Below are 56438 nucleotides of genomic sequence, written 5' to 3' on the forward strand. Positions count from 1 at the left end.
GGGCGCCACCGGCCCGATGGCCGGCGGCGCCCCGCCCGTGATGGTGACCGCGTCAGCGGCTGATGACCGGCTCAGCCCCGGTGGCCACCGGGGCCGCCCTGCCGGTCCCGGTCACCGGAGGGGGCGTCGTGGTGGCCGGAGCGGGGCGTGGCGCCGGTGAGGGCGCAGCCCCGGGCGGACAGGTCCAGCTTCGAGCCCTTGGCCACGCAGGCCGCGATCATGTGAACCTGCTGGCCGTAGCCACGGCCCTGTACGGAGGTCACGTCCCCGTCCTGGTCCACCTCGCAGGGGTTGTTGTCGGTGCACTGCTCGCCGGCGTCGTTGTGGGTGTTGTGGATCCCCACGACGGTGGTGCCGTCGGGGGCCAGCAGCGCCGAACCGGAGGTGCCGGGCCAGGGGGCGCAGTCCTCGCCGGTGGCGTAGCGGATCGAGTTGTCCTGCTGGTAGCCGCCCTCCCGGAGGTGCGGGACCACGGCCTCGGCGGCGCAGTTCAGACGGAGACTCGTGTAGGCCATGGCCAGGGAGTCGCCCGCGCGTACGGGGGTGGTGGCGAGCTGGAAGACCTTGGCGCCCTCGGCCTTCAACTGGGCGTAGGTCTTGTCCAGTCGGTAGAGCGCGATGTCCGTGCCGGTCATCGTCGCGTACACCAGCCGGTTCGCGCGGGCGGTGGCCTGGGGATAGCCCTGGCGGTCGGCGATGGGCGCCTCCCGGTCCGCGGGCCGGTCCACCAGCGCGGTTCCCGGCTCGGCCCACTGTCCCTCCACGCAGTGACCGTTGGTCAGCATCAGCGCCGGGTCCTTCGGCCGGGAGGCGGGGGTGCGGACCACCGAGCCCGCACAGCCGTTCAGCTCCACCGCGCCTTCCACGTTCGGGATCTTGTCGTCCGGGGGCACGTCGGTGCCGGAGATGATGCCGTTGATCCAGTCGGCGTGCCGGGTGACATCGGTGTACAGCGTCGGCGCGTTCTCGCCGCCCGGGCCGCTGACCACACCGGCCACCGTCCAGTCGTCGCCTTCACGGACCAGCGCGGGCCCGCCGGAGTCCATGTTGGTCGCGGCGACACTGCCGTCGCGGCTGCCGACGCACAGCTCCCCGGCGGGCTCGGCCGACGGACACGCCGAGAGCGGCTGCACCACGGTGTCGGCCTCCCGCAGCCGTGTGGGGAAGCACTCCGGGTTCTCGCTGTCGTCGCAGGTCATGCCCCATCCGGTGATGCGGGCAGGGGTGTTCTCCGGGGGTGTGGCCGAGGCGATCCGTACGGGCTTGGCCCGGACCGGGGCGCGCAGGTGCAGCAGCGCGAGGTCCTTGCCCCAGAAACCGCCCTCGTCGTGGTTGGTCGCCAGCCGGTAGTAATGGTCGACCTCGGCGACCTCGCCCCCTGACGTGGTGTCGAGCGACCCGACCCGGACCTTCCAGCCGCGCGGGACACCCGCCTTCGCCCCGGTCGGGTTCCGGCCGGCGCAGTGACTGGCGGTCAGCACCCATTGCGGGGCGAGGACCTCCACCCCGCACCCGTGTCCGTCCGGGCGCGGTGGCGCGGGAAAGGACGGCTGGAACGATCCCATGAATGAGTAGGCCCGGGTTGACTCGGTGCCGCCGACGACGGCCTGCGCCGGAGAGGCGGCCATCAGTGGCGCGGTGACCGCGAGCAGGGCACCGAACAGGAGAGAACGACTTCGCATGCCCCGGACCGTAGGCAGCCGATGTGCGCGCCCCAGGATCAGCGTATGACCATTTCGCGACAGCGCTCAGCTCCGGCCACGGGCCTGCTTGAACCTGGCCAGCCCTTCGGACAGTTCCACCAGAGGCTCCGGGTAGTCGGGCTGCCCGCCCTCCGGCGCCCGCCCGCGCGCTTTCCACGGTTCGTGGACGGCGCCGCCGTCGATCCCGCGCAGTTCGGGCACCCAGCGGCGCACGTACGCGCCGTCCGGGTCGTACCGCTTCCCCTGAACCACCGGGTTGAGTACGCGATGGGGCCGGCTGTCCGTGCCGGTGCCCGCCATCCACTGCCAGTTGAGCTGATTGTTCGCGATGTCCCCGTCCACCAGCAGATCCAGGAAGTGCCGGGCCCCGACGCGCCAGTCCACGTACAGCGTCTTGACGAGGAAGCTCGCGGTGAGCAGCCGGCCCCGGTTGTGCATCCACCCCTCGTGGCGCAGTTGCCGCATGGCCGCGTCGACCACCGGATAGCCGGTCCGCCCCGCCTTCCACGCCTCGGTCTCGGCGGTCGCCGTCCTTCCGGTGCGCCAGCGGTCGTGCCGCGTCCGGTAGTCGGTGTGGGCAGCCGACGGGCGGGCCGCCAGGACCTGGTGGTGGAAGTCCCGCCAGCAGAGCTGCCGTACGAAGGCGTCCGCGCCCGGTCCGCCCGCCGACCGGGCCCGGTGGACCAGCTCGGCGGGGGAGAGGGTACCGAAGTGCAGATGCGGCGAGAGACGCGAGGTGGCGTCGCCCGCCAGATCGTCGTGAAGGTCCTCGTACCGGGCGAGCCCCGTACGGTGCCAGGCCGTGAGGCAGCGCCGTGCCGCCCGCTCACCGCCCTCGGCGAGCCCTTCCGAGACACCGGTCATCTCCGCGCGGGACGGCAGCGGGTCCGATCCCACGTCCCGTGGTACGCGTACGGTGCGCGGCGCTGCGAGCGGTTCCCGGATCCGTTCCCGGGACCACCGCCGGAAGTACGGGGTGAAGACCGCGTAGTGATCCCGGTGGGAACCTGCCGGGGTCACCGAGCCCGGCGCCACGGCGGTCACCACGGCGTCGTGGGCGTGCAGCCGGCGCCCGTCGGCCTCCAGGGCCTCGCGCAGCCTCCCCTCGCGAGACACCGCGTACCCGCTCACACCGGCCGTCAGGTACACGTCCCGCGCCCCCGTCCCCGCGGCGACCCGGCAGACCTCCTCGACCGCCTCGCCCGACCTGATCACCAGCCGGCCCCCACGGTCCCGTAGCCCCGCGTCCAGGTCCCGGAGACAGTCGGCGAGGAACGCCCGGCGATTGGGCGCACCGAAGCCCAGCTCCTCGATGCGCCGGTCCCGAACGAAGAGCGGAACCACCTCGTCGGCCGCCGCGAGCGCCGCGCGCAGGGACGGGTTGTCGTGCAGACGCAGATCGGAGGTGAAGAGGACGACGGCGACACTCATGCTGCTCCCATTTCCCTGTTCCAAGGGCCGGACGGACGGTGTTTCCCCCGCCTCACGGCGCCGGTCGGTGCAACGGTCACCGGGACGTGACGGACACGGCCCGGGCGGGTTCCGTCACCTTGTCCGCCGCGCGGGCGATGTTGCGGGCCATCCCGCCGAAGACCACGGCGTGGAAGGGGGAGACACTCCACCAGTACGCGTGCCCCAGCAGCCCGCGCGGATGGAACAGGGCCCGCTGACGGTATCGGGAGCCGCCGCCCTCCCCCTCCACCACGTACATCTCCAGCCACGCCAGACCCGGCAGCCGCATCTCGGCGCGCAGCCTCAGCAGCCGCCCGGGTTCGATCTCCTCGACCCGCCAGAAGTCCAGCGAGTCGCCCACGCGGAGCCGTTCGGCGTCCCGGCGGCCCCGGCGCAGCCCCACCCCGCCGACCAGCCGGTCCAGCCAGCCCCGGACGGCCCAGGCCAGGGGGAACGAGTACCAGCCGTGATCGCCGCCGATGCCCTCGACGACCCGCCACAGGGCCACCGGGGAGGCGTCCACGTCCCGTTCCCGTACGTCGGTGTAGAGGCTGCCACCGGCCCAGTCGGGGTCGGTCGGCAGCGGATCGCTGGGCACACCGGGAACCGACGCCGAGGACCACCGGGTCGTGACCCGCGCCTCGCGTACCCGCTGGAGGGCCAGCGCGAGCGCCCGGTCGAAGGTGAAGGGCCGGCCTGGCAGGTCGGGGACGTAGCGCGTGATGTCGTGCTCCCGGCAGACGACCTCGTAGCGCAGCGACTCCGCGAGAGGACGCGCGATCGACCGCGGGACCGGGGTGACGAGACCGATCCAGTGACTCGACAGCCGGGGCGTCAGCACCGGGACCGGCACGATCAGCCGTTGGGGCAGCCCGGCGGCCCGCGCGTACCGCTGCATCATGTCGCGGTAGGTGAGGATGTCAGGGCCGCCGATGTCGAAGGCGCGGTTCACGTCCTCGGGCATGCGCGCGCTGCCCACCAGGCAGCGCAGCACGTCGCGTACGGCGATCGGCTGGATCCTGGTCGACACCCAGCTCGGGGTCACCATCACCGGAAGGCGCTCGGTGAGGTAACGCAGCATCTCGAAGGAGGCCGAGCCCGAACCGATGATGACCGCGGCGCGCAGCGCGGTCGTCGGCACGCCGGAGTCGAGGAGGATCCGGCCCACCTCCGCGCGGGACCGCAGGTGCGGCGAGAGTTCCTCCACGGGGATGTCGTCGGGCGTCAGACCGCCCAGGTAGACGATGCGCCGTACACCCGCGGCCCGCGCCCGCTCGCCGAAGATCCGCGCCGCCGTCCGGTCCGTCTCCTCGAAGCCCGGCCCGCCGGCCAGCGCGTGGACCAGGTAGTAGGCGACGTCGATCCCCTCCATCGCCGTACCGACCGAGGCCGCGTCGGTGACATCTCCCTTGACGATGTCGACCCGCCCCGCCCACGGATGGTCCCGCAGTTTCTCCGGTGTGCGGGCCAGACAGCGCACCGAGTGACCCGCCTCCAGCAGTTCGGGGACGAGACGGCCGCCGATGTACCCCGTCGCCCCTGTCACCAGGCAGCGCAGCCCGCCCCCGGCCTCGGCCCTGGTCTCCTTGGCTTCCATCACGCCTCCGTATCGGTTCGTACAGGTACTCCCACCGTGTACGCACCCGGCCCATTCCGCTTCCGGACACGCCCAGGGCGGGAGCCGTCCGCGCGTACGTCGCCTTCCCTCCGCTCGGGGCGGCTGGCCGCGGCACTCTTCGGTGCACGGCCGCCCACGGTTCACCTGCCGGACCGGCGTACGTCGATGAACGCGCGTTCAATCCAGATGAACGCGCGTTCATGTCGAGACGGAAGCCTCCCTGGGCCCGGAGCTGAACGTGCGGACGCCACCACGACAAGGGGCCCGCCGTGCTACGCAGACAGGGCCGGAACGGAAGAGAACCGATGCGCAAGACCCTCACGGCCCCGATGGCCGTGCTCGCCACCGCCCTGATCGCCGCGGGATGCTCCTCGCCGATGTCCTCGGCCGGCTCCGGCGGCTCGCGGAGCCTCGTCGTCTACAGCAACTCCCTGTCCGACGGGCGGGGCACCTGGCTCAAGAACGAGGCGAAGAAGGCGGGCTTCGACGTGCAACTCGTCGAGCTGGGCGGCGCCGATGTGCGCAACCGTCTGGTCGCCGAGAAGAACAACCCGGTGGCGGACGTCACCTTCGGCCTCAACAACGTCTACTTCGAGAAGCTGAAGGAGGCGCGGGTCCTCGACACCTACACGCCCTCATGGTCCGGCCAGGTCGACGCCTCGCTGGGAGACGCGACCGGGAAGCAGTTCTGGCCCATCGTGCGCGAGCCGGTCATGCTCGTCTACAACCAGGCCGCCTACCCGGACAAGAGCCAGGCCCCCGCCGACTGGCCGGACCTGTGGACCAAGGAGCGGTTCCGGAAGAAGTACGAGGTCCCCGGCGAACTCGGCGGCGGCACCACCCAGATGGTGCTCGCGGGCATCCTCAGCCGCTACCGCGACGACCAGGGCGACCTCGGGGTCAGCCAGGCCGGCTGGGACGCGGTGAAGGACTACTTCGCAGGCGGTACGCCCGCGACGGCGGGTACCGATCTCTACGCGCGGATGGCCGCAGGCAAGGTCGGGGCGGGCCAGATGTGGCTCTCCGGCAAAGCCACCCGGGAACAGCAGTACAAGATCAGGACCGAGGCCGTGCACCCGCGGAACGGCGTCCCGATGGTCGTCCAGCAGGTCGGCCTCGTGAAGGGGACGAAGAAGGCCGCCGCCGCGAAGAAGTTCATCGACTGGTTCGGCGGCGCCGATGTCCAGGCCGCCTGGTCGCGGAAGTTCTTCACCGCTCCGACCGACAGGGCGGCGCTCGCGAAGGCGAGCCCCGAGGCGGTCGAGGAGACGGACTCGTTCACCGCGCAGGACATCGACTGGTCCTTCGTGGCGCGCAACCTCGACCAGTGGATCGAGAAGATCGAACTCGAATACCTCGCCAAGTGATCCGTGTCCGGCCGTTCCGCACGCCCCACCGCGGCACCCGTACCGCCCGGCCATCCGCACCTCCGCGGCACCCGCACCTCCGCGGCACCCGCACCTCCGCGACACCCGCACCTCCGCGACACCCGTCCCACCGCACCATCCACCCCCGCTCAACCGAGGAACGACATGATCACCTTTGACGGCGTCACGGTGAGGTTCCAGGACTTCGAGGCGCTCCCCTCCTTCTCCCTGCAAGTCGAGGAGGGGGAGTTCTTCACCCTTCTGGGACCCTCCGGCTGCGGGAAGACCACCGCGCTCCGCGCGCTCGCCGGGTTCGTCGACCCCACCGCCGGAGACATCGCCGTGGACGGCCGGAAGGTCACCCATCTCCCCAGCGGCAAGCGCGAGGTGGGCATGGTCTTCCAGAACTACGCCCTCTTTCCCGGCATGAGCGTGCGCGAGAACATCGCCTTCGGCATGCGGGTACGCAAACGTCCCGCCGAGGAGGTGGACCGCCGTGTCGACGAGATCGCGGAGCAGGTCGACCTCTCGCGGGAACAGCTCGCCAAGGGAGTGGCCGAACTCTCCGGCGGCCAGCAGCAGCGTGTAGCCATCGCGCGCGCTCTGGTCATGCGCCCCAAGGTCCTGCTCCTCGACGAGCCGCTGTCGAACCTCGACGCCAAACTGCGCCGGCAACTGCGCGGCCAGCTCAAGGACTTGCAGGCCCAGTTCGGCATCACGACCGTCTACGTCACCCATGACCAGGAGGAAGCCCTGTCGATGAGTGACCGTATCGCGGTGCTCAACCGGGGACGCGTGGAACAGGTGGGAACGCCCGAGGAGATCTACGACCGCTCCGCGAGCGAGTTCGTCTGCACCTTCATCGGCGAGGTGAACAAACTCAGTCCCCAGCTCGTGGGCGCCCTGGCCGCACACGGAGGCCGCGGACTCGACCCGGCCAAGCCCTCCTACGTCCGCATCGAGAAGATCGGCCTCTCTCCGGACGCCGGCCGGCCCGCGCGGGGCCTCCCCGTCCGGGGGACCGTCACCTCGCGCACCTACCACGGACCGCACAGCGTCTACCACCTGCGGACCGAGCACGACACCTTCCGGATCGTGCGGAAGGAGGGCGACGGGCCGGGGCTGCGGACCGGACAGCAGGTCGAGGCCCTCCTCGACCCGGCGTCCGTCCTGCAGTACGCGGGAGCCGCGCGATGAGCGGGTCCGCGCGGGCCATGGCCCGTTCGCCGCTGATCATCGTCGCCGGCGTGGCCCTGCTGTGGTTCGTCACCACCTTCCTGGTCTTCCCGAACGCCGTCACACTGCGCCAGATCTTCTTCCCCGACGGCGCGCCGGGCACCCGCGCCTTCGAGAAGCTCTGGGCCTCACAGCGCGCGCTCGACTCCCTGCGCAACAGCTTCCTGCTGGCCGCCGTCCTGTCGGTCACGGTGAACGTCGTCGGCGTGTTCATCGTGCTCGTCACGCGCTACTTCACCGTCCGCGGCGCGCGCCTCCTCTGGCTCGGGTACGCCACGACACTGGTCTACGGCGGCGTGGTCGCGGTCTCGGGCTACGCGTTCGTGTACGGGGAGAACGGCTTCGTCACCCGGCTGCTGACCTCACTCCTCCCGGGGACCGACCCGGCGTGGTTCTCGGGCATGCTCGCGGTCGTGGTCGTCATGACACTGACCGGTACCGGTCACCATCTGCTCTTCCTCTCCTCCGCCGTTGCCCGGATCGACCAGCAGACCATCGAGGCCGCACGCCAGTTGGGCGCGTCCCCCTGGCGGATCCTGCGGCAGATCGTGCTGCCCGTACTCAGGCCCACGCTGTTCGCCGTCACCATCCTGACCTTCCTCGGCGGGCTCGGAGCCTTCGCGGCGCCGCAGGTCCTCGGCGGAAGGGAGTTCCAGACCATCACCCCCATGATCCTCACCTTCTCGGGGATACCCACCTCCAGGGACCTCGCGGCCACTCTCGCCCTGATCCTCGGAGCGGCCTCCCTGTTGCTGCTCGGACTCCTCAACCGCGCGCAGGCCGGGGGAACATACTTCTCCGTCTCGAAGGTCCCCGCCGTTCTGAGGAAGCAGCGCATCGACCATCGCGGGGCGAACGCCGTCGTCCACGTCCTCGCTTACGCGCTCTTCCTCGTCTATCTGCTCCCGCCGCTGCTCATCGTGGTCTTCTCGTTCACGGACGCGGCGACGATCTCGTCCGGCCGGCTGGGCGCGGGCGGCTTCACCCTCGCCAACTACCAGCGGGTGCTGACGGACGCGACGGCCTCGTGGCCGTTCGTGGTCAGCGTCGGATACGCGGCGGTGACCGCGGCCGTCGTCATCGTCGCGATGCTGTTCGTCGCCCGTATCCTGCACAAGTTCGTCAACCCCGTGACCATCAGCGTCGAGTACCTGCTGCACATCCCGTGGGTCCTGCCCGGCACCCTCATGGCGCTGGGGCTGATCATCACGTACTCCGTACCGCGGGCCCTCACCGGCGGCGCCGTCCTCACCGGTACGGTCGGCCTGCTGGCGATCGCCTACATCACGGCCAAGATCCCGTTCACCCTGCGTCTGCTCAAGGCCGCCTACGCGGGCATCCCCGGCTCGCTCGAAGAAGCGTCGGCGATCCTCGGCGCGAGCACGTTCCACACGTTTCGGCGGGTGCTGCTGCCCCTGGTGCTCCCGGCGGCGGCCGCCGTCACGGCGCTGAACTTCACCAGCCTGCTCGACGAGTACGACACGGCGGTGTTCCTCGCCCATCCGCTGTACCAACCGCTCGGTATCGCGATCCAGAACGCCACCCGGAACCAGGGGAACGGCGACGCCACGGCCCTGACCTTCGTGTACACCGTGCTGCTCATGGTCATCTCCACCCTGGCGATCTGGTTCGTCTACGGCCGCGGTGGCGGGGCCCGCCCGCGCCGTTCCGCGACCGGCGCGGGGCGCCGGTGACGGCCGTCGCGGCGAACCCCCACCACGCATCCACCGGCGACATCCCCCACCTGACGGAAGGAACCCATGTTCGGGCAAGCGCGGTACGAGGACATCAACTCCTTGCTGAACTCCCAGCTCGCGGAGCGCACCCCGCTGATCGCGGTGCACCGCGGAACCGGCCTCGGTGACGTGCCGGAGAACACCGACCGAGCCGTACACGCCGCTCTGCTGCAGGGCGCCGACATGGTCGAGATCGACATCGTCGAGTCGACGGACGGGGACTTCTTCCTCTTCCACGACGGCTGCGAGCGACAGGCGTTCGACCGCGACCTCGACATCCGCGCGATGTCGACCGAGGAGATACGCGCGCTGCGGTACCGGTGGATCGGGCACGACGTCCCCGTGACCGGACTCGACACGGTACTCGAACGCTTCCGCGGCGACACGCTGTTCAACGTGGACCGGTCGTGGTGGTACTGGGACGACCTCCTGCCCTTCCTCGACCGCTACGACATGGCGGGCCAGTTGGTCTTCAAGAGCCCCGTCGAGGAGAGCTGGCTCGGAAAACTGCGCCGGCACCCGGTCAAGTACCCGTTCGTCCCGATGGTCCGTTCCCTCGCCGACATCGACGCCGTACTCGGTGATCCCGGCATCAACCTGGTCGGCGTCGAACTCATCGCCGCGGGGGACGACGACGAACTCGCCGCGCCTGAGGTCGTCGCACGCGTGCACGAGGCCGGGCTGGCCTGTCTGCTCGACGCCATCAACCTCACCAACGGCGTCCCCCTCTTCGCCGGATACGACGACAACACCTCCCTCTTCGGAGACCCGGCCGGCGGATGGGGACGGCTCATCGAACTCGGCGCCGACATCATCCAGACCGACTGGCCGGGACCGCTCGGCCAGTACCGGCAGCAACTCCGCGGCGTCCCTCCCCGGTGCCACCGTCCCGGGTACGAACTGGCCCCCGGCCCGGGGTCGATAGGGTGACCGGGTGCGATCAAACGAAGGCGTCGGCAATCCCCCTGACCCGCCCTCCTCGGCATCACCGCTGAACGTCACGATGGCAGCGGTCGCCACGGCGGCGGGCGTGTCCCGGGCCACCGCGTCACGCGTGTTCTACGGATCGACGCCCGTGTCCCCGAAGACCCGGGACGCGGTCTACGCCGCGGCGGAGCAGCTCGGATACGTGCCGAACGTGATGGCGCGCTCGCTGGCCGCCCGCGGCTCCGACATCCTCGGCCTGCTGCTCCGGGACCCCACCAACCCCGCGTACGGCCTGCTCTTCAGCGAGTTGCAGACCCACATCAGCCAGGCGGGTCTGCAGATGGTGACGGTCGCCCCGTCACGGACCGAGGGGGCCCACTTCGAACGGCAGGCGCTCAACCGGCTCCTCGGGCTGCGGGTCGGCGGGATGTTCGTGGCGACCGGCGTCATCCGCGCCGAAATGCTGGGGCCGTTCCTCGACGTGGTGCCGGTCGTCGTCATCGGACGGCCCGAGACGCACCCGGGGATATGCAGTGTGTCCTACGACGAGGAGAACAACGCGACCCAGCTCGCGGACGCCGTCGCGGCCCACGGACACCGGGCCGTGGCGGTGGTGACCCCCAGCGCCGAGAACTCCGTACCCGAGAACCGGCGTGGTGTCACGATGGCCCGGCGGCTGCGGAGCCACGGCATCCGGGTGCACGAGATCCCCGCCCCCACCTTCGGGCGCAGCGACGAAGGCGTGCGGGAGATCATCGCCTTGCGGCGCTCGGGACGGATCACCGCCGCCATGTTCCCGTCGGACTGGCGGCTGCTCGCCTTCCTGCCCCACGCCCAGGCGGCCGGCGTAAGGGTGCCGGAGGACCTGTCCCTCACCGGGTGCGACGGAATCATGCAGGGCATCGACCTCCTGGGCTTCACCACCCTGCGCATCCCGGTGGAGCGGGCTGCCGGGCGCGCCGTGACGGTCATGAAGTCCATGCTGGACAACCCGGGCGGTACGGAGGTCACACACGAACTGCTCCCCGGCACCCTGGTGCCCGGACGCACCCTGGGACACGTCTCCCCGCGGTGAACCGGGCGGCAACGGCCCCGGAGGTCACGGGAGATGAGCCAGCCCCAGCGCCGTCAGCTGACGGGTCTCCGTCGACTCGATGCGCGCCGCCTGCGGACCGGTGAGGATGTCGCACACCCAGTCCCAGTGCAGCGCCACCAGGTCGCCGGGGGCGAGGCCAGGGAGCAGGGCCCGGCCGCCCGTCGACCAGCGTACGGACTCCTGGCGGGGCGGCCCCGGGGCCAGATGTGTACCCGTCCAGCGCAGCGGGCGGGACTCGACGGTGGCGTTCTCGCCGCTGACGGAGCGGACCACGCCCGTACGGATACGGCACCGGTCGAGGACGGAGAGCGCCGTAGGGGTGGCCGGGGTGCGCAGCAGGCCGGCCCAGGGGTACACGTCGAAGACCTGGAAACTGTGGTGGGCGAGGGCGCGGTCGGACGCGTCGCGCCACGTACCGCCCCGCTGGCCGTCGAAGCGGTCCCGCAGCCGGGCCAGCAGGGCCGCCGGGGTGGTCAGGTCCAGGAGGTCGTTGCCGATCCAGTACGCCTCCACCACCCGCTCGTCGAGAGGGTCGGCGAGGCCGGCCCTCTCGGCGAGCAGTTCGAGGTAGCACCAGGCGCCCTCGAACCGGCGGGCGTGGCGCTCGATGCCCGCCGTCTCCTCAGGACGGAGCAGCGCCCCGGAGTCGGCGGGCCCGCAGTAGCCGAGTTCGTTGGGCGGATAGGCGTACCGCGCGAAGAGGAGCGCGCCACGCTCGCTCATTCAGCAGATCCTCGGCAACTGCTCCCCGACCGGGAGGCCGACCACCCGGGAGCCGCCGAGGCCGGTCCTCGCCACCACCATGCCGGGATGGCCGGGCACACAGGTACCGATCCGGCGGGCCCCGCGGCCCAGCGGGTGCGCGGTCATCGCCGCGAGGACCCGGTCGGCGGCGTCGGCCGGTACGACGGCGACCAGCTTGCCCTCGTTCGCCACCTGGAGCGGGTCGAGCCCCAGCAGGCTGCACGCGTCACGCACCGTCTCCGGTACGGGCAGCTCCCGTTCGACGAGTTCGACCCCGACGCCCGAGGCGGTGGCGATCTCGTTCAGCGAGGCCGCGACCCCACCGCGGGTGGGGTCGCGCAGGACGTGCACATCGGCGCCGGTGGCGGTCATCGCGGCGACCAGCCCGTGCAGGGCCGCCGTGTCGCTCTCCACCGTCGTACCGAACTCCAGCCCTTCCCGGCAGCTCATCACCGCGATGCCGTGCACCCCGATGTCGCCGCTGATCAGCACGGCGTCACCAGGTGCGGCGCGGTGCGGGCCGATGTCGACGCCGTCGGGGATCACACCGATCCCCGAGGTGTTGACGTAGACGCCGTCCCCGCTGCCGCTGTCGACGACCTTGGTGTCGCCGGTGACCAGCCGCACCCCTGCCGCCCGCGCCGCCGCGCCCATGTCCTGAGCGATCCGGCCGAGGTCGGTCAGCGCGGTCCCCTCCTGGAGGATGAACGCGCAGGACAGGAAGAGCGGTACGGCGCCAGACATCGCCAGGTCGTTGACGGTTCCGTTCACCGCGAGGTCACCGATGGACCCGCCGGGGAAGAACATCGGCTTCACCACGAACGAGTCCGTGGAGAAGGCGAGCCGTGTGCCGTCCCCGACGGTGAGCACGGCGGAATCGCCCAGTTCGGACGCCGCGGCGGAGCCGTACGCCGGGAGGAACAGGTGCTCGACCAGTTCGGCCGACATCGCCCCGCCGCCGCCGTGCCCCATCAGGACCGTCGGGGTCTCGCGCAGCGGGACCGGGCAGGCCCAGCCCTCGAAGTCCAGCACCTCCGCAGCGGCGAGCGGGGAATCGGTGGCGGGGGCGGGCACGTGATGCCGTGTCTCAGTCACTTCGCATCGACCAGTTCCAGTCGGCGGTACGTGTAGTACGCGGCGCACGCGCCCTCGGAGGACACCATCGTGGCGCCCAGCGGAACCCTCGGCGTGCACTCCTTGCCGAACGCCGGGCACTCGTGCGGCTTGATCAGCCCTTGGAGCACCTCGCCGGACCGGCACAGCGACGACTCGGCCGTACGGATCGCCGCCACGTCGAACCGCAGCTCGGCGTCGAACTCCCGGTATTTCTCCGCCAGTCGCCAGCCACTGGCGGGGATCGTCCCGATGCCGCGCCAGGTCCGGTCGGTGACCTCGAAGACGTCCCGCAGCATCTCCATGGCGGGCAGGTTCCCCTCGGCGCGTACCGCGCGGGGGTAGGCGTTCTCCACCTCGTGCCGGCCCTCTTCGTACTGGAGGACCGTCCTGCGGACGCCTTCGAGGATGTCCAGCGGCTCGAATCCCGTGATGACGATGGGGACCTGGTACTTCTCCGCCAGCGCCGGGTACTCCGACATACCCATCACACTGCACACATGCCCGGCGGCCAGGAACGCCTGCACCCGGCAGGTGGGGGACTCCATGATGGCGGCGATCGCGGGCGGTACGAGGACGTGCGAGACGAGCAGGGAGAAGTTGCGTACGCCGAGCCGTCGCGCCTGGTGCACCGTCATGGCGTTGGCGGGGGCGGTCGTCTCGAATCCGATGCCGAAGAAGACGACTTCCCGGTCGGGGTTCTCGCGGGCCACTTTCAGCGCGTCGAGCGGCGAGTACACCACTCGTACGTCACCGCCCGCGCTCTTCACGGAGAACAGGTCCTGGCTGCTGCCCGGCACCCGCAGCATGTCGCCGAAGGAGCAGAAGATGACATCGGGGCGCGCGGCGATCGCCAGCGCCCGGTCGATGATCTCCAGCGGGGTGACACAGACCGGACAGCCGGGCCCGTGGATCAACTCAATGTGGTCAGGGAGCAGTTGGTCGATACCGTGCCGGATGATGGAGTGGGTCTGGCCTCCGCAGACCTCCATCATCGCGAGCGGGCGGGTGCTGGCCGCGTGGATCTGCTCCAGCAGCCGTTCGGCCAGTTGGGGGTCGCTGAATTCGTCCAGGTACTTCACCGGTCGGTTCCTTCCACCGTGTCACGCTGTCGGGCGGCCAGTTCGAAGCCGTCACCGAACTCCTCCTCCAGGAGTCCGAGCCTCTCGAAGTTGGCCAAGGTCTCCTGGGCCGACTTCTCGTCGAGTCGCTGAATGGCGAAGCCGACATGGACGACGACGTACTCGCCGACCTCCGCGTCGGGTACGTACTGGAGGCAGACCTCCTTACGCACACCGCCGAAGTCGACCTCCGCCATCAGGGCGTCGTCGACCTCGACGGTGCGCAGGACGCGCCCCGGAACTGCCAGACACATGGTGCCTTCCTCACTCTGCGGATCATCGATGGATTACGGGCGTGGTGTCAGCCGCCGGACGCCGCGACCAGCAGTTGGCCGAAGGCGAGGCCGCCGTCGTTGGGCGGCAGCAGGCGCGGACGCAGAACGGTGAAATCCCCTGCCTCAAGGGCGCGTTGGGTCGTTTCGAGGAGGACGGCGTTCTGGAAGACCCCGCCGCCCAGTGCCACCACCCCGAGCCCGGTCCGCTCGCGGCACCGCTCGGCGAGGTCGGCGGTGAGCCGGGCGACGGCCGTGTGGAAGCGCGCGGCGATCAACTCCGGCGCGACGCCCGTCCGTACGTCGGAGACCACCGCGCGGATCACCGGAGCGGGGTCGGCGAGGACCGGCTCGCCGGGGCCCGGCGCCGGGCGTGTGCCGAAGGCGTAGGCGTTCTCCGCCGGCTCCGTCGGGGCCGCGCGGGCCAGCCCCTCCAGTTCGATCGCCGCCTCCGCCTCGTACGCGACCTCGTGCCGGACCCCGGCCAGCGACGCCACCGCGTCGAAGAGCCGGCCCATGCTCGACGTCGGTACACAGCCGAAGTCCGTCGCGAACTGGTGTGCCAGCAGGCGCCGTTCGACGTCCGGGCAGGCCGCCACCGAAGGCAGCTCCTTGTCCCAGGTGACACCGGCGGCCCGCAGATGCGCGAGCGCCATCCGGTACGGCCGCAGCACACTCGCGTCGCCGCCCGCCAGTGGCACGTACGCGAGGTGCGCGGCCCGCTGGAACGACTTGTAGCCGGCGATCAGCACCTCGCCGCCCCAGACCGCGCCGTCGCCGCCGTGGCCGGTGCCGTCGTAGGCGAACCCGATGACGCTCTCGCCGGGGCCGAGGCCGTGCTCGCCCATCACGGACGCGATGTGCGCGTGGTGGTGCTGTACGGTGCGCACCGCCCGGCCTCTGGCGTGCGTCCGGGCCCAGACACCGGAGCGGTAGCCGGGGTGCCGGTCGGCCACGAGCTGTTCGGGCGCGACCCCGGTCAGCAGCTCCAGGTGGTCGGCCGTACGGGTCAGCGCCTCCACCGTGGAGAGGTCTTCCAGGTCGCCGACGTGCTGACTGACCCAGGCGTAGCCGCCCTCGCCCAGCGCGCAGGTGTTCTTGAGATCGGCGCCCGCCGCGAGCAGCGGCGGGACCTCGAAGGGCAGGGCGAGGGGGAGCGGCGCGTACCCCCGCGACCTGCGCAGGGGCAGTTCGGCGTCGGCGACGAACCGGCTGACCGAGTCGTCGCACGGTACCTGGATCGCCCGGTCGTGCCGTAGCCACGCGTCGACCAGCGGGGCCAGCTCCGTCAGCGCCCGCGCGTCGTCGGTGACGATCCGTTCGCCGGAGCGGTTGCCGGACGTCATCACGAGCGCGTCGGGCCCGGGGGCGTCACCGTCGAGGCCGAGGAGGAGGACGTGCAGGGGGGTGTACGGGAGCATCAGGCCGAGATCCGGGTTGCCGGGCGCCACGGCCTGGGCGATTCCCCGTCCGGGCGCGGGCGTACGGCGGGGGAGCAGCACGATCGGCTTCCTCGCGCCGGTGAGCAGCGCCTTCCCGCCCTCGGCCAGGGTGACCAGCTCCCCGGCGACGCCGAGATCCGCGACCATGACGGCGAACGGCTTGCCTCCCCGGTCCTTGCGGCGCCGCAACCGGGCGACCGCCGCCTCGTCGCGCGCGTCGCACGCCAGGTGGTATCCGCCGAGCCCCTTGACCGCGACGATCCGGCCCTCGGCGAGCAACCGCCGTGCGGCGCGCAGCGCTTCGTCGCCGTGCAGCGGTGTTCCGCCGCCCTGGGTGAGCAGTTCGAGACGCGGGCCGCAGGCGTGACAGGCGATCGGCTGGGCGTGGAAGCGGCGGTCGCGCGGGTCGCCGTACTCCGTACGGCAGTCCGCGCACATCTCGAACGCCGCCATGGTCGTCGCCGCGCGGTCGTAGGGCAGGCCGGTGACGATCGTGAACCGAGGTCCGCAGTGGGTGCATGTGATGAAGGGGTGGCGGTGGCGGCGGTTCTCCGGGTCGCGCAGTTCGCTCAGGCAGTCCTGGCAGGTCGCGATGTCGGGGGAGACCAGGGTGCGGGCCCGGTCGGTCGCGCTGGAGTCCTCGATGGTGAACTCGGCGCCGCCGCACAGCGGCAGGTCCGTCTCCGTCACGGACTCCACGACCGCGAGTGGTGGTGGCCGCTCCCGCAGACACCGGCCGAACTCCGCCACCGCCTCGGGATCCCCCTCCACCTCGGCGAGCACGCCCGCGCCGGTGTTGGACACCGAGCCGATGAGGCTCAGTTCTGCGGCCAGGACATAGACGAAGGGGCGGAAGCCCACCCCCTGGACGACACCGCGCGCCTCGAACCGGCGGCGGACACGGGGCTGTCGGGGCGCCGGATCCTCCTCCGTACGCGCGCCGCTGCCCATCATCTCCAGCCCCGCCAGCGCCGCCGCCGCCTTCGTCTCGTCGATGATCTCCAGAGCGAAGCCCATGTGCAGCAGGACCCAGTCGCCGACGGCCGGGGGCGTGTCGAGCATGCCGACATTCACCCGGCGATGGGCGCCCTCCACATCGACGAGGGCGAGCTGGCCCGCGTATCCCTCGACGGTCTCCACGACTCGCCCGGGAATGCCGAGACACATGATCAGGACCTCCGGGGCCGGTCGGGCGCGGATGTGAGGGCGGGGTCGGGCTCCGACGAAGGCGTGGATCCGGCCAACAGCAGCCGGTGGACCAGCGCCCGCACCGCCACCACCGCCCGGGGGACGGCCGCGGCGACCGCTTCGCCGAGACCGATGCCCTCGTCGACACCGGCGGGCGTGCAGCCCACCAGGTGAGTCAGCGGGAGCGTACCGCCTAGTTGATGCAGATTTGCCAGCACCGCGACCGGATTCATGCCGTGTGCGTCGAATTCACCCGTACCGAGGTCGTCCGGGCCGATCTCCAGCACCGTCAGCTCACCGGGCGGCCCGCCCCCCGGGTACGCGTCCACCAGCACCAGCGCGTCGTACCCGTCGAGCAGGTCGTACGCGAGGTGCATGCCCCGGATGCCGTAGTCGACGATCCGGACCCCGGCGGGCAGCGGCGGCCCGGGGTCGGCGGCGAGCCGCCGCGCGACCTCGGGGCCGAATCCGTCGTCGCCGAGGAAGAGATTGCCGATGCCCGCGACGAGTACGCCTCCGGTCATGCCGGAACCGGCTCCGGGCGCGTGGGTGCTCCCTGCTTCTCCTGCTCCTGCCGGGCGCTCACATGGAGCGCATTCTGAGGTACCTGCGGATGTCGGGGATCGAGCGCACGCCGATGGCGACGGCGACCGCCACCATGGCGGCGGCCACACCCGTGGTGATCAGACCGAGGGATCGCACGATGGGTTCTCCTTCCGGAACTCCGGTGGTTCGGTGTGGTGCTCGCCGGGATCGCCGTCGGGCAGCGGTTCCAGCTCGTCGGGGGCGAAGTAGAAGTAGCGGCCGTACCAGTCGTGCAGGTCGGCCGCCGGGTCGTCGACGAGGACGAGGGCGACGTGCACCCCGCCGTCCACATCCGAGAGCACGGCCGTCACCCGCGCCACCTGGCCGTCGAAGAACAGGTCCTGCGCATCGGCGCGGCGGGCCGGGCGTACCCGTACGAGACTGCCCTGGGCGACCCGGACCCCGTCGATCAGCACACTGTCGGACCCCGGCGACACGGCGGCGTCCGCCGCCGGATCCCACCACGGAGCGCCGCCGGTGTCGAAGGCGGCGGGAGCGGCGTTCCGCGCGTCGCCGGTGGGATCCGCGGGGGCAGGGCCGTGGGGGTCACGGAGCAGGCCGTGCAGCCGCTGGAGGTCGCCGGGGGACATCGCGTCACAGCGGTCGATGATCTCTCGGGCGCGGGGATCGGTGGCGCGGGCCTCCGCCTTCTCCCGGTCCGTCATCGTCATCACCCGGAGCGTCAGGATCTCGTCGATCTCCGTCGAGTCGAACAGGGCGCCCGCGCTCTGCTCGGCGATCTCCGGGTGGTCGTAGAGAATGATCGGCGCGCCCATCACGATGTCCGTGGAGCCCTTCGCCCCGGCCAGGACCGGCCAGCACCGGCGCTGCACGCACCGGGCCGCCGCCCGGGCCGCCGCGTCCGGGGGCTCGCGCAGGGAGACGAAACGGGCGCCCCGGGCCTGGAGGAGCAGGTGGGTGCCGATCAGCGAGACGCGGATCGCGGCGTCCTTGCCGGCGGCGGTCCCGGCGTGCTCGTTCTCCACCGACACCGACAGCCGCAGGAATCCGTCGTCCCAGGCGGTACGGGTACGCACCCGTACCGCCAGGGGCTCGCGGCGCCGTACGAGGGAGCCGACCCTCGTCCCGTGCTCGTCGTCAAGGGGCTCGGTCTCCTCGCCACCGGGGACCGTGTGGAGCTGATCGGTCCCTCCGGTCAACGGGAGTGCCCCCAGGTCGACTTCCAGCTCGACCGCCTCGTCCCAGCTCAGCACCGGTGCACCGGCCACGACGAGTTCACCGACGGGGATCTCGCGGCCGTCCTCGCTCCGCCGCCGCACCTCGCGCACCTGGTGCTGGAGGAAGCGCAGCCGCACCGTCACCTCGGCCGGACCGGACGCCTCGGCCGGGACCGCGAGCAGGCACTGCATCGCCATGCCCGGTTCCTCGGCGAAACTGTCGGGGGTCGCGGAGGGCGGCCCGAGGACCCCGAACTGCCAGCGGGAGCGGTTCTTGTGGGCGCTGGCCCGGTACGGGTACAGCAAGTAGCCCTCGTACAGCACCGCGTCGGCGACCTCACGCACCTGGTCGAGGCCCACCGGAACCGTCCCGGTCACCGGACCACCTCGTCGAGATCACCGGAGGCGACAGCGGCGCACGCCCCGACGCCCCCGTCCGTACCCGCACCGCCCAGCAACGTGCACACCGTCTCGTCCCAACTGATCAGCCCGCGCCGCTCACGGAAGTCCGCGAGACCGGCGAGCACGTCGTGATCCAGCCTGATCCAGCCGGAGTTCGGGAAATGGCACGCGATCAGTCGCCGCCACACGGCGACCGGCAGTTCGTAGCGCGCCTCACGGTCCCAGGGCACCTGCCGCACACCGAGCCCCGAACCGCCCGCGCCGCCCCTGGCGAAGACGGTGCCCGAGAACAGCAGGCTGACCGGCACCGTCCCGTCCTCGCCGAGCGCGTGCAGATAGCGGGAGCCGACGACGTCGAAGTCGTAGGTGCAGGGCAGCGCGAGATCGACCTCGGTGGCGCCGGTGAACCCCTGCACCGTCGTGTTGCACTGCATCCACAGGAACGGCCGCAGTGTGTCCGACCACCGCTCCCGCTCCCCGAACAGACCGCGCAGCCCGTCCTGTTCGGCCTGGTCGTACGGGCGGCGCTGCGGTTCGATCCGGACCTGGCAGCGCAGCACGATCGCGTGGACCGGCTCGCCCGAGCCGTCCTCGATCCGCAGCCGCGCGGTGAGCTGCGGCGCCGCGCTGTACGGTTCGGCGACGATGTCGCGTACGGAGAACTCCAGGCCGGGTGCCACGGGAAGGCTCATGAGGAACCGTCCACGGCCGTCGCCCCTGCCGTCGTTCTCGCTGCCGCCGTCGGCGCGGCTGTCCGCTCCGCGCGTGCGGGCCTGCTGCGGGCCCTGACCCGCTCGAAGAACCCGTCCATCGCGGCGTGCGCCTCCTGGCCGCCGTCGAAGCCGCGCCACAACGTGCGCAGCCGGCCGACCAGTTCGTAGCACGCGTCGATCGGCACCAGATGGCACGACGCCTCGTCCTCATGCCCGCCCGGTCCGGTACGGCGCACGAGCAGCGCCTCGACATCGGGGCGCACCACGGCCAGTTCGGGGACGGCCGCCACGAGCGTGTCCCAGCCCTCCAGCGGCAGTTCGGACTCCGTCGCCCCCGCCGGGCCGGGGTAGAACGCGACGGTGCGGTCCTGCGCGGAGTTGCGGAACAGGAAGGCCAGCCCCACCGGGATCCGCAACTCGTCCCAGGTCCGCGCGTCCAGCGGGAGCCCGTCGAAGCTCAGATACCGGTCGGGCACGGCGCGGTAGCGCAGCCGCGCCCCGTCCTCCGTGAACAGCAGGTAGCAGGCGCGGCAGGAGCACATCAGACCCCTGCTCTCCAGGTTCACCACATGCTGGTGCTCCTCGCCGACCGGCGCGGCGCACATGTCGCACCGTTCGCCGATGACGGGCTCGGGGCGGTTACGGGAAACCCGCAGCAGCGTCGCGACCGGGGACCGTGAACGGCCCGTCGGCGCGCTCATGTCGCGACCGCGGGCGCGGACGGTACGGCGACCGAGACCGAGGCCCCGTCCGCCAACACGGGCAGAGGGGCCAGGTGCGCGCCGTCCGCGTCCGTGTCGAGACAGGCGCCGGCCCGCCGTACGTCGTAGTGCGCGCGGCAGGCGGAGCACCGCAGCACCCCGTCCCCCGCGCCGCCGCCCAGCCGTCTGGCCAGCGTCGCGCCCTGCATCGGCCGCTCGCACCGGGCGCACCGGTCGCGGAAGGCGAACAGATCGGGGCCGATCCGGCAGGCCACCACGGGGAACCCGGCGGCGCTCAGCCGCGCGACCCCGCCGGACTCCAGGGCGAGCAGCGCCGGCACCGGCTGCCAGGTCGCGCCCATGTCGCCGGAGCCGGAGCCGGAGCCGGAGCCGGAGCCGGAGCCGGTAGGGCCAGGGGCGTCGGTGTCCGTACCGTCCTGACCCGCTTCGCGCAGCCGGGAGAACAGCGAGTCCACCGGCAGCAGCGGACCCGGTGCCTCCGGTGTCCCGGCCGCCTCCTCCACCTCGATCGTGGTGATCTCCGGCGCCGCCGCCTCGACCGCGCCCCGCACGGCGAGCGCGAGCGTGGCGGAGGAGGACGGGCAGCCGTCGCAACTGCCCAGCAGCCGCAGCCGTACGGCTCCGTCCTCCGTGACGCCGATGAGCTCCACGTCGCCGCCGTGCGAGCCGAGATACGGCCGTACGCTCTCCAGCGCGTTCTCGACCCGTGTCTCCACGCTGTACGGATGGAGCCCGTGGACCAGCAGCACGCCGGACACCAGTTCGTCGTCGGCCAGGGCGGCCAGCACTGTGCGGTCAAGACCGCCGTGCTCGTGGACGAGGTCGAGCAGCCGCTCCAGTCCGGCGCCGTAGAAGTCGGTGACCAGCCTGACCAGTTCCTCGCCGCGTTCGCGCGCCGCCGGGCCGCCCGCCTCGCCGGCCGAGATCAGGGCGTCGATCCGTTCTCCGGTCGCCCGCCAGCTCTCGGACGGCGCGGACCCGTGCGTCTGCCGTTCCGTAGTGCGCTGTTCCGTGGTGTGCTGTTCCACCGACTGCCGCTCCGCCACGTCACTCACTGCCCGCGGACTGCGTGGGCGAGTGCAGCAGCTCCAGCTTCTTGCCCTCACCGAGGTACATGTGCACGCCGCAGGGCAGACAGGGGTCGAAGCTGCGCACCGTACGCATGATGTCGATGCCCTTGAAGTTATCCCGGTCGTTCTCCTCGAAGATGGGCTGGCCCTGCACCGCGTCCTCGTACGGCCCGGGGGTGCCGTAGGTGTCGCGCGGGCTCGCGTTCCACGGGGTCGGCGGGTACGGGTGGTAGTTGGCGATCTTGCCGTCCCTGATCACCATGTGGTGTGAGAGCACCCCGCGCACGGCCTCCGTGAAGCCGCAGCCGACGCCCTCCTCCGGGACCTCGAACTTCTCCCACGTCTTGGTGCGGCCGGCCCGGATCTCAGCGAGCGCCTTCTCCGCGAAGTGCAGCGCGCAGGCCGCCGCGTACGCCTGGAAGTAGGTGCGCGCCCGGTTGCGCTCGATGGTGTTGCTCCAGCGCGGGACGTGCCACTCGAACTCGACGGGGCCCTTGGTGGCGGTCTTGGGGAGGCTGATCCGCACGCTCTTGCCGGTGGCCTTGATGTAGCCGATGTCGACCAGGCCCGCCAGCGCGGTCGTCCACAGCCGGGCGAGCGGCCCGCCGCCGGTGTCGAGCGCGAGGTAGTCCTTGCCGTCGAACCAGCGCGGCGACATCACCCAGCTGTATTTGTCCCCCAGGTCGCGCTTCTGGGGCTGCGGGTTGGTGTGCTGGTTCCACGGGTGCCGCCGGTCGACCGGGTTGCCGAGCGGGTCGTGGGTCACGAACATCTCCTGCTCCTCCCAGTCGTTGTAGTACGACGAGCCGAGCAGGATACGGATGCCGAGGTTGATCTCCACCAGGTCGGTGGTGACCAGCTTGCCGTCCACGACGATGCCGGGGGTCACGTACATCTTCCGGCCCCAGGCGGTCATGTCCCGGTACGCGAAGTTGCAGTACTCCGGGTCCTGGAAGGAGCCCCAGCAGCCCAGCAGGATACGGCGGTTGCCCACCTGCTCGTAGCCGGGCAGCGCCTCGTAGAAGAAGTCGAAGAGGTCGTCGTGCAGCGGCACGACCTTCTTCATGAACTCCACGTAGCGCTGGAGACGGGTGATGTAGTCCGTCATGAGCTGGATGGTCGCGACCGTGCCCACACCGCCGGGGTAGAGCGTGGAGGGGTGGACGTGGCGTCCCTCCATCAGGCAGAACATCTCGCGGGTCATGCGGCTGACCTGAAGCGCCTCGCGGTAGAACTCGCCGGTGAACGGGTTCAGCGCGCGCATGATGTCGCCGATGGTCCGGTGCCCGTGGGCGTCCGCGTGCGGCGCGGGGGTGCGATGGGCCTGTTCGAGGACGCCGGGGTTGGTCTCGGCGACCATTTTCTCGCAGTAGTCGACCCCTACCAGATTCTCCTGGAAGATGTTGTGGTCGAACATGTACTCGGCGGCCTCGCCGAGGTTCACGATCCACTCGGCGATGTGCGGCGGCTTCACGCCGTACGCCATGTTCTGCGCGTAGCAGGAACAGGTGGCGTGGTTGTCACCGCAGATCCCGCAGATCCGGCTGGTGATGAAGTGGGCGTCGCGCGGGTCCTTGCCCTTCATGAAGACCGAGTAGCCGCGGAAGATCGAGCTGGTGCTGTGGCACTCGGCGACGACCTTCTGCTTGAAGTCGATCTTCGTGTAGATGCCCAGACTCCCGACGATACGGGTGATGGGATCCCACGCCATCTCCACCAGATCGTCTTTGCCCTGGCTCGTCGTCGTCATGAGGCCGCCTTTTCTTCCTTTTCGGTGCGTTACCAGGTGCGGGTGGCGCCGGTGGTCAGTTTCTGGGAGCGTGTACGCCATTTGGGCTCGCGGTCGAGGGTGTGCGTGGTGATGCTCCGCAGGCGTCGCATCGTCGAGCCGTACAGGCCGACGGCGTTCGTGGAGAGCTTTCCGCCGGGGGGCTCGTCCATGAAGGGCATGAATTTGTCGGGGAATCCCGGCATGGTGCAGCCGATGCAGATTCCGCCGACGTTGGGGCAGCCGCCGATTCCGTTCATCCAGCCGCGCTTGGGCACATTGCATTTCACGGTGGGACCCCAGCAGCCCAGCTTCACGATGCACTCGGGCTGCCCGTACTCCGTCGCGAAGTCGCCCTGCTCGTAGTAGCCGGCCCGGTCGCACCCCTCGTGCACCGTACGGCCGAACAGCCAGGTCGGACGGAGCGACTCGTCGAGGGGGATCATAGGGGCCTGGTCGGTGGCCATGTAGAGCAGGTAGGTGAGCGTCTCCGAGAGGTTGTCCGGCTGAATGGGGCAGCCGGGGACGCACACGATCGGGATTCCCGCCTTGGACTTCCACTCCCAGCCCAGGTAGTCCGGCACGCCCATGGCGCCGGTGGGGTTGCCCGCCATGGCGTGGATGCCGCCGTACGTGGCGCACGTACCGACCGCGACGATCGCCGTCGCCTTGGGAGCGAGCCGGTCGAGCCACTCACTGGTGGTCATCGGCTGTCCGGTCGCCGGGTCGTTGCCGAAGCCCGACCAGTACCCCTCCTCGTGCAGTTTCTCGTTGGGGATCGACCCCTCGACCACCAGGACGAACGGTTCCAGATCGCCCCGGTCGGCCTTGAAGAACCATTCGAGGAAGTCGTCGGCGCCGCCGGCGGGGCCGCACTCGAAGTCGATGAGCGGCCAGTGCACGGCGACCTGCGGGAGTCCCGGCAGCGCGCCGAGCGCGATTTCCTCGATGCTGGGCTGCGTGGCGGCGGTGAGAGCCACCGAATCCCCGTCGCAACTCAGCCCCGCATTGATCCACAGGACATGGATGAGAGTGTTCTCCGCTTTCAGTGCTGCTTCTGTCGGCATAGCCCGCTGCCTTCCGGGATGGGACCGCCCGATACCAGTGAGGGTGGCGACACTCACCTTGCTACCATCTAGAATCCGCCCCGTTGTTCTGTCAACACGAGATTGTTCCGTGTGACCATCCTTTCGCCCCGGTCGGACCGGGGTCGAATGGGTGAGTACGGGAAAGCTGGCCTTTGATGCATGAATTGTCAATCACTCAGAGCGTGGTCGACGCGGTGTGCGAGCGTGCCGCGGGGAGACCCGTACGTACCGTCCTGATCCGGGTGGGGGCGCTGACCGCCGTGGTGCCCGACGCGATGCGGTTCTGCTTCGATCTCACCACCGCGGGCACGGTCGCCGAAGGCGCGCTCCTGGAGATCGACCGGACCCCCGGAACGGCGCACTGCCGGGCGTGTGAGCAGGACTTCACCCTGGCCGATCTTGTATTGCTTTGTCCGTGCGGCAGCGCCGACGTGAATATCACGTCGGGGCGGGAGCTGCAGATCGTCTCGATGAGAGTGGGCTGACCACATGTGCGGTACCTGCGGTTGCGTCGGCGGAAGCGGTGAGGGCGGCGGGACGAGGATCGCCGTACCGCACGCCCACCCGCACGGCCACGACCGGGTTCACCCCGGTCACGGCCATGACCACACCGCCGTACGGGGCCACCCGTCGGCCGTCGGGGGGAACGCCGAGGACGGCGAAACCACCATCACCCTCGAACAGAAGGTCCTCGGCAAGAACGACGACCTGGCCGCCCGCAACCGCTCGTGGCTCGCGGAACGGGGCATCGTGGCCGTGAACATGATGAGTTCGCCCGGGGCCGGGAAGACCACCCTCCTCGAACGCACCCTCAGGGACTTCGCGGGACACCGCCCCGTCGCGGTGATCGAGGGCGACCAGGAGACGGCGCTCGACGCGGAGCGGATCAGACGGGCGGGCGGCGCCGTCGTGCAGATCAACACCGGCGCCGGCTGTCACCTCGACGCGGAGATGGTGCGGGACGCCCTCACGGCGCTGGAACCGGAGCCGGGCTCGCTGATCCTGGTCGAGAACGTCGGCAACCTGGTCTGCCCCGCCCTCTTCGACCTCGGCGAGCGGAGCCGGGCCGTGATCATCTCGGTCACCGAAGGCACGGACAAGCCACTCAAGTACCCGTACATGTTCGCCGCCGCGGACCTCGTGATCATCAACAAGACCGACCTGCTCCCGTACGTCGACTTCGACGTCGAGCAGTGCGAGAAGTACGCCCGCTCGGTCAACCCGGACCTGCGCGTGCTGAGCGTCTCGGCGACCACCGGCGAGGGGATGGCGGCCTGGTACGACTGGGTCGCGCGACCCTGATCACCCCGCCGGCCGGTGCACCTCGACCGGGCCGCCGCGGGTCACGGACTCGATCGCGGCGAGGGCGATGGACAGCGCGGCGCGGGCGTCCTCACCGGTGACCGCGGGGGTGCGTCCGGTGCGTACGCAGTCGGTGAAGTCGGTGAGTTCGGCCACGTAGGCGTCGTGGAACAGGTCCTGGTCGTAGACGACACTCTCGGCGCTGACACCGCCAGGACCGTAGGACGTGAGGTGGGTACGGCGTATGTCGCCCAGGGTGAGCATGCCCGCCGAGCCGAAGACCTCGCCGCGTACGTCGTATCCGTACACGGCCTGGAAGTTGGCCTCGGCGGTGGCGAGGGCGCCGTTGTCGAAGCGGAGGGTGACGACGGCGGTGTCGAGCAGACCGCGGTCCTTGAAGTCGGGGCGGACCAGGGCGTCCGCCATGGCGAAGACCTCGACGGCCTCGGCACCGGGGTTGAGGTAGCGCAGGGTGTCGAAGTCGTGGATCAGCGTCTCCAGGAAGATCGTCCACGGCGGGATGGGCGCGGGGTCGGCCAGCTTCGGGTCGCGGGTCAGCGAGCGCAGGAGCTGCGGGGTGCCGATGGCGCCGGCGGCGACCTTGTCGTGGGCGGCGCGGAAACCGGCGTCGTAGCGGCGGTTGAAGCCCACCTGGAGGACCACGCCCGCCTCGCGCGCCGCCGCGATGGCGCGGTCGGCGTCCGCGAGGGTGACGGCCATGGGCTTCTCGCAGTAGACCGCCTTCCCCGCCCGCGCCGCCGCCTCGACGAGATCCGCGTGGGTGCGGGCCGGGGTCGCGATGACCACGGCGTCGATCTCCGGGTCGGCGAGGAACGCCGCGATGTCCGTGTACGCGGCGGGGGCGTCCAGCCGGTCGGCGAGGCGCCGCGCCGCGCCCGGTACGGGATCGGCGACCGCGGCGAGACGGACGGCCGGGATGCGCCGGGCGAGGGTCGTGGCGTGGAAGGACCCCATCCGTCCGGCGCCGATCAGGCCGACGGCGAGGGGTGGCTGAGAGGGCATGCGGTTCCTCCGTACGTACGCGGGTGATCAGGCGGCGCGGAGCCGTGGCCGCGGGCGGGAACGGGTGGTCGGGGGGAGTGCGGTCAGGCGGTGGTGAAGGCGGCGCGGAAGCGCTCCATGGCCAGGTCGCTGTCGGTGGAGGCCCATGCCTCCATGGCCACGGTGCCCTCGTAGCCGAGGTCCGTGAGGGCGCGGGCGACGGCCGGATAGCTGATCTCACCGGTCCCGGGCTCGTGGCGGCCGGGGACGTCCGCGACCTGGATCTCGCCGATCAGGCCCAGGCCGTGCGCCCGTCGCACCAGTTCGACGAGGTTCCCCTCACCGATCTGTGCGTGGTAGAGGTCGAGATTCATCCGCAGGCCCGGCCGGTCCACGGCGGCGACCAGGGCCAGCGTGTCGGCGGCCCTGGCGAACGGCACGCCGGGATGGTCGACCGCGGTGTTGAGGTTCTCCAGTGTGAAGACGACTCCGGCGCTCTCGCCCAGCTCCGCGATCCTGTCGAGCGTGCGCAGAGCGGCCAGCCACATGGGGCCGGTGGCCTCACCCGAGACCGGTGTCACCGGCAGGCCCTCGGCGTCCAGACCGGTGCCGTGCAGATTCAGCCGCGGGCAGCCCAGGTGTTCGGCGGCTCTGACCGACTCCCCGGCGGTACGGAGCAGCTCCGCCGCCCCGTCCTCGTCGGTCAGGCTGCCGCGGAGGTAACCGGTCATCGACGAGAAGGCGGCCGGGGTCCTGGCCAGCGCGTCGAGGTCGTGCCGGCTCCAGTCCCAGATCTCGACCTGGAAACCGGCGTCGTGGACGCGCCGTGCCCGCTCCTGGATCGGAAGGTCCCGGAAGACCATCTCGGCGCAGATCGCCAACGTGTACATCCGCCGCCCGCCTCGCTTCTTCTATAACGTTCTAGTCCGGGTTGCAGTACGCCAGCCCGCCGCCCCGGCTGTCAAGGGCCGGGACCCGCCGAACTGGAACGTTGCAGTAGTGCGCGACGGCGCTCGTACCTTCTGGTCTACGCTCGTCCGTCCGGGGGAGATGTCTACCGAGGAGGCCAGGCGTGCCACCGATCTCCGCGGCGGGGGACCGGAAGCGGCCCACCCTCGCCGATGTCGCGGCCCGCGCGGGCGTCTCCACCGCGCTGGTCTCCATCGTGATGCGCGGGGCCAAGGGCGCCGGCGCCGCCACCCGTGAGCGGGTCCTCGAAGCCGCGCGGGAGATCGGCTACCGGCCCGACACCCGGGCGCGCCTGCTGCGCAGCAGCCGTACCCGCCTGCTCGGCGTGCAGTTCGGACTCCAGCACCCCTTCCACGCCGACCTGGTGGAGGGCATTTACGGTGTGGCCGAGTCCGCCGGGTACCAGGTCGCGCTGAGCGCGGTCGCGCCCAGCCGCGGCGAGCAGCACGCGTTGGAGACGCTGCTCGCCGATCGCTGCGAGGCGCTGATCCTGCTCGGTCCTGAGCTTCCCGCCGCGCGGCTGACGGAACTCGCAGGCCAGATGCCGGTCGTCTCCGTCGCCAGGAGACTCCGGCAGCCCTCCGGGACGGTGGAAGTGGTGCGGACCGCCGACGACGAGGGGGCCCGCCAGGCCGTGGACCACCTGGTGGGGCTCGGCCACCGTCGCGTCGCCCACATCGACGGCGGGCGGGCCCCCGGCGCGGCCGACCGGCGGCGCGGCTACCGCACCGCCATGAACCGCCACGGGCTGGCCAGGCACACGTACGTCCTGCCCGGTGGGCCGACCGAGGAGGACGGTGCGGCGGCGGCCCGTACCCTGCTGGCCGGCCCGGCCCGTCCCACCGCCGTACTGGCGTTCAACGACCGCTGTGCCACGGGCGTTCTCGACACCTTTCTGCGCGCCGGTGTGGCGGTACCCGGCGAGATCTCCGTCGTCGGCTTCGACGACAGCCGGCTCGCGCGCCTGGCCCACATCGACCTCACCACCGTCGGCCAGGACGTGCCCCGCCTCACCCGGGAGGCCGTCGCGCGGGCGGTGGGACGGCTCGACGGCGATCCGGCCCCCGGCCGGGAGACCGTGGTGGCCCCGCATCTCGTCATCCGTACGACCACGGCCGCACCGCCCCGGGAGCGGTGACCCGCTGTGGGCCTCTGAGCCTCCGAGTCCGTGATCCCGTGCGTGGCTTACGTGGTGAAACGCGGCGTTCCGATCCCGGCAGCGAAACCCCCGCCCCCTTCCGTCCCGGAGACCGAGGCGGGAGGGGGCGGGGGAGACGGCGGAAAGGCGGCTTCCGCGGGTCAGTTGCCCGCGACGGCCTTACGGCGACGGGTCACGATCACGACCGCGCCACCGGCGGCCAGCAGCACGGCCGCGCCCGCGGCGAGCGGGACGACATTGCCGCCACCGGTCTCCGCCAGGTCGCCGCCACCGCCGGTGGACGCCGCGCTCGGCGCGTTCGACGGCGTGGAGGCATCCGACGCCGGCTCGGAGGCGCTCGGCGCGGGGGTGTCCGAGCCGGGGGCGCCCGGTTCGCTCGCGGAGGGGGCCGGGGTGTCCGAGCCCGGCGTCGCCGGCTCCGACGGTGTGCCGGCGGGAGGCGTCGCCTCGGCCGGCGGCTTCTCGGGCGTGGACTCGCTCGTGGAGGGTTCCGGGGCCGGCGGGATCTGCTGCGTGGTGCAGTTCTTCGTGCCGCCGTTCCAGGCGGCGATCAGCTTGTCCTTGATGACCGAACGGCTGGGCCCGATCGGCAGATCGCCGTGCTCGAAGCCGTCGTTCGCGTCCTGGAGACCGTCGTACTTGACCTTGCCGCGGTAGAGGTCGACCTGCGCGAAGCAGCCGACGTCGGGGAAGGCCACGTCCAGTGTGTCCTGGCTGCCCTGCTTGATGTCGACGGTGTCGAAGTCGTGGAAGACCTGCTCACCCGAGGTCTCCCAGGTGGGGCCGTGGGTACGGTACGAGGCGAGCGAGACCGTGCAGTTCGCCGCGTCGGAGGCGGTGCGGACCTTGACGTGGACCTTGCCGTCATCAGCCGCCTTGAGGCTGATGTCGTCGACCTTGATCTGGGAGAACCAGTCACGGCCGTCCAGCGAGAACTCACACTTGTCGGCGGTGGTGACCGGCGTGCCCGCGCCCGTACCGGGCTTGTAACCCCCGTGGTTGCCCTTGTCCCAGCCCTTGCCGCCGGGGCAGTCGGTGGCCCACGCGGAGCCGGCCGCGGCGGTGGTGAAGGCCAGGGCGGCGGCGCCGACCCCGAGCAGGCGCAGCGCGGTGACACGTCTCGTTTTGGCCATGCGTTTCTCCATCTTGCTTGTGCCGCGCGTGATCCGGTCCCGCACCTCGCGTGGCGCACCACACGAGGTGGGCCCGCCGCGCGCTGGAGCGGGGCAGGCCGAAGCGGAGGCCGGACTTGAAGTGATTGGTCGCACACCGGCGTTGAGGCCTCGGTGGCATCACGCATGCTGCTGGGGCGGCCACTTCCGTGTCAACCTGCGGCAACGGCCGGAATATGGCCTTCCATCAGCTACGCCACCGGTCGCGTCGCACGGCGGAACACTGGTCACGGCCCCCGCCGCGGAACGGGCGGCTCCGCGCGTGTCCGCCCAGCGGCCCCGTCATCCGGGCGCCTCCGGCCGGTCCTGCCGATGGGGTGGTCGGTGGCCGTGCCGGTCCTGTCGGCCGCCCGATGCGGCGTTGTGCGTGGTCAGCGGCGGTGGGCGAGGCGCGCCACCGGCCTCCGGCGGCGGTGGACGGGAAACGGGCGGTGAGAAGAACGGGCCGCGTCCCAGGCGCCCTTGAGGGGGCGTCGGTGAACTGGGCGGGCAGAGGGGAGAGGGAGACGAGGGCCGTCGATGATCAGTGTCCCGCCGTGAGGGTTGCGGTGAAGTCCAGCCAAGCAAGGCCCGATTGTGGTCCGGGGCGGTGTCTCATCGTGGCCCCCGCTCCAGGGCCCTGCTGGATCCGCCCAGGGGCTGAACCGGGGGCCGTTCCTTCCGCGCGCTCACCGGGCCCCGGGTCCGACAGGGCGGCCGGAGTCAGATGTGGTCGAACGGCTCGGCGAGCCGGAAGGTGCCCCGCTGCGTTTCCCGGTACGCGGTCAGCGTACGGACCTGGAAGTACGCGTTCCACGAGGGCTCGGGCGGCACGATCCCGTACTCCGTGCTGGTCCGGAAGCCGTACCGGCCGTAGTACGCGGGGCTGCCCAGCAGCGCGACCAGCGGTTCACCGAGGGCGTCCGCCGCGCCGAGCACGGAGTGGACGAGCGCCAGTCCGACGCCCCGCCGCTGATGGCCGGGGTGCACGCTGAGCGGACCGAGGAGCAGGGCAGGGGCGCCATCGACCCACCCGCGTGTACACACCACATGCCCGACGACCCGCCCCGACCGGCCTTCCTCGTCCACGTCCCGGTCTCCGACGGCGACGAGCGACAGTGCCGGCAGCCAGTCGTCGCAGCCGCGCAGCGCGTCGAGGAGCGGCGCCTCCACGGGCTCCGGCCGCTCCGGCGTCGCGAAGGCGGCCGTGGTGACGGCCCGTACGGCAGCGTGGTCTGCGGGGTTCTCGCGTCGGATCAGCACCGGCACAGTCTGGAACCGCACGGGGCGGCGGCGCAAAGGAATTCCCCACCCGCGCCCCGCCCTCCGCCCCCACGACGACCGGGGTCACCTCCCTCCGCCCCCACGACGACCGGGGTCACCTCCCTCCGTCCCCGAAGATCGTGGCCAGTACCGAGGGGAGCGGTGGACCGCCGAGGACGTTCCGCAACTCCTCGACGCCGTGGCGTCGCTGCGCCGGGGTGAGTGCGACGTACCGCTCGATCCGCTCGTTGAGCGTGCGCCGGAACAGCGCGTAGAGGGTGTCGTCGGTACGCACCCGGGCGGCGATCTTCACGAGGGCCGCGGTTCCGGCGGCGTCGTCCTCGGGTATCCGCTGGCGCGGCAGCACATCCGCGAACCGCCCTGCCGCCTGCCCGAAGAGGGTGGCGCCGAGCCGCCGTACGGTGAAGACGTGCGCGTAGTGCTGCTCGTGCAGCCCGAGCGGCAGCCGGCCGAGCGCCAGTGCCTCGTGGAGCGCCGTGAGCCCCGGCGCCATGAGGTAGTGAGGGACGTGTGCGACCTGCCGCAGCAGTGCGCGCTGTGGCAGGAGACGGCAGTCGGCCCGCCCTCCGGCGGTTTCGTAGCTCCGTTCGCGGCGCCCGCCGAAGGGGCCGCCGCAGACCAGGACGCGCCGGAATCGGGGCCAGTCGCGCAGCAGGTCGGGAATCCACCGGTCGAGCAGGCGCAGGTAGTCGTTGTTGACGTCGAAGTCCAGCAGGAAATTCTTGAACCCGCCGATGTTGATCAGCAGGTCGTACTCCGGTGCGCCGCCGCGCGGTACGTCGCGCACCCCGGCCAGGTCGATGACCGGCCCGGACAGATGGGTCACCGCGCGGGTACCGAGGGCGGCGAACCCCGCCGTGCGCTCGGCGACGCCCGGGAAGTTCTGGACCACACTGTGCCGGGCGAGCAGATGCGCCGCGAGCACGCGCTCGTGCGGGGAGAGCGCGGCGAGATGCCGGTCCGCGGCGGCGAAGGAGGAGCGCGGCAGATCCGCGCAGAGCACGCCGATCGTGGCGAGGGGGCGCTCCGCCCGCCAGAAGCCGAAGAGGCTGTCGACCATGACGACGGGCCGGCCCGCCACGACGGCGCGCAGGGCCATGTCGGCGTCCATGACCGAGACGACCTGGTCGCAGGCGTCGAGGAGGGCGCCGAGAGCGGCGGCCTGTACCGGTTCCGACCTGGACATCTCGTGGATGACGTCGAAGGCGTCCGCGTTGCGGTGCGCGAACGAGGCCGCCACGCCGTCCCCCACGAACACCCGGTGATGGCCTGGGAGCAGCCGGGAGACCGCGACGAGTTCGGCGGCCGGGCCGAAGCCGCAGTTCTGCGCCCCCATCACGATCCGCACGGTGCCCGCCCCCGGCCGGTGGGCAGCGCGGCGAACACGTCGAGGAGCAGCCGGGCGAACTCCGCCGGCCACTTCGCGTAACCGGAGTGACCGCCGGGGAACTCCACCAGCTCCCGCCCCAGCCGCTCGGCGAGTACGACCGCGGGCCGGCGCGCCACATGCGTCCGCGACTCCCGGCCGCCCGCGACCGCGATACGCGTCGCCATCGGCGCGAGCGCCGCCACGTCGGGTATGAAGTGGCTGAACGGCCGTACCGTGTGCGCCAGGAAGAACGCGCTGTTGTCCTGCGCCTCGGGCAGCGCGGGCGCGGACCGGCCGCCGAAGAGAGCGCTGAACTTCGCCATCGCGGCCCCGGCCCCCTCCCGGCGGAACACCGCGTGGACCTCCTCGATGAACGCCAGGTGTCCCTCGGCGTCCGGCAACAGGCCCAGCGACGGCGGCTCGTGCACGATCACGGATCCGACCCTGTCCGGGTGGCGGAGCGTCAGTTCGAGCGCGGTGAGCCCGCCCGAGCAGCTTCCGAACACCGATGCCGTCTCGCCCGGCGCGGCCACCGCGTCCAGCAGCCGGTAGGCGTCGTCCGCGTGCACGTCGATCCGCTGGTCGGCGGGCGGTCCGTCGAGCACACTGCGCGAGTTGCCGCGCGGATCGTACGAGAGGACGCGATGGCCGGCGGCGAGCACGGCGGCCAGGTCCCCGAACACGTCCGCGTCCGAGTTGCCGCCCGCCATGAGTATCAGCAGCGGCCCCCGGCCGCGCACTTCGTAGTGGAGCCTGGCTCCCGGTACGGCCAGGGTGCCGCTGACGCTCTCCTGCGGGTCCATCACACTCCAGCCCCGGCCGACCCGCCACGGTCGCCGTCGAGTCACGATGCGTGTACGTCAGGTAGCTACCCGTGGCGCGGGCCGGTCACCGGCTTAGGCCGACCTCGTACGGGTGACAGCCGGGCCGTCCCATGGACATGAGGGTCCGTCCCTCGGGTCTCTTCCCGCCCGCAGTTCCGTGCTGGGCGTGCGCCCGGGGTGGACCGTGCAGCGGGAGGCCCGCGAAGTGCGGCATGCTCTGCGGGACGAGTGGAACGGACCCGGCACGGGCACACCCCGGAGCGGATCCGTCATGGCCAGAAGGACCGGAACCAGATGACAGACCACAACGCTGGACTGATGGCGTTCGTGCGGGCACGCCTCGATGAGGAAGAGCGGGCCGCGCGCGAGGCCGGCGGCGATTCCTGGCGGTGCCCGCCCGAGCAGCCCGGTGAGATCCACGACCGCACCGGCAGCATCGCGTTCAGCCTGCGCACCCACGGGTACGACCGTCACATCGCCCGTCAGGATCCGGCGTACACCCTGCGGCGCATCGAGACGAGCCGGGTGCTGCTCGACGAGTACGCGGAGGTCGCGGCCCTGGACGTGGACCGCCCCGACGACGGCTTCGCCTCCGGCCGCTCGGTGGGGCTGGGCTTCGTGGTCCGTCAGATGGCGGCGGAACACGCCCACCACGCGGACTACCAGGTGAAGTGGCTGCCCCGCTTCTCCCACTAGGGAATTTCCCCGACGGGCGGGCACAGGACCGGCCCGTCGGGGAGGTCGCCGCAGGCGTGTGACGGCGAGAGGCGCGCGGTTGCCGGGGAGAGCCGGGGCCGTACGGGACGGGCCGCCCGGATCTCCCGGGCGCTCACACCGCGCTCCTGGGGGCGCTTCCGTGGCAGGGCACCAGCGGGTCGGTGTCCGGCCGGGTCCAGCGGCCGAGGGAGATCTCCGCGGTGATGCCGGGACCGAAGCCCGCGATGAGCCCGCGGCCCCCCGGCGCCACGCCGCCGTCCTCGAAGAGCCGGTCCAGCGCGTCGAAGATGACCGCGCTGGCGATGTTTCCGCGCTCGGTGAGGGTGGCCCTGCTGTAGCGGAAGGTCTCCGACGGCAGCATCAGATACTTGCTCAGGTCGTCCAGGATCCTGGGCCCGCCCGCGTGGACGATGTAGAAGTCCAGGTCGGAGATGTCCCAGCCGAACGGCTCCGCCATGTCCCGCATGGCGGGGGCGAGCATGGACATCGTGCCGGGGACCCGCTTGTCGAGCATGAAGTGGAATCCGGTGTCCCGGACGGCGTACGAGATCCACTCCTCGGTGCCGGGCACGAGGTGCGAGCCGTTCTGCGCGAGCTGTACCCCCGCCCCGCCCTCACCGCGGACGACGGCGGCGGCGACGGCGTCCCCGAAGAGCCCGTTGGAGAGCAGATTGCCGACGCCCAGGTCCTCCGGCTGGTAGCAGAGCGAACAGAACTCGCAGGAGACGATGAGTACGTTCGCCCGCGGATACGCGAGGCAGAAGTCGTGCGCCCGGTTGATGGCGGTGCCGCCGGCGGCGCAGCCTAGCTGGGCGATGGGCAGTTGGCGGGTGACGGATCTGAACCCCATGGCGTTGATCAGCCAGGCGGTCATCGAGGGCATCATGAAGCCGGTGCACGACACATACACGATCATGTCGATGTCGCGGGGCGTCAGTTCCGCGTGGTCCAGTGCCCGGTGGATGACCTCGGGGAGCCGCGATTTGGCCTCGGTCTCGTAGAGGGCGTTGCGGGCCGTGAAGCCGGGGTGCTTGAGCGTGTCCTCGATCGGCTGGACGAGATGCCGGGTCTGCACCCCGGTGTTGCCGATCAGCCGCAGGGCCAGCGGGAGTTGCGGATGCCCGGCGTGCAGGGTGCGCGCGAACTCCAGGGTCTGTTCCCGGGTGATGACGTGCTCGGGCACGGCGATCGCCGGTCTGCACAGGGTTGCCATGTCAGCTCCTCACCACGCGACCGGAAGAGCGAGTGGATAGCGCCAGATGGAGTCGGTGTTCCACCGCACCTCGTCCTCGGGAACGGCCAGCCGCAGCGCGGGGAACCGGGTGAACAGCGTGCCGACGGCGACCTGGAGGGTCATCCGCGCGAGATGGGCCCCCAGGCAGTGGTGGCTGCCGTACCCGAAGGCCATGTGGGCGGCGGGACTCTCCCGCTCGAAGTCCAGCTCGTCGGGGCGCTCGTAGGCGAGGTCGTCGCGGTTGGCCGTCAGGTAGGAGACGTGGACGGTGTCGCCCGCCTTGACGGTCACACCGTCGAACTCGACGTCCTCCAGGGCCACGCGCGGGATGCCGACCCCCTGGCGGAACGGGATGTACCGCAGCAACTCCTCGACGGCCCGGGGCAGCAGCTCGGGGCGGGCCCGCAACTGGGCCAGTTGCGCTGGGTGGGTCAGCAGCGTGAAGACGATGTTGCTGATCTCGTACGTGGTGGTGTCGTGACCGGTGACGACCAGAAGCATCGCCAGGACGGCCAGTTCGGCCTCGTCGAGCATCTCGTCGCCCACCCGGGCGGTGGCGAGGGCGCTGATGAGATCGTCCCCCGGAGCGCGCCGGCGCGCCGCCGTCAGCTCCGTGAAGTACGCCCGCAGCCCCGCCTTCGCGCCGACCGCGGAGTCGCGGTCCGCGGCGTTCATGGACATCATCGCCATGGCCCAGCCACGCAACTGGCGCCGGTCCGCCACAGGTATGTCGAGCAGTTCGCAGATCGACATCAGCGGTAACCGGTCGGCGAGCGCGGCGGCCACGTCGCCCGGCGCGCCCCCCTCGGCCATCTCGTCGAGCAGCGCGTCCACGCTCCGCTGCGTCCAGGGCCGCAGCTCCTCGACCTGACGGGTGGTGAACGCCTTGATGATCAGCCGGCGCACCCGGTTGAGCGTGGGCGGGTCCATGAGATTGATCGCCTCGGACTGGGCGATGGGGGCGGGGGTGATCCGCGGGAAGTCCCTGCCGATCAGCGCGGCCCGGCTGAACCGCCGGTCCGAGGTGACGGTCTGGACGTCCGCGTACCGGGTGACCAGCCAGCAGTCGCCCTCTCCGTAGGGCATACGGACCCGGGCGACCGGTGCCTCGGTCCGCATCCGGGTCATGAAGGGGTCGGGTTCCAGAGCGTTGTCATGACGGACCGGACAGGTTCGCACGGAGTCCGAAGGAGTCATCGCGGCACTTCCTCATGGGCCGAGACAGATGGCGAGTAGCCCTGATTGAACGGAGCATGCCATGACGATCAGCGTCACACCCAAATAATTCCTTTCAGTTCACCCGTAAGAGCTATTTCCGGGTGATCCCACGCAACATCCTTGTCATTCAGGCGAATTGGGGCCAGGCGGAACGTCCCTGCGGCCCGCCCCCCGGCGACCCCCACAGGAGGCTCCGCCCACCCCACGCGGACGTGCCACGTCCACCCGTACGGTCCAGCACGGCGCGCGCACGGCGCCCGGCGGCGCTCCAATGGACAGGTGACCGCGCCCCCGGACGACTGCCTCGCGCGCAACGAGTGGATCTGCGGCGCCTATCTCTCCAGCCGGCGCGCGATCCTGTGGGACGCGGTGCTCCAGCACCTCCAGCTCACCTTCGCCGCCGTCCTGATCGGCCTGGTCATCGCCGTACCCCTCGCGCTCGCAGCCCGGCGCTGGAAGATGGCGGCGGCCCCCGTGCTCGGCGTCACGACCGTCCTCTACACCATTCCGTCGCTCGCCATGTTCTCGCTGCTGCTGCCGTTCTACGGACTGTCCGCGTCACTCGTCGTCGCCGGGCTCGTGCTCTACTCGCTGACCCTGCTCGTACGGAACATCCTCGCCGGACTGCACGGCGTCCCCGAGGAGACCCGGCAGGCCGCCCGCGGCATGGGGTACGGCCCGCTCCGGCTGCTGCTCACCGTCGAACTGCCGCTCGCCCTGCCCGCCGCCCTGGCCGGGCTGCGTATCGCGACCGTCTCCGCCGTCTCCCTCGTCACCATCGGCGCCATCGTCGGACACGGCGGACTCGGCAACCTCGTCTACGCCGGGATGAACACCTTCTTCAAGGCGCAGGTGCTCACCGCCTCCGTGCTGTGCGTCCTCATCGCCGTCGCCGCAGACGTGGCCCTCCTCCTGCTCCAGCGCCGGCTCACCCCCTGGACCCGGCGGGCCCCCGCGTGAACACCCTCACCGCGGCCTGGGCCTGGCTCACCAGCCCCGCCCACTGGCCGGGCACCGACGGCATCGCCAACCGGCTCGTCGAACACCTCTGCCTCACCTTCGTCTGCCTCGCCCTGAGCTGCGCGCTCGCCCTGCCCGTCGCGCTCGTCCTCGGCCACCTCGGCAAGGGCGGCGCCCTCGCCGTCAACATCTCCAACGCGGGCCGCGCCGTCCCCACCTTCGCCGTGCTGGTACTGCTGCTCCTCACCCCCATCGGCGCGTACGGACAGTGGCCGACGATCATCGCGCTGGTCCTCTTCGCGATCCCGCCCCTGCTCACCAACGCCTACGTCGGGATGCGGGGCGTCGACCGTGATGTCGTCAGGGCCGCCCGGGGCATGGGGATGACCGCGCGCCAGTGCCTCGGCCGGGTCGAGGTGCCGCTCGCGCTGCCGCTGATCCTCACGGGCGTACGGATCGCCGCCGTCCAGCTCGTGGCGACCGCGACGCTGGCCGCCCTGATCGGCGGCGGCGGACTGGGCCGGATCATCACCGCGGGATTCAACCTCGCGGACACGGCCCAGGTGGTGGCGGGCGCCGTCCTCGTCGCCCTGCTCGCGCTGCTGGTGGAGGGGGCGTTCGAAGCGGCGCTGCGGCTGGGGCCGAGGTGGGTGAGGGGCGGCGCCGGATGAGACCACTGCGTACCGCCGCCGTCTGCGGCGCCCTGCTCCTGGCGACCGCCACCTGCACCACGGGGCCGTCCCTGGAGGACCGCGGCGCCGTCACCGCCCCGCCGGGCGGAGCCGAGCACCTCACCATCGGGACGGCGGGCTTCACCGAGAGCGACCTGCTGGCCCAGCTGTACGCGCTCCTGCTGGAGCGGGCCGGATACCACGCCAGGATCCTCTCGGTCACCAACCGGGAGCTCTACGAACCGGCCCTGGAGAGCGGCCGGATCGACGTCGTGCCGGAGTACGCGGCGACCTTCGCCGACTGGCTGAACGCCAAGGCCCACGGCCCCGACGCCCGGCCGGTCGGCTCGCCCGACCTGGCGACGACGATGAGGGCGCTGCGCACCCTCGCCTCGGCGCGCGGGCTCACCGTCCTCGACCCCGGCCGGGCGGTCGACCAGAACGTCTTCGCCGTCGCCGCCTCCTACGCCAGGAAGCACCACCTCAGGACCCTGAGCGACCTGGGCCGCTCCCGGCTGCCCGTACGGCTCGCCGCCGGGGACGAGTGCGTACGGCGCCCGTACTGCGCGCCGGGGCTGAGGAAGACGTACGGGATCGACATCACCGGCATCGACCCCAAGGGCGTCGGCACCACCCCGGCCAAACAGGCCGTCCAGCGGGGCCAGGACCAGATGGTGCTGACCACGACCACCGACGCGACGCTCGGCCGGTTCGGCCTGGTGCTGCTCGCGGACGACAAGCACCTGCAGAACGCCGACAACATCGTGCCCGTCGTCAACCGCGCCAGGGCCGGCGCGCACGGCGTCACCGAAGCCCTGGACCGGCTGAACACCGTACTGACGACCGCGGATCTGGCCGTCATGAACCAGCGGGTGGACGGCTGGCGGCGGCTGCCCGAGGACGTCGCCAGGAGCTATCTGGAGTCACGGAAGCTGCTTCCGGCCGCCCACGGCGCCCCGCCGCTCCGTCAGCCTGTCAGCCGGCCCGTCAACCTCTGCGGCAGCCAGGCCAGTTGGGCGGCCTGCTGGTACGCGCCGCCGCCCTCGTGGTCGTTGAAGTCGTACACCTCGATCGCCTTGTCCTCGTGTCCGTACGCGTTGAAGGCGCCGAACACCGTCGACGGCGGGCAGGTCTCGTCCTCCAGGGCCACCGAGAACAGCGCGGGGGCCCGGCCGCGCGCCGCGAAGTGCACCCCGTCGAAGTAGCTGAGCGTCCGCCACACCTGATCCGTCCGGCCCCGGTAGGTCTTCAGGTAGAGCCCCACCTCACGGTACGGATGACGGGCGCTGATGGTCGTCGCCCGGGGGAAGTCGCAGAGGAACGGCACGTCCGGCGCCACCGCCGTCAGATCCGGTATCAGACCGGCCACCGCCAGGGTGATCCCGCCGCCCTGGCTGGCGCCGGCGACCGCCGTGCGCGAGGCGTCGACCAACGGGTGGGCCCGCGCCGCCTCCACGGCGCGCACCGCGTCGGTGAACAGCCGCCGGTAGTAGTAGTCGTGCGGGTCCTCGACGCCCCGGGTCAGGAAGCCGGGGTAGGAGGAGGCGCTGCCCACCGGGTCGGGGGTGTCGCCGCCGTTCCATCCTGCGCCCTGCCCCCGGGTGTCCATCACGAAGTGCGCGAAGCCGGCCGAACCCCAGAGCAGATGGGTGTGCGGCAGCCCGCGGCCGCCGCCGTACCCGATGTACTCCACCACCACGGGCAGCGGCTCGCGGGTCCCGGCCGGCAGGACGAGCCAGCCCCTGACGGGATGGCCGCCGAATCCGGCGAAGGTCACGTCGAAGACGTCCAGCGTCGTCAGCGCCGTCGCGACCGGTTCGAAACGTACGTCGAGAGCGTGGCCGCGCGTCTCGGCGAGGGTCTTCGCCCAGAACTGGTCGAAGTCCTCGGGCTCCTCGGACGTGCTCCGGTAGGCGCGGAGCTGGTCGAGGGGCAGATCGGGCTGGGGCATGCGGGACCACCTCGGTCGGCTGAATCACTCAGGGGCAACGGATGATCACACGGTACGACCGGACAGTGGTTCGCAGAAGAGCGCGATCCCGCCCTGCCGCACGGCGGCGGTGTGCCGGCGCCCGGACGGGCGCTCAGGCACCGGCCGCCCCGCCGGTGAGGCCCGCGCGGCGGGGGCAGGTCACCAGGCCGTGGCGGTAGGCGTGGACGACCGCGTGGAGACGGTCGCGGAGCCTGGAGCGCGGCCGCGACCCGGGAGACGAAGGCCTTGACGTTCTCCTGGCCGATCAGGAGGGTCGCGGCGATCTCGTTGTGGGAGAGGCCGTCCGCGATGACGCCGAGCAGCGGTTCCCAGGCCGAGCGCGGTCCTGCCCCCTTCAGGGCCACCTCGGTCGACGGGCGGTGCTCGGTCCGCCGCACCACCCACCCGTGAACGAGCAGCTAGGCGTCCGAGACCGAGTCGAAGTCGACCTCGCCCCGACCGATGCCCTGCGCGTCCGCGTCGACCGAGCGGCGCAGCGCCTCGTGGAGCTTCGCCGGGGTCAGCACCCCCGCGAAGCGCGCGCCCTCCAGCACCGCCACCCACCCCGCGTCGTGCTGCAGCATCTCGCTGAACGCCTGCTTCAGCGGCGAGCCGAGCGGCACCCACGCCTCCATCCGCCGGGCGTGGTCCCCCACCGAACCGGGCTCCGCCCCGTCCACCCCCGCGCGGGCCGGCGCGTCGGCCGCGATCCAGCCGTGCAGCTCGCCGTCGTCGTTCAGCACCACCGCCCAGCGGGCCCCCTCCGCGCGCATCCGCGCCGCCGCGTCCCGCGCGGGCTCGCCGGTCCTGGCGACCGGCGGCTGCTCCAGGTCGGCCGGCTCGACCGTGGTCACCGAGAGCCGCTTCAGCCCTCGGTCGGCGCCGACGAACCGGGCCACGTACGGGGTCGCCGGGGTGCCCAGGACGGCGCCGGGACTGTCGAACTGTTCGATGCGCCCCTCCCCGTACACCGCGATGCGGTCGCCCATCCGTACCGCCTCCTCGATGTCGTGGGTCACCAGCAGCACCGTCTTGCGTACCGTCGCCTGGAGCTTCAGGAACTCGTTCTGCAGCCGCTCCCGCACCACCGGGTCCACCGCGCCGAACGGCTCGTCCATCAGCAGCACCGGCGGATCGGCGGCCAGGGCGCGCGCCACCCCGACCCGCTGGCGCTGACCGCCCGAGAGCTGCGCGGGGTAGCGCGGACCGTACGTCGCCGGGTCGAGCCCCACCAGGTCGAGCAGTTCAGCGGCCCGCTCGCGCGCCCGCGCCTTCTTCCAGCCGATCAGCGCGGGGACGGTCGCGGTGTTGTCGAGGACCGTACGGTGCGGGAAGAGCCCGACCTGCTGGATGACATAGCCGATCCGGCGACGCAGCGCTACCGGGTCGACCCCGGAGATGTCCCGGCCCTCGACGAAGATCCGTCCCGAGGTCGGCTCGATCAGCCGGTTCACCATCATCATCGTGGTCGTCTTGCCGCACCCCGAGGGCCCCACCAGTGTCACCAGCTCGCCCTCGCGCACCTCGAAGGACAGGTCGTCCACGGCGGCCGTACCGTCCGGGTAGACCTTGCCGACCTGCTCGAACCGGATCATCCCCTCACGCTAGGACCGGCCGGTCCTCCGCGCACACCGGGCCGCGACCGTCCGAGGCCGTCCCCGGGTGAACACGTTCCGTGCCCGGCCCGTATCCACCGGGGCGGGCAGGGACGCCCGCCACCGGTGTGCTGAAATGTCCGGCGTGCCTGCCCCAGTGGTGTGACCGCCCCGCCCGGGGGCGATCGAGAACAGGAGCCCCCTTGACCAGCTACCGTCAGCCCGGCGTCGTCCTCACCGACCACCGCTTCACGGTCCCGCTGGACCACGCCGATCCCGGGGGCGAGCGGATCGAGTTGTTCGCACGCGAGGCCGTGTCGAGCGCGCGGGCCGGCGCCGACCTGCCCTGGCTGCTGTACCTGGAGGGCGGACCGGGCTTCGGCGCACGCCGGTTCATCGGCAGACAGGCCTGGCTCGGCCGCGCCCTGACGGAGTTCCGGGTGCTCCTGCTCGACCAGCGCGGCACCGGCCTCTCCACGCCCGTCAACCGGCAGACCCTCCCGTTGCACGGCGGACCCAGGCAACAGGCCGACCACCTCGCCCACTTCCGCGCCGATTCCATCGTCCGCGACTGCGAGACCATCCGCCCCCTGCTGACCGGCGGCGCCCCCTGGACCGTACTCGGCCAGAGCTTCGGCGGCTTCTGCGCCACGCACTACCTCAGCACCGCCCCCGAGGGCCTGGACACCGTACTGATCACCGGCGGACTGCCGTCCCTGCACGCCACCGCGGACGAGGTCTACCGCGCCGCGTACCCGCGGATCGCGCGCAAGGTGGAGGCGCACTACGCCCGTTACCCCCAGGACATCGAGCGGGCCCGTGCCGTCGCGCGGTACGTGGCCGAGCACCGGCCGGTCCTGCCCGGCGGCTACACCCTCACGCCCGAGGCGTTCCAGTCCCTCGGCATCCTGCTCGGCGGCGGGGACGGCAGCCACCAGCTCCACTACCTGCTGGAGAACGCCTTCGTCCGTACGCCCAAGGGCCCCGTCCTCTCCGACGCCTTCCAGGAGAACGTGGCCTTGTCCCTCTCCTTCGCCGGACACCCGCTGTACGCCCTGGTCCACGAGGCGATCTACGCGCAGGGCGGCCGGGCCACCGACTGGGCCGCCGAGCGGGTACGGGGCGAGTTCGCCCGGTTCGACCCCGCCAAGTCCCTCGCGGGGGAAGGCCCGCTCTACTTCACGGGCGAGTCCGTCCACCCCTGGCACTTCGACAACGACCCGGCGCTGCGCCCCCTGCGCGAGACCGCCGAGCTGTTCGCCGCCCGCACCGACTGGCCCGCCCTGTACGACACGGCCCGGCTGGCAGCCAACGAGGTGCCCGTCGCCGCCGCCGTCTACCACGACGACATGTACGTCGACACGGAGCACTCGCTGCGCACGGCGCGCGCGATCCGCGGCCTGCGCACCTGGGTCACCGACGAGTTCGAGCACGACGGGGTACGCGCGGGCGGGCCCCGCGTCCTGGACCGGCTGCTGGCCCTGGCGCGCGGCGAGGACTGAGCGCGGGGGACTCGTCGCGCGGATGCGCCGCCGCGGGGGCAGAATGGCGACAGGGGACGGTGCGACGCTGCGCGCGAAGGGCGGTCCCCGGAAGCGGAGGTGGTGGACATGCTGCTGCCGGACAGACATCTTGTCGCCGATCTCCTGGCCCGCTACCGGGCCTGGGAACGGCTGGTGCTCGCCGATCCGCTGGACGAGACCACCCGCAGACGGTTCGAGGACGTGGCGTACACCCTCTGCGTCCTCATGGGGCAGCGCACGGCGCGTGAGGCGATCTGGCAGGCCGAGGCGTATCTGCGAAGGATCCGGCCCGTACCGCTCTTCCCGGACGGCGCGGAAAGCGTCGCGCCGGGCTTCCGTGAAGAGATGAGCGGACCCGGCTGAGCGGCGCCGGACGAGCGTCCTCGGCTCCGGGCGAGGGGTGCCGGATTGACAAATGGCTGTGCTGTTTCTGCAATGTACGGATGGACGACGAAGAATCCCCGCTCGACGACGTGCTGAACCAGGTGGGACCCCGGCTGCGCCGGATCAGGCGTGAGCGCGGGGCCACCCTGGGTGCCCTCTCCACCGCCACCGGCATCTCCGTGAGCACTCTGTCCCGGCTGGAGTCGGGCCACCGCAGGCCCAGCCTCGAACTGCTGCTGCCCATCGCCCGTGCCCATCAGGTGCCGCTGGACGAACTGGTGGGCGCGCCGGAGGTGGGGGACCCCCGGATCCGCTCCAAGCCGATCGTGCGCGCCGGCCGTACGATGCTGCCGCTCACCCGCCAGCCGGGCGGCCTCCAGGCGTACAAGGTGGTGGCCGTGAACTCACCGGAACAGGACGGGGAGCGGCGGACCCACGAGGGGTACGAGTGGCTGTACGTCCTCTCCGGGCGGCTGCGGCTGCGGCTCGGCGATCACGATGTGGTGATGGGCCCGGGAGAGGCGGCCGAGTTCGACACGCGCGTCCCGCACTGGTTCGGCCCGGCCGGGGACGCGCCGGTGGAGTTCCTGAGCCTCTTCGGTCCGCAGGGTGAGCGCATGCATGTGCGGGCGCGGCCGAAGACGTCCTGAGCGGGCTGTTCCCAGTGCGACAAGCGACCGCTTAGTATGCCCAGGGACGTGGTACCGACCCCGTGTGTGGAGGCCCGAATGCTGGCATGGCGCGTGCACAGGAACGGCGAGCCCGCGGAGGTGATGCGCCTCGAAGAGGTCGAGCCTCCGGTCCCCGGCGCCGGACAGGTCCGGCTGCGCGTCAGGGCGGCGAACATCAACTTCCCGGACGCCCTGCTCTGCCGGGGCCAGTACCAGGTACGGCCGCCGCTGCCCTTCACCCCGGGCGTGGAGATCTGCGGCGAGACCGAGGACGGACGCCGCGTCATCGCCACCCCGGAGCTGCCGAACGGCGGTCTGGCCCAGTACGTCGTGGCCGACGAGGCGGCGCTGCTGCCCGCGCCCGGCACGCTGGACGACGCCGAGGCCGCCGCCCTGCACATCGGCTACCAGACGGGCTGGTTCGCCCTGCACCGGCGGGCCGGGATCCAGCCGGGGGAGACCCTGCTCGTACACGCCGCGGCCGGCGGCGTCGGCAGCGCCGCCGTACAGCTCGGGAAGGCGGCCGGGGCCACCGTCATCGGGGTGGCCGGGGGCCGCAACAAGACCGCGGTGGCCCGGGAGATGGGGTGCGACGTCGTGATCGACCGTCGTACGGACGACATCGTCGCCGCGGTCAAGGAGGCCACCGGCGGCCGGGGCGCGGACGTCGTCTACGACCCGGTGGGCGGCGACGCGTACACCGCGTCCGCCAGGAGTGTCGCCTTCGAGGGCCGGATCGTCGTCGTGGGCTTCGCGAGCGGGACGATCCCGAGCCCCGCCCTCAACCACGCGCTGGTGAAGAACTACACGATCATGGGGCTCCATTGGGGTCTCTACAACACCAAGGACCCCTCCGCCGTGGCGCGTTGCCACGAGGAGCTGACGGCGCTCGCGGCCCGGGGCGCGATCAGGCCGCTCATCAGCGAGCGGGTCGCGATGAAGGACGGCGCCGACGCCGTGCAGCGCGTGGCCGACGGCACCACCACCGGCCGGATCGTCGTCCTCCCGGAGGGCGCGCCCCGATGACCGACGCCGCCGAACTCCGGTCCCGTACACGGAAGCTGATCGCCGAGCACCCACCGGCCACCACCGGACGCACCGACTTCCTCACCGCGCGCTTCGACGCCGGACTCGCCTGGGTGCACTACCCGGCCGGGCTCGGCGGACTCGACGCGCCCCGTTCCCTCCAGGCCGTCGTGGACACCGAACTCGCCGCCGCCGGCGCGCCCGACAACGATCCCCGGCGCATCGGCATCGGCCTCGGCATGGCGGCGCCGACCATCCTGCGGTACGGCACGCGGGAACAGCGGGAGCGCTTCCTGCGGCCCCTGTGGGTCGGCGAGGAGGTGTGGTGCCAGCTCTTCAGCGAACCCGGCGCGGGCTCCGACCTGGCGGCGCTCGGTACCCGCGCGGTACGCGAAGACGCTGCCGCGGACGCCCCACCGGACTCCGGCGACTGGATCGTCAACGGCCAGAAGGTGTGGACGTCCAGCGCCCATCTCGCCCGCTGGGCCATCCTCCTCGCCCGCACCGACCCCGACCTGCCCAAGCACCAGGGCATCAGCTACTTCCTCTGCGACATGACCGCCCCCGGTGTCGAGGTACGGCCGCTGCGCCAGATCACCGGCGAGGCCGAGTTCAACGAGGTCTTCCTCACCGACGTCCGGATCCCCGACGCCCACCGGCTCGGCGCGATCGGCGAGGGCTGGAAGGTCGCGCAGACCACGCTGATGAACGAACGGGTCTCCATCGGCGGCGCCCGCCTCCCCCGCGAGGGCGGCATGATCGGCCCGGTCGCCGCCACCTGGCGCGAGCGGCCGGAGCTGCGCACCCACGATCTGCACCAGCGGCTGCTCACCCTGTGGGTGGAGGCCGAGGTCGCCCGGCTCACCGGCGAGCGGCTGCGCCAGCAACTCGTCGCGGGCCGGCCCGGGCCCGAGGGAAGCGGGATGAAGCTCGCCTTCGCCCGGCTCAACCAGGAGATCAGCGGCCTGGAGGTGGAACTCCTCGGCGAAGAGGGCCTGTTGTACTCCGACTGGACCCTGCGCAGGCCCGAACTGGTCGACTTCACCGGGCGCGACGCCGGATACCGCTATCTGCGCTCGAAGGGCAATTCCATCGAGGGCGGCACGAGCGAGGTCCTGCTGAACATCGTCGCCGAACGCGTCCTGGGCCTGCCCTCGGAGCCGCGCAACGACAAGGACGTCCCCTGGAAGGACCTGACCCGGTGACCACGCAGCGCACCTCCTCTCCCCGGCCCGGACGGCCCGCCCCGGCCGGGACCACCCCCGACCTGCTCTACTCGGACACCGAGAACGATCTGCGCGCCGCCGTACGGTCGTTGCTCACCGACCGGGCCGACCTGCCGGCCGCCCTCGTCCGCGCCGAGTCCGGCGACCCGTACGACCCCGGGCTGTGGACCTCGCTCACCGCCGGGATCGGCGCGGCGGGCCTGCTCGTCCCCGAGAAGCTGGGCGGCCAGGGAGCGAGCCACCGCGAGGCCGCCGTCGTCCTGGAGGAGCTGGGCCGTGCCGTCACCCCCGCGCCCTACCTCACCAGTTCGGTGGTGGCGACGGAGACCCTGCTCGGCTGCGACGGGGAGAGCACCGAGTCCACGGATGTCGCGGGGCTCCTCACCGCACTGGCGAGCGGCCACCGTACCGCCGTGCTCGCGCTGCCCCTCACCACCGCCCCCGACGCCCCACTCCCCTTCGCGGGGGCCGTCCCCTCCGCCGGTGACCCGGCGACCACGGTGAGCGCCGTCGCCGACGCCGTACGCGCCGATGTGCTGCTGGTGCCGCGCGCCGACGGCCTGTACGCCGTCGAGACGGCGGGCCCCGCCGTCTCCGTCGAGCCGCTGACACCGCTCGATCTGACCCGCCCGCTCGCCACCGTCACGGTCGCGGCGGGCAGCGGCGTCCGGATCGCCGACGCGGCAACGGGGGAGAGTGCCGTACGGCGCGGACTGCTGGCCGGGGCCGGACTGCTCGCCTCCGAACAGCTCGGTCTCGCCGAGTGGTGCCTGGAGCAGACCGTCCGCCACACCCGCGAACGCCACCAGTTCAACCGCCCCATCGGCTCCTTCCAGGCGCTCAAGCACCGGATGGCACAGCTCTGGCTGGAGGTCGTCTCGGCCCGCGCCGCCGCCCGTAACGCCGCCGACGCCCTCGCCACCGGCGACCCCGGGGCGCCGCTCGCCGTGGCCGTCGCCCAGGCGTACTGCGGGCGCGTCGCCGTCCACGCCGCCGAGGAGTGCGTCCAGCTCCACGGCGGGACCGGCATGACCTGGGAGCACCCCGCGCACCTGTACCTCAAGCGAGCCAAGTCCGACGAGAGCGCGCTCGGTTCACCCGGCAGACACCGCGAGCGCCTGGCCGAACTCGTGGACCTGCCGGGACCGAGGTGACCCCGGCGCCCGCCGAAGAAGCCCGCGCCGGTGGCTGAATCGCGCATGGCGGGTGGACGAACACTGCGCTCCGCAGCCCTGATTCATCGATGACAGGGCGATACTCACCAGGACCGTGCCCGTCGCGTCCAGCCCCGGAGGCATCATGGCCCTCACCACCCGCCGCAGAGCCGTAGCCACGCTCACCGCCGCGCTCGCGGGCACCGTCGCGGCCCCCGCGTACGCGGGGGCCGCCTCCCGGACCGGGGGCGGCCACGCTCCCCGGCCGCTGCGCCACGCCCACGCGCACAACGACTACCTGCACCCGCGCCCGCTGTTCGACGCGCTGGCGCACGGCTTCACCAGCGTCGAGGCCGACATCTTCCTGGTCGACGGCGAACTGCTGGTCGCCCACGAGGCCACGGAGCTCGACCCGTCCCGTACCCTCGCCTCGCTCTACCTCGACCCGCTGTTCGCCCGGGTCCGCGCGAACCGGGGCTCCGTGTACCGCGGCCACCACCGCCCGGTGCAACTGCTCATCGACCTCAAGACGGACGGCGCCGCCGCGTACACCGAACTCCACCGCCAACTCACCCGCTACCGGCCGATGCTGACCACCTACGCCCACGGCTCGGTACGCCCCGGAGCGATCACCCCGGTCATCTCCGGCGACCGCGCGGCCCGCGTACCGATGGAGGCGCAGCGCGTGCGGTACGCCTTCTACGACGGGCGGCTCGACGACCTCGGGACCGCCGCGCCCGCCTCCTTCGTACCGCTCATCAGCACCAACTGGACACAGAGCTTCACCTGGCAGGGCCTGGGCCCCTTCCCCGCGGCCGAACGCGCCGAGCTGCGCCGTATCGCCGACACCACGCACGCGCACGGTCAGCGGCTGCGCTTCTGGGCCACCCCCGACACCCCGGGGCCCGCACGGGACGCAGTCTGGAGCGAACTCCTCGCCGCCGGAGTGGACCACCTCAACACGGACGACCTCCCCGGCCTCGAACGCTTTCTGCGCACCGCCCGTTCGTAACGTCGCGTCAACCACCCGTACGGCGGACACGCCAGTCGGCCGAACCGGCCCCCTCCTCCGCCACACTGGCGGCCGAAAGCCGCGATTCCCGTGCGGCGGAGGAGGTTTGGCGATGGCCATTTCGATTTCAGTGGTGCTGCTTCTGACGATCCTCGCGGTGGTCTTCCTGCGCAGCGGCGGGCTGAAGTTCTCGCACGCGCTGGTCTGCGCCCTGCTCGGATTCTTCCTCGCGGGTACGAGCATGGCGCCGACCATCGCCAACGGGATCTCCACCACGGCCGGGGTGGTCAGCAGCCTCAACCCGTAACCGGGACGCGCCGTGCGCTCACGTCCCGACCAGCCGTGAGCGGATCAGGAAGCGCACCCCCTCGGGGGCCTCCAGGGAGAAGCCGCTGCCGCGCCCCTCCACCACGTCGACGATGAGCCGGGTGTGACGCCACACCTCGTACTGGCTCACCGACATCCAGAACGGAACGGGCTCGGCGACGCCCTCGACCTCCAGCGACTGGAGCAGTGCGTCGGAGCCGCCCGTACGGAACTCGCCGGCCGGGTAGCACATGGGCGCGCTGCCGTCGCAACAGCCGCCGGACTGATGGAACATCAACGGTCCGTGGTCCGCCCGCAGCCGCCGGATCCATTCGGCCGCCGCGGGGGTCACCTCGACCCGGGGCGCCTCGGGGGTACTCGCTTCGTCCGTCATCTCGCCGCCGCTTCTGTAGAGGAAGGAAAACCGGTCGGAAGGAGAACCAGTCAACGCGCCGCGAGGTTGCGCCGAGGTTGCACCACGGCGCGCGCCCCTCGGCTATCCCCGGATCACCCCTCCCCGCCGAGCCTGAGCATCACCTTGCTGCTGCCGCTCGCGGGATCAGCGGCGACGGCCAGGGCCTCCCCGGCCCGGTCGAGGCCGAAGCGATGGCTGATCACGGGGGAGACGTCCAGACCGTCCCGCATCGCCAGCAGCGCGTCGTCGATCTCCTCCACGAAGCGGTACGAGCCGATCCAGTTGATCTCCCTGGTCACCAGGTCACCGAGGGCCGCCGACACGGCGGCGCCCGGCAGGTTCCCGACCTGGACGAGGGTCCCGCCGCGCGCCGTCGCCCGCAGGACGGGGCCGAGCGCCGCCGGGGCGCCGGACGCCTCGAAGGCCAGCTCGACATCGTCGGGGAGCGCCGCGCCGGAGCCGAGGTCGCGCGTCTCGTCCGCGCCCATGGCGCGGGCGACGGCGAGCGACGCCGCCGAGAGGTCGGAGGCGATCACCGCGGCGGCGCCCCGGTGCTTCGCCGCCGCCACGACCAGCGCCCCGATCGGGCCGCAGCCGTTGACCAGCACGGTCCTGCCCCGTAGGTCCCCGGCGCGGTGCACGGCGTGCAGCGCCACGGCGAGCGGTTCGGCGAGGGCGCCGTGCTCGGTGCCGACGCCGTCGGGCAGCGGCCGTATCTGTGCGGCGCGGACCACCCGGTACTCGCTGAACCCGCCGTCGGTGTGCGGGTCGAAGGCGGCGGAACCGAAGTACCGGATCCGCGGGTGGAGGTTGTTACGCCCGGCGATCCGGTCCGGCAGCGGACCGTTGCCTACCGGCTCGGCCGGGTGCACGGTGACGGGCTGCCCTGTCCGCAGTCCGTCGACCCCCTTGCCGGTCGCGGCGATCCGGCCCGCCACCTCGTGACCGAGCACCAGGGGATGTGCGAGCGCCGCGGTCCCGGACGCCCCGTGCTTCCAGTAGGCGACGTCCGAGCCGCAGATACCGCCCCACTCCATGGCGAGGAGGACCTCCCCTTCGCCCGGTACGGGATCGGGGCGCTCGTCGATACGCAGGTCACCCGCTCCGTGGACGACAACGGCCCTCATGCGGCGTCCTCCAGCCGGACCAGGTCGCGCCCACGGGTCTCGGGGGCGAGGAACGCGGACACCAGGGTGATCAGCGAGTAGACGACGAGCATCGCCGCGATCGGCCACCAGCTCCCGGTGACGGCGGTGAGGGTCGCCGCGACGACCGGCCCGATCGCGGTGGCGAGGATGCCGCCGATCTCCTTGGAGAGGGCGAGCTGGGTGAAGCGGGTCCGGGAGCCGAACAGCTCGGCCATCGTGACGCTCTCCAGCGAGAACAGACCGAGCACCCCGACATTGAGCCCGACGACCATGCCGAGCATCAGCGCCGAGGTGGTGCCCGAGGTGATGAGCAGCATCATCGGGAACGCGAAGGCCATGGTCAGAAGGGTGAGCGCGATGTACATCGGGCGGCGGCCGAAGCGGTCGCCGAGCAGTCCGACCAGCGGCACGGTGAGGAAGCCCAGCAGCGAGCCGTACACGATGGCGTCGGTCGGCACCGACCGCTCGGCGTGGAGCGTCGTGGCGATGTAGCCGACGAGGAAGGTCTGGATCAGCCCCGAGTTGCCCGCCTGGCCGAACCGCAGACCGAGGGCGAGGAAGAACGCCTTGCCCTTGCGCTGGCGGATGCCGGCCTCCAGGACGCTCTCGTCCTTCTGGTCCAGGGAGGAGTCGACCAGGGCGGACTCGACCTCGGTACGGGTCATGGCGACGCCGTCCACCACGTCGGGCCGCTCCTCGAACACCGGGCTTTCCTTGAGGTTGCCGCGCAGCCACACCGCGAAGATCATCAGCAGGAAGCTCAGCAGGAAGGGGAGCCGCCAGCCCCACGAGAGAAGCTGCTCCTCGCTGAGCACACCGAGCAGGATCGCCCACAGGCCGGACGCGGCCAGCGTGCCGGAGTTGGTGCCGAGCGACACCAGCGACGACACCAGGCCCCGGCGCTTGGCGGGGGCGTACTCGGCGAGCATGACGGTGGCCCCGGCGATCTCGGCGCCGGCCCCGAAGCCCTGGACGAGCCGCAGGACGACCAGCAGGATCGGGGCGAGTATGCCGATCGTCGCGTAGGTCGGCAGGGCGCCGATCAGCGTGGTCGAGGCGCCCATCAGCAGGATGGTCAGGAACAGGACCTTCTTGCGCCCGATGCGGTCGCCCATCCGCCCGAAGTAGACGGCCCCGGCGAGCCGGGCGACGTATCCGACGCCGTAGGTCGCCATGGCGGCGATCAGGCCGATCGCCGGGCTGACGTCGGGAAAGAAGATCTTGTTGAAGACGATGGCCGCCGCCAGCGAGTAGAGCTGGAAGTCCATGAACTCCATCGCCGTACCCAGCCAGCCTGATACGGCGGCCTTGGTGAGATCACGCGTCGTTCTCGTCGCGGGGCCCGTGGGCTCCGTCCGAGCGGTGTCCGTCATGGGAACTCCGTTGTTCGGGGAAGTGCTGTCGGGGGAGGGGCGGCGGGAGTCGGGGCTCCCGGAGGCGGGCACGGAAGGGGGCGGGCGGAGCCGGGGACAAGCGTCAGCCGTGCGCGGCCCGGCCTGTCGCCGTGACGCGCGGGGTGGCCCGGATCCGCCAGGGGGAGGTGCCGTACACCACGGTGTGTCGGGTCGTGCTCACAGTCCTGCTCCTTCGAAGGTCCGTACGCGGACGGCCAACCGGTTCACACCCCGGACAACTGGCCGACACGGCTGGTATACAAGCACTGGTCGGCCAGTGATGCAATACTCGTGGCACATCGGATGACGCCAGTGGTGCGGCGCAGAGCCATCGGCCGGGCACAGGCCGTGTCAGCGCCCGATACGATGAGCGCATGGCCCGATCGAACCGGCAGCGGACCAGTCGCCGCGCTGTCTACGAGACGCTGCGACGCAAGGTTCTGACCCTTGAGCTTCCCCCGGGCGCAGCCCTGTCCGAGAACGAGCTCGCGGCCTCCCTCGGGGTCAGCCGCACCCCCGTCAGGGAGAGCCTGATCCTGCTCTCCCACGAGGGCCTGGTCCAGGTCTTTCCGCAGGTGGGATCCTTCGTCTCACGCGTCGACCCGGCCAAGGTGGCCGACGCCCAGTTCCTCAGGGAGGCCGTCGAGCTGGCGTCCCTGGACGACCTCCCTGCGGAACTCGACCAGGAACTCGTCGACGTCCTGCGCGGCAACCTGGCTGAGCAGCAGCGGCCGGGACTCGCCCTGGAGGAGTTCTTCGAACTGGACGAGGCGTTCCACCAGGCCATCCTGCGCCTGAGCGGACACGGCAGTGCCTGGGCGACCGTGGTCTCGGCCAAGGGGCACCTCGACCGCGCGCGCCGCCTCGGGCTCTACGCCACCGCCTCGCCCGCCGGCTTCGCCACCCAGCACGTCGAGATCTTCGAAGCGGTGCTCGCCGGGGACGTCTCCCTGGCCCGTACGGCCATGCGCACCCACCTGCGGGCGGTCTTCGACGACGTCGAACGCATCCGGGCCCGCTCGCCCGAACTGTTCGCCACGGACTCGGGCGCGATCCCGGTACGGCGCAACATCGCGGTCTGGGAATGACCCCCTGACGCACCCCGGACGGTGTCGCGGCGGGCCGGCTCCGAGGTGACGCGGGCCGGCTCCGAGCCGACGCGGGCCGGCTCCGAGCCGACGCGGGGTCCCGGCTGGCCGGTGAAGCGCCAGGTCAGGGCCGGGGGTTCGCGGACCGCTCCAGGCGGGCGCGCAGCGTGGCGGCGAAGTCCTCGGCGCGCCCCAGCTGCTTGCGCAGATCGGCGACGCGCTCGGCGGCGGCCTGCTCGAAGGTGCGGACCCGCTCGACCAGTTCGCGGTGTTCGGCCTCGGGCGGCTCGCCGTCGGAGTCCAGGCGGTCGGTCGCGTCCAGCAGGTCGCGCATCTGCTCCAGGGTGAAGCCGAGCGGCTTCATCCGGCGGATCACCATGAGGCGGGCGACATCGGTCTCGGTGTAGAGGCGGAAGCCGCCCTGGGAGCGGGCGGAGGGGACGACCAGGCCGGTCTCCTCGTAGTGCCGGATCGTGCGCAGGGACAGTTCGGTCCGTGCGGCGACCTCGCCGATCTGCATGTGCTTGCCGTCCACGCCTGTGATCCTCTGGCCCTTCGTCTTCCCGGGGCCGCCGCGCTCCGCGCGACGCCCGCCGATCTCTACCCTAACGTTAGGGTAGAGTTGCTGACGGCGAAGGCCCGTCCAGGATCTCCCGCCGCTGCCGTGTCGGGGCCACCCACGCCCCTGGCGAAGATCCGATTCTTGCAGGAGAACCGCGTGCGCGAGCCCATGACGCCTGGCGCCGCCCCCTGCCCGCCGTGACGCTCCGCCCCGTACATGACGTCCGGGCGCACCGCCGCGCCTCCTGACCGAAGCTTCCGGCCCGTGCCCCCGGGCCGGCCGCGGGGCGCCGACCCGGCTGCTCCGCGTCCTCCCACATGCCCCGGCCCGTCGCGGCATGTGCCCGAGACGACAGGTTCCCTCTCCCGTGTCCTCCGCTTCCGCTCCCTCCCCGGCCGCACGTCTGCGCGGCCTGAAGCCCGACTGGCTGACCGACCCGAAGGTGTGGCGTACGGAGGTGCTGGCCGGCCTGGTGGTCGCGCTGGCGCTGATCCCCGAGGCGATCTCGTTCTCGATCATCGCCGGGGTCGATCCGGTGCTCGGTCTGGTCGCCTCGTTCACGATGGCCGTGGTCATCTCGGTCGTCGGTGGCCGCCGGGCGATGATCTCCGCCGCGACCGGGGCCGTGGCGCTGGTGATCGCGCCGCTGAACCGGGAACACGGCCTCGGTCACCTGATCGCCGCCGTCATCCTCGCCGGTGTCTTCCAGGTCGTGCTCGGCGTGCTGGGTGTGGCGAAGCTGATGCGGTTCGTCCCGCGCTCGGTCATGGTCGGCTTCGTCAACTCCCTCGCCATACTGATCTTCATGGCCCAGGTGCCCGAGATGCGGAACGTGCCGTGGGCCGTGTACCCGCTGATCATCGGCGGCCTCGCCCTCATGGTGTTCTTCCCGAAGGTCACCACCGTGATCCCGGCACCGCTCGTCTCCATCCTCGTCCTCACCGTGATCACACTGGCGGCCGGGATCGCCGTACCCACCGTCGGCGACAAGGGCGCCCTGCCCTCCGCGCTGCCGGTGCCGGGCCTCCCCGACGTGCCCTTCACCCTCGCCACGCTGACCACCATCGCCCCGTACGCCCTCGCCATGGCGCTCGTCGGCCTGATGGAATCGCTGATGACCGCGAAGCTGGTCGACGACATCACCGACACCCGCTCCAACAAGACCCGCGAGTCCGTGGGTCAGGGCATCGCCAACATCGTCACCGGTTTCTTCGGCGGGATGGGCGGCTGCGCCATGATCGGCCAGACGATGATCAACGTGAAGGTCTCCGGTGCCCGTACCCGGCTGTCGACCTTCCTGGCCGGCGCGTTCCTCATGGTGCTGTGCGTCGTCTTCGGCCCGGTGGTCTCCGACATCCCGATGGCCGCCCTGGTCGCCGTCATGGTCATGGTGTCGTTCGCTACCTTCGACTGGCACTCGCTCGCCCCCGGGACGCTGCGGCGGATGCCGGCCGGTGAGATCGCCGTCATGCTCGTCACCGTCGCGTGTGTGGTCACCACCCATAATCTCGCTGTCGGTGTCGTTGTCGGCTCAGTCACCGCCATGGTCATCTTCGCCCGGCGGGTCGCGCACCTCGCCGCGGTCACCAGGGTCACCGATCCGGACGGTGCCGCTGTCTACCGGGTGACGGGAGAGCTGTTCTTCGCCTCCTCCAACGACCTTGTCGGCCGGTTCCACTACGCCACCGACCCCGACCGGATCGTCATCGACCTCTCCGCCGCCCACATCTGGGACGCCTCGTCGGTCGCGGCCCTCGACGCCATCGAGGACAGGTACGCCCAGCGCGGCAAGACCGTCGGGATCACCGGACTCAACCACGCCAGCGCCCACCTCCATGGCCGGCTCAGCGGCGAACTGACCGGCGGCCACTGACCGGTCGGCGCGCCACGACGGCCGCCCCGGGGCAGGTGCTCCGGGGCGGCCGTGATGACCGGTGGGGGTGGTGCCCACCCGTCGGCTGTCGGGCCGGCCACGATCTGCACGGGTACGGCGGGTACGGCGGTACGGAACGCGAAGCGTTACGGGTACAGGGGTACGGGGGTACGGCTATGCCGGCACAGCGCTCATCGCGCCTCGCCGGTCGCCACCGCCGGTTCGGACACCGGCGTTCCGCCGGCCGGGGTGGCCGGGCCGCCGGGCCGGCGCATGAAGCCGACGCCCAGGGCCGCCAGCACGGACGCCACCGCGAGCGCGTACAGACCTCCGTGCGTGCTGCCGGTGGTGTCCTTCAGGTAGCCGAAGAGCGTGGGGGAGACGAAACCGCCCAGGTTGCCCAGCGAGTTGACCACCGCCAGACCGGCCGCGGCGATCTTCAGATCGAGCCCGGCCTGCGCCATCGGCCAGAACAGGGTGGCCGCGCACTTCCCGCCGACCGCGGCCAGAGTGATGGCGGCCAGCCCGAACCACGGGGAACCCAGGGTGGCGAGGAAGGCGCCCACAGCCGACAGGACCAGAGCGATCGCGAGATACGGCCGGCGGTCCGGGGCGCGGTCCGTGAAGTGGCTCATCGAGTACATGGCGATCACCGCGCAGATCCACGGGATGGCGGAGAGCAGTCCGA

52 protein-coding genes and 1 pseudogene (1 of these 53 running past the window's edge) are annotated in these 56438 nt (G+C 71.7%); 22 read left to right on the forward strand and 31 right to left on the reverse strand.

Features of this window, described 5'->3' with window-relative positions; genetic code table 11:
• Positions 1-71: 71 nt before the first annotated feature.
• From ACFXPL_RS22390 to ACFXPL_RS22400, 3 genes are all read right to left on the reverse strand, one after another.
• Positions 72-1682 (reverse strand): trypsin-like serine protease, encoded by a 1611-nt coding sequence (locus ACFXPL_RS22390; RefSeq protein WP_384922248.1) that lies wholly within the window; start codon positions 1680-1682, stop codon positions 72-74.
• A 66-nt stretch (positions 1683-1748) separates the two neighbouring features.
• Positions 1749-3134 carry a cryptochrome/photolyase family protein gene (locus ACFXPL_RS22395; RefSeq protein ID WP_384922251.1) on the reverse strand — a complete coding sequence of 462 codons (1386 nt, stop codon included), beginning with the start codon at positions 3132-3134 and terminating at the stop codon, positions 1749-1751.
• Positions 3135-3210: 76 nt separating this feature from the next.
• Complete coding sequence (locus ACFXPL_RS22400; protein ID WP_384922254.1) at positions 3211-4752, reverse strand: SDR family oxidoreductase; 1542 nt, start codon at positions 4750-4752, stop codon at positions 3211-3213.
• A gap of 326 nt (positions 4753-5078) precedes the next feature.
• Between ACFXPL_RS22400 and ACFXPL_RS22405 the strand changes: the two genes are divergently transcribed.
• The 5 genes from ACFXPL_RS22405 (at position 5079) to ACFXPL_RS22425 (ending at position 11114) form a co-directional block, all read left to right on the forward strand.
• Positions 5079-6140, forward strand: coding sequence for an extracellular solute-binding protein (locus ACFXPL_RS22405; RefSeq protein ID WP_384922257.1), 1062 nt, complete (start codon positions 5079-5081; stop codon positions 6138-6140).
• Between the two features lie 165 nt (positions 6141-6305).
• Positions 6306-7337, forward strand: a complete 1032-nt coding sequence (locus ACFXPL_RS22410; RefSeq protein WP_384922261.1) for an ABC transporter ATP-binding protein — start codon at positions 6306-6308, stop codon at positions 7335-7337.
• Entirely contained in the window at positions 7334-9070 is a 1737-nt protein-coding gene (locus ACFXPL_RS22415; RefSeq protein ID WP_384922264.1) for an ABC transporter permease, read from the forward strand. Before ACFXPL_RS22410 ends, ACFXPL_RS22415 begins: the two co-directional genes overlap by 4 nt.
• A gap of 66 nt (positions 9071-9136) precedes the next feature.
• A complete protein-coding gene (locus ACFXPL_RS22420; RefSeq protein WP_384922267.1) occupies positions 9137-10042 on the forward strand; it encodes a glycerophosphodiester phosphodiesterase family protein in 906 nt (301 codons plus the stop codon).
• Between the two features lie 4 nt (positions 10043-10046).
• Positions 10047-11114 (forward strand): LacI family DNA-binding transcriptional regulator, encoded by a 1068-nt coding sequence (locus ACFXPL_RS22425; protein ID WP_384922270.1) that lies wholly within the window; start codon positions 10047-10049, stop codon positions 11112-11114.
• A 24-nt stretch (positions 11115-11138) separates the two neighbouring features.
• On the opposite strand, the gene ACFXPL_RS22430 is transcribed toward ACFXPL_RS22425, so the two are convergent.
• The 13 genes from ACFXPL_RS22430 to ACFXPL_RS22490 form a co-directional block, all read right to left on the reverse strand.
• Positions 11139-11858: a DUF6390 family protein gene (locus ACFXPL_RS22430; RefSeq protein ID WP_384922273.1), complete on the reverse strand. Its 720-nt coding sequence runs from the start codon at positions 11856-11858 to the stop codon at positions 11139-11141.
• Positions 11859-12851: a hydrogenase expression/formation protein HypE gene (gene hypE / locus ACFXPL_RS22435; RefSeq protein ID WP_384922424.1), complete on the reverse strand. Its 993-nt coding sequence runs from the start codon at positions 12849-12851 to the stop codon at positions 11859-11861.
• A 119-nt stretch (positions 12852-12970) separates the two neighbouring features.
• Entirely contained in the window at positions 12971-14074 is a 1104-nt protein-coding gene (hypD, locus tag ACFXPL_RS22440) for a hydrogenase formation protein HypD (protein ID WP_384922276.1), read from the reverse strand.
• Entirely contained in the window at positions 14071-14367 is a 297-nt protein-coding gene (locus ACFXPL_RS22445) for a HypC/HybG/HupF family hydrogenase formation chaperone (protein WP_384922279.1), read from the reverse strand. Before ACFXPL_RS22445 ends, hypD begins: the two co-directional genes overlap by 4 nt.
• Before the next feature lie 47 nt (positions 14368-14414).
• Positions 14415-16994: a carbamoyltransferase HypF gene (hypF, locus tag ACFXPL_RS22450; RefSeq protein ID WP_384922282.1), complete on the reverse strand. Its 2580-nt coding sequence runs from the start codon at positions 16992-16994 to the stop codon at positions 14415-14417.
• Between the two features lie 2 nt (positions 16995-16996).
• Positions 16997-17539, reverse strand: a complete 543-nt coding sequence (locus ACFXPL_RS22455) for a hydrogenase maturation protease (RefSeq protein WP_384922285.1) — start codon at positions 17537-17539, stop codon at positions 16997-16999.
• A 58-nt stretch (positions 17540-17597) separates the two neighbouring features.
• On the reverse strand, positions 17598-17717 hold the full coding sequence (locus ACFXPL_RS22460; protein WP_384922287.1) for a DUF6893 family small protein: 120 nt from the start codon (positions 17715-17717) through the stop codon (positions 17598-17600).
• Positions 17699-19156 (reverse strand): hypothetical protein, encoded by a 1458-nt coding sequence (locus tag ACFXPL_RS22465; protein WP_384922290.1) that lies wholly within the window; start codon positions 19154-19156, stop codon positions 17699-17701. The genes ACFXPL_RS22460 and ACFXPL_RS22465 overlap by 19 nt, the downstream gene beginning before the upstream one ends.
• Positions 19153-19872, reverse strand: a complete 720-nt coding sequence (locus tag ACFXPL_RS22470) for a DUF6084 family protein (RefSeq protein WP_384922293.1) — start codon at positions 19870-19872, stop codon at positions 19153-19155. The genes ACFXPL_RS22465 and ACFXPL_RS22470 overlap by 4 nt, the downstream gene beginning before the upstream one ends.
• Positions 19869-20594 (reverse strand): DUF5947 family protein, encoded by a 726-nt coding sequence (locus tag ACFXPL_RS22475; RefSeq protein WP_384922296.1) that lies wholly within the window; start codon positions 20592-20594, stop codon positions 19869-19871. Before ACFXPL_RS22475 ends, ACFXPL_RS22470 begins: the two co-directional genes overlap by 4 nt.
• Complete coding sequence (locus ACFXPL_RS22480; protein WP_384922299.1) at positions 20591-21661, reverse strand: NifU family protein; 1071 nt, start codon at positions 21659-21661, stop codon at positions 20591-20593. Before ACFXPL_RS22480 ends, ACFXPL_RS22475 begins: the two co-directional genes overlap by 4 nt.
• A gap of 1 nt (position 21662) precedes the next feature.
• The gene (locus ACFXPL_RS22485) at positions 21663-23435 is read right to left on the reverse strand and encodes a nickel-dependent hydrogenase large subunit (RefSeq protein ID WP_384922302.1); all 1773 of its coding nucleotides are present in this window, start codon (positions 23433-23435) and stop codon (positions 21663-21665) included.
• Positions 23436-23464: 29 nt separating this feature from the next.
• Positions 23465-24520 carry a hydrogenase expression protein HypE gene (locus ACFXPL_RS22490; RefSeq protein ID WP_384922305.1) on the reverse strand — a complete coding sequence of 352 codons (1056 nt, stop codon included), beginning with the start codon at positions 24518-24520 and terminating at the stop codon, positions 23465-23467.
• A 185-nt stretch (positions 24521-24705) separates the two neighbouring features.
• Between ACFXPL_RS22490 and ACFXPL_RS22495 the strand changes: the two genes are divergently transcribed.
• Together ACFXPL_RS22495 and hypB are read left to right on the forward strand one after the other, a co-directional pair.
• On the forward strand, positions 24706-25026 hold the full coding sequence (locus ACFXPL_RS22495; protein ID WP_384922308.1) for a hydrogenase maturation nickel metallochaperone HypA: 321 nt from the start codon (positions 24706-24708) through the stop codon (positions 25024-25026).
• 4 nt (positions 25027-25030) lie between these two features.
• On the forward strand, positions 25031-25843 hold the full coding sequence (hypB, locus tag ACFXPL_RS22500; protein ID WP_384922311.1) for a hydrogenase nickel incorporation protein HypB: 813 nt from the start codon (positions 25031-25033) through the stop codon (positions 25841-25843).
• Here the strand turns inward: hypB and ACFXPL_RS22505 are convergent, their stop codons facing one another.
• The gene (locus ACFXPL_RS22505) at positions 25844-26866 is read right to left on the reverse strand and encodes a Gfo/Idh/MocA family oxidoreductase (protein WP_384922314.1); all 1023 of its coding nucleotides are present in this window, start codon (positions 26864-26866) and stop codon (positions 25844-25846) included.
• Between the two features lie 83 nt (positions 26867-26949).
• On the reverse strand, positions 26950-27735 hold the full coding sequence (locus ACFXPL_RS22510; protein WP_384922316.1) for a TIM barrel protein: 786 nt from the start codon (positions 27733-27735) through the stop codon (positions 26950-26952).
• Positions 27736-27917: 182 nt separating this feature from the next.
• On the opposite strand from ACFXPL_RS22510, the gene ACFXPL_RS22515 reads away from it, so the two are divergent.
• A complete protein-coding gene (locus ACFXPL_RS22515) occupies positions 27918-28952 on the forward strand; it encodes a LacI family DNA-binding transcriptional regulator (RefSeq protein WP_384922319.1) in 1035 nt (344 codons plus the stop codon).
• Between the two features lie 161 nt (positions 28953-29113).
• On the opposite strand, the gene ACFXPL_RS22520 is transcribed toward ACFXPL_RS22515, so the two are convergent.
• The 4 genes from ACFXPL_RS22520 to ACFXPL_RS22535 form a co-directional block, all read right to left on the reverse strand.
• Positions 29114-30106, reverse strand: a complete 993-nt coding sequence (locus ACFXPL_RS22520) for an LAETG motif-containing sortase-dependent surface protein (RefSeq protein ID WP_384922322.1) — start codon at positions 30104-30106, stop codon at positions 29114-29116.
• 741 nt (positions 30107-30847) lie between these two features.
• Positions 30848-31387 (reverse strand): GNAT family N-acetyltransferase, encoded by a 540-nt coding sequence (locus ACFXPL_RS22525; RefSeq protein ID WP_384922324.1) that lies wholly within the window; start codon positions 31385-31387, stop codon positions 30848-30850.
• A gap of 115 nt (positions 31388-31502) precedes the next feature.
• On the reverse strand, positions 31503-32744 hold the full coding sequence (locus ACFXPL_RS22530) for a hypothetical protein (protein WP_384922427.1): 1242 nt from the start codon (positions 32742-32744) through the stop codon (positions 31503-31505).
• The gene (locus ACFXPL_RS22535) at positions 32744-33580 is read right to left on the reverse strand and encodes an alpha/beta fold hydrolase (RefSeq protein ID WP_384922327.1); all 837 of its coding nucleotides are present in this window, start codon (positions 33578-33580) and stop codon (positions 32744-32746) included. The genes ACFXPL_RS22530 and ACFXPL_RS22535 overlap by 1 nt, the downstream gene beginning before the upstream one ends.
• A 315-nt stretch (positions 33581-33895) precedes the next feature.
• Here ACFXPL_RS22535 and ACFXPL_RS22540 point away from each other — a divergent pair, with 315 nt between their 5' ends.
• Entirely contained in the window at positions 33896-34297 is a 402-nt protein-coding gene (locus ACFXPL_RS22540; RefSeq protein WP_384922330.1) for a DUF6221 family protein, read from the forward strand.
• A 133-nt stretch (positions 34298-34430) separates the two neighbouring features.
• On the opposite strand, the gene ACFXPL_RS22545 is transcribed toward ACFXPL_RS22540, so the two are convergent.
• Both ACFXPL_RS22545 and ACFXPL_RS22550 read right to left on the reverse strand, forming a co-directional pair.
• Positions 34431-35531 carry a type III polyketide synthase gene (locus ACFXPL_RS22545; RefSeq protein WP_384922333.1) on the reverse strand — a complete coding sequence of 367 codons (1101 nt, stop codon included), beginning with the start codon at positions 35529-35531 and terminating at the stop codon, positions 34431-34433.
• A gap of 9 nt (positions 35532-35540) precedes the next feature.
• Positions 35541-36749 (reverse strand): cytochrome P450, encoded by a 1209-nt coding sequence (locus ACFXPL_RS22550; protein WP_384922336.1) that lies wholly within the window; start codon positions 36747-36749, stop codon positions 35541-35543.
• A gap of 300 nt (positions 36750-37049) precedes the next feature.
• Here ACFXPL_RS22550 and ACFXPL_RS22555 point away from each other — a divergent pair, with 300 nt between their 5' ends.
• The 3 genes and pseudogenes from ACFXPL_RS22555 to ACFXPL_RS22565 form a co-directional block, all read left to right on the forward strand.
• Positions 37050-37730, forward strand: a complete 681-nt coding sequence (locus ACFXPL_RS22555) for an ABC transporter permease (protein WP_384922339.1) — start codon at positions 37050-37052, stop codon at positions 37728-37730.
• On the forward strand, positions 37727-38401 hold the full coding sequence (locus tag ACFXPL_RS22560) for an ABC transporter permease (protein ID WP_384922342.1): 675 nt from the start codon (positions 37727-37729) through the stop codon (positions 38399-38401). The genes ACFXPL_RS22555 and ACFXPL_RS22560 overlap by 4 nt, the downstream gene beginning before the upstream one ends.
• Positions 38398-39342: pseudogene (locus tag ACFXPL_RS22565) on the forward strand (ABC transporter substrate-binding protein); the annotation flags it as partial. The gene ACFXPL_RS22560 and the pseudogene ACFXPL_RS22565, both read left to right, overlap by 4 nt.
• A gap of 26 nt (positions 39343-39368) precedes the next feature.
• On the opposite strand, the gene ACFXPL_RS22570 reads toward ACFXPL_RS22565, so the two are convergent.
• Both ACFXPL_RS22570 and ACFXPL_RS22575 read right to left on the reverse strand, forming a co-directional pair.
• A complete protein-coding gene (locus ACFXPL_RS22570) occupies positions 39369-40352 on the reverse strand; it encodes an acetylxylan esterase (RefSeq protein WP_384922344.1) in 984 nt (327 codons plus the stop codon).
• Between the two features lie 440 nt (positions 40353-40792).
• On the reverse strand, positions 40793-41968 hold the full coding sequence (locus ACFXPL_RS22575) for an ABC transporter ATP-binding protein (RefSeq protein WP_384922347.1): 1176 nt from the start codon (positions 41966-41968) through the stop codon (positions 40793-40795).
• Positions 41969-42171: 203 nt separating this feature from the next.
• On the opposite strand from ACFXPL_RS22575, the gene ACFXPL_RS22580 reads away from it, so the two are divergent.
• The 8 genes from ACFXPL_RS22580 to ACFXPL_RS22615 all read left to right on the forward strand — a co-directional run bounded on the left by ACFXPL_RS22580 (position 42172) and on the right by ACFXPL_RS22615 (position 49271).
• On the forward strand, positions 42172-43470 hold the full coding sequence (locus tag ACFXPL_RS22580) for an alpha/beta fold hydrolase (protein ID WP_384922349.1): 1299 nt from the start codon (positions 42172-42174) through the stop codon (positions 43468-43470).
• A gap of 108 nt (positions 43471-43578) precedes the next feature.
• Entirely contained in the window at positions 43579-43854 is a 276-nt protein-coding gene (locus ACFXPL_RS22585) for a DUF5133 domain-containing protein (protein WP_384922352.1), read from the forward strand.
• 80 nt (positions 43855-43934) lie between these two features.
• The gene (locus ACFXPL_RS22590; protein ID WP_384922355.1) at positions 43935-44525 is read left to right on the forward strand and encodes a helix-turn-helix domain-containing protein; all 591 of its coding nucleotides are present in this window, start codon (positions 43935-43937) and stop codon (positions 44523-44525) included.
• Positions 44526-44603: 78 nt separating this feature from the next.
• On the forward strand, positions 44604-45572 hold the full coding sequence (locus ACFXPL_RS22595; RefSeq protein WP_384922358.1) for an NADPH:quinone oxidoreductase family protein: 969 nt from the start codon (positions 44604-44606) through the stop codon (positions 45570-45572).
• Complete coding sequence (locus tag ACFXPL_RS22600; protein WP_384922361.1) at positions 45569-46777, forward strand: acyl-CoA dehydrogenase family protein; 1209 nt, start codon at positions 45569-45571, stop codon at positions 46775-46777. Before ACFXPL_RS22595 ends, ACFXPL_RS22600 begins: the two co-directional genes overlap by 4 nt.
• Entirely contained in the window at positions 46774-47952 is a 1179-nt protein-coding gene (locus ACFXPL_RS22605; RefSeq protein WP_384922364.1) for an acyl-CoA dehydrogenase family protein, read from the forward strand. The genes ACFXPL_RS22600 and ACFXPL_RS22605 overlap by 4 nt, the downstream gene beginning before the upstream one ends.
• Before the next feature lie 145 nt (positions 47953-48097).
• A complete protein-coding gene (locus tag ACFXPL_RS22610) occupies positions 48098-48964 on the forward strand; it encodes a phosphatidylinositol-specific phospholipase C/glycerophosphodiester phosphodiesterase family protein (protein WP_384922367.1) in 867 nt (288 codons plus the stop codon).
• Positions 48965-49076: 112 nt separating this feature from the next.
• Complete coding sequence (locus ACFXPL_RS22615) at positions 49077-49271, forward strand: hypothetical protein (protein ID WP_384922370.1); 195 nt, start codon at positions 49077-49079, stop codon at positions 49269-49271.
• 18 nt (positions 49272-49289) lie between these two features.
• Here the strand turns inward: ACFXPL_RS22615 and ACFXPL_RS22620 are convergent, their stop codons facing one another.
• From ACFXPL_RS22620 to ACFXPL_RS22630, 3 genes are all read right to left on the reverse strand, one after another.
• Entirely contained in the window at positions 49290-49664 is a 375-nt protein-coding gene (locus ACFXPL_RS22620) for a DUF779 domain-containing protein (protein ID WP_384922372.1), read from the reverse strand.
• A gap of 113 nt (positions 49665-49777) precedes the next feature.
• Positions 49778-50812, reverse strand: coding sequence for an L-idonate 5-dehydrogenase (locus tag ACFXPL_RS22625; RefSeq protein WP_384922375.1), 1035 nt, complete (start codon positions 50810-50812; stop codon positions 49778-49780).
• A complete protein-coding gene (locus tag ACFXPL_RS22630) occupies positions 50809-52206 on the reverse strand; it encodes an MFS transporter (RefSeq protein WP_384922378.1) in 1398 nt (465 codons plus the stop codon). Before ACFXPL_RS22630 ends, ACFXPL_RS22625 begins: the two co-directional genes overlap by 4 nt.
• 395 nt (positions 52207-52601) lie before the next feature.
• Here ACFXPL_RS22630 and ACFXPL_RS22635 point away from each other — a divergent pair, with 395 nt between their 5' ends.
• A complete protein-coding gene (locus tag ACFXPL_RS22635; RefSeq protein ID WP_384922381.1) occupies positions 52602-53315 on the forward strand; it encodes a GntR family transcriptional regulator in 714 nt (237 codons plus the stop codon).
• Between the two features lie 124 nt (positions 53316-53439).
• Here ACFXPL_RS22635 and ACFXPL_RS22640 read toward each other — a convergent pair whose 3' ends face one another.
• On the reverse strand, positions 53440-53850 hold the full coding sequence (locus ACFXPL_RS22640) for a MerR family transcriptional regulator (protein WP_384922384.1): 411 nt from the start codon (positions 53848-53850) through the stop codon (positions 53440-53442).
• 364 nt (positions 53851-54214) lie between these two features.
• Here ACFXPL_RS22640 and ACFXPL_RS22645 point away from each other — a divergent pair, with 364 nt between their 5' ends.
• Entirely contained in the window at positions 54215-55750 is a 1536-nt protein-coding gene (locus tag ACFXPL_RS22645; RefSeq protein ID WP_384922387.1) for a SulP family inorganic anion transporter, read from the forward strand.
• Between the two features lie 191 nt (positions 55751-55941).
• On the opposite strand, the gene ACFXPL_RS22650 is transcribed toward ACFXPL_RS22645, so the two are convergent.
• Positions 55942-56438: the 3' portion of an MFS transporter gene (locus ACFXPL_RS22650; RefSeq protein ID WP_384922390.1), read on the reverse strand. It continues 787 nt past the right edge of the window; the window shows 497 of its 1284 coding nt (coding positions 788-1284); its start codon lies off the right edge, out of view; it ends in the stop codon at positions 55942-55944.

The organism is Streptomyces sp. NPDC059092 (assembly GCF_042756365.1).
GTDB lineage: Bacteria > Actinomycetota > Actinomycetes > Streptomycetales > Streptomycetaceae > Streptomyces.

Bases quoted from the DNA above. Each gene is read 5' to 3' on its own strand.
- ACFXPL_RS22625 (WP_384922375.1), bottom strand. From the start codon at position 50,812: ATGAGGGCCGTTGTCGTCCACGGAGCGGGTGACCTGCGTATCGACGAG.
- hypB (WP_384922311.1), top strand. From the start codon at position 25,031: ATGTGCGGTACCTGCGGTTGCGTCGGCGGAAGCGGTGAGGGCGGCGGG.
- ACFXPL_RS22600 (WP_384922361.1), top strand. From the start codon at position 45,569: ATGACCGACGCCGCCGAACTCCGGTCCCGTACACGGAAGCTGATCGCC.
- ACFXPL_RS22595 (WP_384922358.1), top strand. From the start codon at position 44,604: ATGCTGGCATGGCGCGTGCACAGGAACGGCGAGCCCGCGGAGGTGATG.
- ACFXPL_RS22395 (WP_384922251.1), bottom strand. From the start codon at position 3,134: ATGAGTGTCGCCGTCGTCCTCTTCACCTCCGATCTGCGTCTGCACGAC.
- ACFXPL_RS22570 (WP_384922344.1), bottom strand. From the start codon at position 40,352: ATGCCCCAGCCCGATCTGCCCCTCGACCAGCTCCGCGCCTACCGGAGC.
- ACFXPL_RS22630 (WP_384922378.1), bottom strand. From the start codon at position 52,206: ATGACGGACACCGCTCGGACGGAGCCCACGGGCCCCGCGACGAGAACG.
- ACFXPL_RS22510 (WP_384922316.1), bottom strand. From the start codon at position 27,735: ATGTACACGTTGGCGATCTGCGCCGAGATGGTCTTCCGGGACCTTCCG.
- ACFXPL_RS22635 (WP_384922381.1), top strand. From the start codon at position 52,602: ATGGCCCGATCGAACCGGCAGCGGACCAGTCGCCGCGCTGTCTACGAG.
- ACFXPL_RS22415 (WP_384922264.1), top strand. From the start codon at position 7,334: ATGAGCGGGTCCGCGCGGGCCATGGCCCGTTCGCCGCTGATCATCGTC.
- ACFXPL_RS22405 (WP_384922257.1), top strand. From the start codon at position 5,079: ATGCGCAAGACCCTCACGGCCCCGATGGCCGTGCTCGCCACCGCCCTG.
- ACFXPL_RS22575 (WP_384922347.1), bottom strand. From the start codon at position 41,968: ATGATCCGGTTCGAGCAGGTCGGCAAGGTCTACCCGGACGGTACGGCC.
- ACFXPL_RS22620 (WP_384922372.1), bottom strand. From the start codon at position 49,664: ATGACGGACGAAGCGAGTACCCCCGAGGCGCCCCGGGTCGAGGTGACC.
- ACFXPL_RS22550 (WP_384922336.1), bottom strand. From the start codon at position 36,749: ATGACTCCTTCGGACTCCGTGCGAACCTGTCCGGTCCGTCATGACAAC.
- ACFXPL_RS22520 (WP_384922322.1), bottom strand. From the start codon at position 30,106: ATGGCCAAAACGAGACGTGTCACCGCGCTGCGCCTGCTCGGGGTCGGC.
- ACFXPL_RS22470 (WP_384922293.1), bottom strand. From the start codon at position 19,872: ATGAGCCTTCCCGTGGCACCCGGCCTGGAGTTCTCCGTACGCGACATC.
- ACFXPL_RS22455 (WP_384922285.1), bottom strand. From the start codon at position 17,539: ATGACCGGAGGCGTACTCGTCGCGGGCATCGGCAATCTCTTCCTCGGC.
- ACFXPL_RS22590 (WP_384922355.1), top strand. From the start codon at position 43,935: ATGGACGACGAAGAATCCCCGCTCGACGACGTGCTGAACCAGGTGGGA.
- ACFXPL_RS22410 (WP_384922261.1), top strand. From the start codon at position 6,306: ATGATCACCTTTGACGGCGTCACGGTGAGGTTCCAGGACTTCGAGGCG.
- ACFXPL_RS22530 (WP_384922427.1), bottom strand. From the start codon at position 32,744: ATGGGGGCGCAGAACTGCGGCTTCGGCCCGGCCGCCGAACTCGTCGCG.
- ACFXPL_RS22545 (WP_384922333.1), bottom strand. From the start codon at position 35,531: ATGGCAACCCTGTGCAGACCGGCGATCGCCGTGCCCGAGCACGTCATC.
- ACFXPL_RS22615 (WP_384922370.1), top strand. From the start codon at position 49,077: ATGGCCATTTCGATTTCAGTGGTGCTGCTTCTGACGATCCTCGCGGTG.
- ACFXPL_RS22535 (WP_384922327.1), bottom strand. From the start codon at position 33,580: ATGGACCCGCAGGAGAGCGTCAGCGGCACCCTGGCCGTACCGGGAGCC.
- hypE (WP_384922424.1), bottom strand. From the start codon at position 12,851: ATGGGGCACGGCGGCGGCGGGGCGATGTCGGCCGAACTGGTCGAGCAC.
- ACFXPL_RS22390 (WP_384922248.1), bottom strand. From the start codon at position 1,682: ATGCGAAGTCGTTCTCTCCTGTTCGGTGCCCTGCTCGCGGTCACCGCG.
- ACFXPL_RS22430 (WP_384922273.1), bottom strand. From the start codon at position 11,858: ATGAGCGAGCGTGGCGCGCTCCTCTTCGCGCGGTACGCCTATCCGCCC.
- ACFXPL_RS22490 (WP_384922305.1), bottom strand. From the start codon at position 24,520: ATGCCGACAGAAGCAGCACTGAAAGCGGAGAACACTCTCATCCATGTC.
- ACFXPL_RS22540 (WP_384922330.1), top strand. From the start codon at position 33,896: ATGACAGACCACAACGCTGGACTGATGGCGTTCGTGCGGGCACGCCTC.
- ACFXPL_RS22505 (WP_384922314.1), bottom strand. From the start codon at position 26,866: ATGCCCTCTCAGCCACCCCTCGCCGTCGGCCTGATCGGCGCCGGACGG.
- ACFXPL_RS22445 (WP_384922279.1), bottom strand. From the start codon at position 14,367: ATGTGTCTGGCAGTTCCGGGGCGCGTCCTGCGCACCGTCGAGGTCGAC.
- ACFXPL_RS22475 (WP_384922296.1), bottom strand. From the start codon at position 20,594: ATGAGCGCGCCGACGGGCCGTTCACGGTCCCCGGTCGCGACGCTGCTG.
- ACFXPL_RS22400 (WP_384922254.1), bottom strand. From the start codon at position 4,752: ATGGAAGCCAAGGAGACCAGGGCCGAGGCCGGGGGCGGGCTGCGCTGC.
- ACFXPL_RS22610 (WP_384922367.1), top strand. From the start codon at position 48,098: ATGGCCCTCACCACCCGCCGCAGAGCCGTAGCCACGCTCACCGCCGCG.
- ACFXPL_RS22420 (WP_384922267.1), top strand. From the start codon at position 9,137: ATGTTCGGGCAAGCGCGGTACGAGGACATCAACTCCTTGCTGAACTCC.
- ACFXPL_RS22585 (WP_384922352.1), top strand. From the start codon at position 43,579: ATGCTGCTGCCGGACAGACATCTTGTCGCCGATCTCCTGGCCCGCTAC.
- hypF (WP_384922282.1), bottom strand. From the start codon at position 16,994: ATGTGTCTCGGCATTCCCGGGCGAGTCGTGGAGACCGTCGAGGGATAC.
- ACFXPL_RS22645 (WP_384922387.1), top strand. From the start codon at position 54,215: ATGTGCCCGAGACGACAGGTTCCCTCTCCCGTGTCCTCCGCTTCCGCT.
- ACFXPL_RS22485 (WP_384922302.1), bottom strand. From the start codon at position 23,435: ATGACGACGACGAGCCAGGGCAAAGACGATCTGGTGGAGATGGCGTGG.